The sequence below is a fragment of the Streptomyces sp. NBC_01089 genome (assembly GCF_045162975.1).
GTDB lineage: Bacteria > Actinomycetota > Actinomycetes > Streptomycetales > Streptomycetaceae > Streptomyces.
The window spans coordinates 4,939,668-4,996,347 of record NZ_CP108660.1 but is presented as its reverse complement, the minus strand read 5'-3'; the positions used below and the strand labels follow the sequence as shown (position 1 = coordinate 4,996,347).

The following is a 56,680-nucleotide window of genomic DNA, read 5'->3' as shown; positions in this document are numbered from 1 at the left end:
GGCGGCGACCCACGCCTTCGCCCAGCGCCGCTCGCGCCAGCGGTGCGGCCAGCAGAAGACGGCGGCGACGGCGCCCACCGCGAACATCGTGCCGAGGCCGAACGTGACCCGGCCGGAGAGCGCGTTGCAGAGGTACGCGAAGTCGGCGGCGAGCGCGCACAGCAGCGGATTGCGGACGGCGCGCAGCCGGACGAGGATCAGCGCGGTCAGCGCGGCGGAGACCGTCCCGGCGATCATCATCGTCGAACGGACACCGAGCACGGACATCAGATACGGCGAGACCACGCTGTACGAGACGGGGTGCATCCCGCCGTACCAGGCGAGGTTGTACGCGGATGCCGGGTGGCGGCCGACGAACTCGGCCCAGGCGTCCTGCGCCGCGAGGTCGCCACCGCTGTTGGCGAAGAAGAAGAACCAGAGGATGTGGGTGACGGCCGCCACGGCGGTCGCGGTGACGACGGGGTGGGCGGCCGGCCAGGCCCACGGCTTCCGGCCCGAGGGCCGCTGCTGCGGCCCGTCCCCCCGTGAGAGCAGGCCGGTAAGGCCCCCGGCGCGGGGGCTTCCTCCGCCTTCTTCACGTGTCGGGTCTGCAGTGGTCACCAAGGCTCGCTCTCCTGCGAAGGAGGACGCAGTCCCCGCGCCCAGAGTTGCCCAGCGACGCTAACACGTACGAAAAGGGCTGCCGCCGCCGGTCGTGAAGGCCGGCGGCGGCAGCCCTGATGCTCACTCGGACGCCCGGTCGGACGCCCGGTCGGACGCCCGATCGGGCACCCGGTCGGATGCTCAGCCGATGCGGGTCAGCTTCGCTCCGAAGCCGGGCTTGGCGAGGTCTCCCTGGAGGGCGACCGGGGCGGTGACCTTGCCCGGTCCCGAGCCGACGGTCAGCCGGCCGACGACCGTTCCGGCCTTCGCCGAGTGCGGGATGGTCTTGTTGGAGCCGATCTTGATGTCGACCTTCAGACCGGCCCAGCCCGCCGCCTCGAAGTCCTTCGTGGCGACGACCGGGGTCTGCCCGCCGAGCCCGTCGTCGACGTACCCGACGACCTGTCCCTTCTTCACCACGTTCCGCGAGGTGAGCGCGGATTCGGTGGCCAGCAGCGCCGACTTGCTCACCGCGTTCACCGTGTCGATGATCGGCGTCTTGTGCTGCGAGAGGATCGCTCCGACGATGTACTGCGTCGTGCCGCCGACCTGCTGCTTCGCGGCGAAGAGCAGGCTGGCACCGGCGTTGGTGGTGGAGCCGGTCTTGATGCCGATCGCACCGTTGTAGGGGACCAGCCGGTTGTAGTTGCTCCAGGTCTTGCCCGACGGGTCGGTCCAGCTCGGGAGCTTCGTGATGTCCATCAGCGACGGGATCTTCACGAGCTCCTCGCCCAGCTTCACCTGGTCGTCGGCCGTGCTCACCGTGGAGGCGGTCAGACCGGACGGGTCGGTGTACTTCGTCTGCGTCATCCCGAGCTTCTTGGCGGTGTCGTTCATCTTCTTCACGAACGCCGCTTCCGAGCCCGCGTCCCAGCGGGCGAGCAGCCGCGCGACGTTGTTCGCGGACGGGATCATGATCGCGCTGAGCGCGTCCTTCTCGGAGAGGACGTCGCCCTTCTTGATGGTGTTGAGAGTCGACTCATTGCCACTCTGGTCGTAGTGGCCTTCCTTCTCGGCCGTGGCGTCGACCGGGATCGACGCGCCCTTCGCACCGGGCTTCATCGGGTGGTCCCGCATGATCAGGTAGGCCGTCATCGACTTGGCCATGCTCGCGATCGGTACGGGCTTCTCGGTCCCGAAACTGTCCACGGCACCGAGCCCCGCCACGGAGATCTTCCCCTGGCCCTCGTTCGGCCACGGGAGTGTCACCTTGGACCCGCCGAAGGAGTACGACGGCGCGGAGGTCAGGGTCAGGCTCGGGTCGGGAAGCGGCCGTACGGACTGTACGACTGCAAAGATGATCAGCAGCAGGACGACCAGCGGCGTCCAGATCTTGAACCGCCTGACGACCGTGCGCACCGGGGTCTCCGGCGCGGCCGGCTTGTTGGTCAGCTCGGCGAGCAGGTCGAGCGGCGGCTTGGGCGGCAGCGGCTGCTGCCGGGTCGGCTCGACGATGCCCGGCTGCGCGGGGGCCGCGGCGCCGGCCGGAGCGGCGGGCGCCGCCGCAGCGCTCGCGGCCGGAACGCCGGCCGGGGGCTTGGCGGGCGACGGGACCGGGGCCGGAGCGGGGGCCGGCTGCGGCTTCTTGCGCTCGGCGGGTACGTCGTCGGGGCGCAGCGGCACGAAGGTGCTGCGCTTCAGCGTGGTGGTGGGCTGGTCGACCGGGCGTGAGGGGACACGGAAGATGCCGGTGGGCTGATCGACGGGACCGTCGTCCGCCTTCGACGCGGCGCCCTCGTCCGCCTTGGGTGCGGCCTTCTCTTCGGACTTCCCGCCGGGCTTGGCGTCGGGCTTCCCGCCGGGCTTGGCTGCCGGCTTCGGGTCCGTCTTGGCGTCCGGCATGGCTTCCGGCTTCGGAGTCGTCTCCGGCTTCGCGTCCGGCTTGGCTGCCGACTTCCCCTCGGGATTCGGCTCGTCCGCCTTCGCTTCACCCTTCGGCGTGGCCTTTGCGTCTGCGACGTCAGGCTTCGCGTCCGGCTCGGCGGCGGGCTTGTCCTCGGCGGTGGTAGCCGCAGCCACGTCCTTCCCGGCGTCGCCGGCCGGCTTCGCGTCGGGCTCATCGGCATCGGCATCGGCGTCAGCCGGTTCTGCATCCGCGCCGGTGTCCGAGGCCGTGCCCGCATCCGTACCGGCGTCCGCAGCACCGTCAGCGCCGGCGGCCGCGTCGCCGTCCGGCTCGGCGGGGTCGCCCGCGCCGTCCGAAGCGCCTGTGCGCGCCGTTCCGCCCGCCGGAGCGCCCTCGGGGGCGTCGGCGGCGGATACGGCCCCGGAGGCGCCCTGAGCGCCCTCGCTGCCCGCTTCGGGCGCGTCAGTGGCCATCCCGGGCATGACCCGGGTCTCCGCCGCATCCGACGGACCGGAGGCACCGGACGGACCGGACGCTTCCGGGCCGCCCGCGGCATCCGGCGCATCAGGCGTATCCGGAGCCTCCGCGGCGCCGTCCGCGCCGTCCGCGCCGTCCGCACCGGCTGCGCCCGCCGGCGCATCCGCGGGGGCGTCCGCCCCCGCGACCCACGCGGCCACCGCTTCACGCAGTCGGGCGTCGCCCGACTGCGAGCCGGATGCCGCGCCCGCCTCCGGATCCGGCACCGAGCGGAAGACCGCAAGCCTCGGATCGCTCGTACCGGGAGCCGTTCCCTCTGACGACTTCCGCTGCTCCGACTTGTCGGGGGACTCGCCCGCCACCGATGCCTCCTGGATACGCCGCGCGGGTTTTCCCGCCTGTCCGAACCATCTACCAGTGTCCTGTGTGGGCGCTTAACCGCTGCACCGGACGAGAACGACATACATCTAGATTCCAGTACAAAACACCCAGGCGCCCTCGACAGACCAATGTGAGAGGGGTCACCCTGTCACTCATCCACGCGGGGAGGCATGGATGGGCAGGAGCCGCAGAACGATTCCGGAAGAGCTTCTACTGCTCGCTCTGGACCCGACCACGGGTACCACAGCGCAGCCGCAGTCGCTCGACCTCGGCCTGGCCGGAGCCCAGCTAGTAGAGCTGGCTCTGGCAGGACGGATAGCCCCGGACGGGGATCGTATCGCCGTGGTGATGGCACGGCCGACAGGAGATCCGACACTGGACTCCGCACTGGAACTGCTGCGCAGGCGCGGCAGCCCGGTCCGGGCAGTCCACTGGATCGGCGGGCCCCGGCTGGGGCTCCGTCAGATTTACCTCGCTCATCTGGAGCGGTGCGGCATGGTGCATGCCGTGGCGGGCCAGATGTGCGGAGTGCTGCCGACGACTCGCTACCAGGCGACGGAGACAGCGATCAGCCGGGATATCAGAGCCCGGCTGGACAGTGCGATCCGCACCGGCGTACCGCCGGACCCGCGGACCGCGGCGCTCGCCGCGCTCGCTCACGCAGTGGGGCTCGGCAAGCACCTCTATCCCGGCAACGAGGGGCGTTCATCGCGCTCCCGCCTCCGGGACCTGATCAGACACGACCCCATGGGCGGTCTCGTGGCACATGCGGTCATGGACGTCCAGAACGGTGCGGCGGCACAGCCGCGCCGTGCAGCACCGGCACCGGGCAATGCCGCGCCGATGCCGTCGCACCACGGGTCCATGGCCCGCGTGGCGGCGCACTGAGAAGTCGGACGGAGAAGTCCGCCCGAGAAGTCACGAGAACCGCAGTACGGGTACCGCAGTACGAGTACCAGGAAGTACCAGGACCACCGCACCGACGTCCCCAAGACCCGGTTCGGGAGCCGCAATACGAGCGCGCGGGGCCGGCAAGTCGCCGGTCCCGCGCGCTCACTCTCTGGCCATTTCCCAGCGCAGCGCGTCGCATTGATGGCAATCTGCTGAGACGTAAGACCTACCGGCACATTCGCCGTGGGGCTCAGTACGTCAAAGCCGGAGGTGCAGTTCCCGTGGCGTCCAACGTCAATCCCACTGTCAGGCGGCGCCGGCTCGGCCAGGAGCTGCGCAGGCTCCGCGAACTCAAAGGCATGACGGCCGAAGAGGTCGCCGAGCGCCTGCTGGTCTCCCAGTCGAAGATCAGCCGCCTGGAGAACGGCCGCCGCTCCATCAGCCAGCGCGACGTCCGCGACCTCTGCGGGGTGTACGAGGTCGAGGACCACCGGATCGTCGACTCGCTGATGCAGATGGCCAAGGACTCGCGCCAGCAGGGCTGGTGGCACGCCTTCGGCGACATCCCGTACAGCGTCTACATCGGTCTGGAGACCGACGCGGCCAGCCTGCGCGTGTACGACCCGCAGGTCGTCCCCGGGCTGCTCCAGACCAGGCAGTACGCCGAGGCCCTGATCGCCGGTGCGCTGCCGGAGACCGCCGTGACCGACATCGAGAAGCGGGTCCAGGTCAGGCTGCGCCGCCAGGAGCGGGTCAGCGCCGACGAGTCCCCGCTACGGCTCTGGGTCGTCATCGACGAGTCGGCGCTGCGCCGGGTCATCGGGGACAAGCAGCTGATGATCGCCCAGCTGGAACACCTCGTGGAGCTGTCCCAGCTCCCCCACGTCACCGTGCAGGTGCTGCCGTTCGCCGTGGGCGCGCACCCCGGTATCAACGGGCAGTACGCCATTCTGGAATTCCCGGACGCGGCGGATTCCAGCGTGGTCTACATCGAGGGCGTCACCAGCGATCTCTATCTGGAGAAAGCGCACGATGTGCAGAAGTACAGCGTGATGTATGAGCACTTGCGTGCCCAGGCGCTCAACGTGGACCAGACACGGCAGTTCATCATGGATATCGCCAAGGGCTACGCGCGCTGAATGGCCGCGTATGTCCGATTCCTGCAATCGGGGTCGGCACAATACACCCCAGTCGCCCCGGAGCGTAAGACCGAACCGGCATAAGCCATCCGGTCGAGTGAACGGCCCTCTCGGCCAACGGAGTTCACGAGTAGCGTCGAGCGCGCCATCGAGAACGTTGGCGCACACCACTGCTTACCGGAGCGAACATGGCAATTCAGCAGGGCGCGACCGAGACCTGGACCAAGTCTTCGTATTCCACGGGAAATGGTGCATGCGTTGAGGTCAAGTCACCGCTTACTCAGGCCATCGCCGTACGGGACTCAAAAGTCGCCGACGGCCCGTCGATCACCTTTGTTCCCGATTCGTGGAACAGCTTCGTGAGCGAAGTGGGCCAGGGCGCATTCACTCTCGACTGACCCCCGGCCCCGTGATCACCCCGACCGTGAACAAGAGCCCTCTCGACTGGATCGCCGTCCCGGCCGAGGGGGCTCGGCCCTGAACGGCCGCACGTCCTGGCCGGCCGGCGCAGCCGAGCGACGCAGGACGTCGGCGCAGCCGGCCGAAGCAGGTCGTCAGCGCAGCTGATCGACGTAGCGGTCGGTCCCCGGCACGGTCGGTATGAACGGCGCCACCAGCTCAACCCGCCCCAGGCCGCGCTCGACCAGGTCCCCGTCGAGCCCGGTGAAGCACCGTTCCCAGACCTCTCTCGGGTCGCTCTCCAGGAACCAGAGCAGCGTGAGCCGGGTGTCCACCCCCTCCACCTGCTTCACATAGGCCATCCGGTCGCTGGGCAGCGGCGTCGGCCGGAAGATCGTCACCATCGCCGCGGGCCCGCCCGCGAGCCGCTTCGGCAGCCGCTTCGTCCGCAGCCATTCCAGCAACTCCGCGCGCTGCTCGCGGCCTTCGGTGTCGATCACCTCGACGACCAGACCGGCGTACGGGTGGTCGAGCGCGTGGAAGTCGCGCGGCCCGGCGGCACCGTCCCGGTAGACCGTCGCCTCGTGGTCCTGGAACGACGTGAAGACATGCGTACGGTCCTGATGGACCCGGCCGTCCCGGTTCAGCCGCTTGTTGATGCCGACGGTCCACTTCATGTGCTCGTCGTAGCGGCCCTCGGTCACCCAGTACGTCGTGATGTAGCAGCCGGCCGTCACCGGCTGGGCGACCGCCGACTTCTCCGGGTAGCGCAGTTCCTGGAGTTCCCTGGTGGCCACCCAGCGGCGGCCCGCGTACATCCAGGGCATCGCCATGGCCCCGGCGTAGAAGTGGTCGTCCTCGTACCACCGGTTGTACGCGTACTCATGGCCCGGGTGCGGCTCCACCATGGTGATCAGCGCATGGCCGGGCCGCACCCCGTACGGCCCGACCGAGGCCAGCTCTCCGTACACCTCGCTCCGCGTACCGCTGCCCGCGCTCCCGCTGGACGGTTCGTCCTTCATCAGCACCCCATCCTTCCTCTTCCCTCCACCACCGGACGGACCTACTCTGACGCTCCGTCAGAAAAACTGCCAGAGTCCGGAGGGCCCCACCATGGAAAGCCGCCCCGCCGAATCCCGGTCAGCTCAATTCCCGTCCGCCGCAGTGCCGGACGCGCCGCTCGCGGGGAAGACCGTCGTGGTGTCCGGGGTCGGGGCCGGGCTCGGTCACCAGGTGGCCGCGGCCGTCGTACGGGACGGGGGCAACGCCGTACTCGGCGCGCGCACCGAGGCGAATCTGGTGAAGTCCGCAGCCGATATCGACCCGGAGGGCGCCAGGACCGCGTACCTCTCCACCGACATCGGCGACGAGTCGCAGTGCGACGCGCTCGCCGCGCTGGCCGTCGAGCGGTTCGGCGGGATCGACGCGGTGGTCCATGTCGCCGCGTGGGACAGCTACTTCGGCGGGCTCCAGGACGCCGACTTCAACACCTGGCAGGGCGTCATCGACGTCAACCTGCTCGGTACGCTGCGGATGACGCGGGCCTGCCTGCCCGGGCTCAAGGAGCGCGGCGGGGCGGTCGTCATCGTCGGGACGCAGTCATCGGTGGCCGCACCGTCCGAGGTGCACCAGGCGGCGTACGCGGCGTCGAAGGGCGCGCTCACCTCGGCCATGTACTCCCTGGCGCGCGAACTGGGGCCGCACCGGATCCGGGTGAACACCGTGCTGCCCGGCTGGATGTGGGGGCCGCCGGTGCAGGCGTTCGTCCAGTTCACCGCGCACACCGAGGGCATCCCCGAGGCGGAGGTGCTCAGCCGGCTGACCGGCCGTATGGCGCTGCCCGAGCTGGCCACGGACGGCGATGTCGCGGACGCCGCGATCTTCCTGGCCTCCGACCGCGCACGGGCCATCACCGGCCAGTCCCTGCTGGTCAACGCCGGTGAACTGATGCGCTGAACAGGCGCGCCGGACAGTTCAGTCGCCCCTCCTCTTCTCGACCGCACGGGACCCGCATCCCGTGCGGTCCTGCTGTTCTGCCTCCGTATGAACACTGCTGGCGAAGTGCCCGCTCATCGTGTGGCCCGCGTCACTCCGGGAGCAACGGGTCCGGAGGTCAAGACGACGTAAAATCGTTCTGCTTACTGATCTGCGTTCATATTTGTGATCGCTCAACCCTTGACCGGCCCTTGGCGCAGAGGGTTCAATCCGTGAAGTCCCCGGTCCCGCACGGGGGCACCGCCCGATCGACGTACTGGCGAAGCGTTTCCCGTTCATCGAGGTTCCATCGCGGTTCATCGAGATGAACTCAGTACAGGCGGACCCCTGGAGGGGGCACATGAACAGTCTCGACTGGACCGTGCTCATTGGTTACTTCGGCGTGATGATCGCGATCGGCTTCTGGTCCCACAAGCGCGTGGACAACGTGAGCGACTTCTTCACCGCCGGCGGCAGAATGCCGTGGTGGCTGTCGGGCATCTCCCACCACATGTCCGGCTACAGCGCGGTGATGTTCACCGGGTACGCCGGAATCTCGTACCAGTACGGACTCACATCCATGGTCACCTGGTCGCTCCCGATCGCCATCGGCATCGGGATCGGCGCGAAGCTCTTCGCACCCCGGCTGAACCGGCTGCGGTCCAGGCTCCATGTCGCCTCACCGCTCGAATACCTGAAGGACCGCTACAACATCCAGACCCAGCAGGCCCTCGCCTGGTCCGGGCTGCTGCTGAAGATCGTGGACGTCGGCGCCAAGTGGGCGGCCATCTCCACCCTGCTCGCCGTCTTCACCGGCATCACCATCACCCAGGGCATCTTCATCACCGGTGTGATCACGGCCATCTACTGCACGGTCGGCGGGCTGTGGGCCGACGCGCTCACCGAGCTTGGGCAGTTCATCATCCAGCTGGTCGCCGGGGTCGCGATGCTGGTCGCCGCCATGGGCAAGCTCGGCGGGTTCAGCGCCCTGTGGACGATCTGGGACAAGCTACCCAGCGGCCACGCGGACCCGACGGCCGGCCCGTACACGATGACCTTCCTGCTCGCGTATCTCTTCATCAAGACCTTCGAGTACAACGGCGGCATGTGGAACCAGGCCCAGCGCTACATGGCCACCGACTCCCCACGCTCCGCGACCCGTTCGGCCACGCTGTCCGCCGTCCTCTGGCTGGTCTGGCCCGCCGTCCTCTTCTTCCCCATGTGGTGCGCGCCGCTGCTGGTGCACGCGCAGAAGCCGGACGCGTCGGACGCGTACGCGCTGATGTCCGAGTCACTGCTGCCGCACGGGCTGCTCGGCCTTGTCGTCGTCGGCTTCTTCTCGCACACGATGGCCATGTGCTCGTCGGACGCGAACGCCATCTCGGCCGTCTTCACCCGGGACATCGCCCCGGCGATGTCGAAGTCGGCCCGCGAGTGGAGCAGCCGCACCGGGCTGCTGGCCGCGCGGGTCTCGACGCTCGGCTTCCTCGCCCTGTCGATGGCGCTGGCGACCCAGATCAACTCGCCGACGTTCAAGGACATCATCTCGGTCGTCATCAAGTGGGTGGCCGGTCTGATGGGCCCGATCGCGATCCCGTTCATGCTGGGCCTGCTGCGCTCGTTCCGTAAGTCCGGACCGACGGCGGCGCTGGTCAGCTGGGCGGCCGGGCTGCTCGCGTTCTACTTCACCAACTACCACCTGGACGGCTCGGCCAACGCGGATGTCGCCCTGGAGTGGCAGGTCTCGCTGCCGCTCGCGGTCTCGCTGGTGCTGTACGTCCTGATCGGCTTCATCAAGCCGGAGGACACACCGGAGCGCGACGCGATCATCGCGAAGGTCAACCTGGGCGGCGACGGCGACGGCGACGGCGACGGCCCGGCCGGGGCTGCGGCCGCCGCGGTACCCGCGCAGGGCGGGGCGGCGGCCGACACGAAGGCGGTGCGGCGCGAGGGCGCGGACGACTGAGGCGCGGACGACTGAGGCACGGCGGCGCGGAGGCGCGGGGGCGCGGGGGCCCGTCCGGCAGGGAGCACGCCGGGCGGGCCCCACCACGGTCTTCGGCCCGTTCAGCCCCTCGGGTAGCGGGTCAGCCAGGCCGGGGTGGTGAGGGCCGGGCTGTGCAGCGCCGGGCCCTGCGTCATCTCCATCGAGAAGTCGTCGGCCAGTTGCAGCACCGTCCCGCGCCCCTCCAGCTCCGCGAGCCAGCCCGGCGGCAGCGCGGTCTCGCCGTGCAGGGTGCCCAGCAGACTGCCGCAGATGGCGCCGGTGGCCTGGGACGGGCCGCTGTGGTTCACGGCGAGGCGCAGCCCGTGGCGTACGTCCTCGCCGACGAGCGCGCAGTACACCCCGATCGCCAGGGCGTCCTCGGCCAGTTCGCCGTCGCCCAGCGACTCGACGCGCGTCGGGCTCGGCATCCCCTGGCGTACGGCGCCGAGCGCGTGCTGCAGCGCGTCGGTGACCGGCTGGTGGCCGGGGCGCGGAGTCAGCTGCCCCAGCGCGTGCTGCACCGCCGCGTCCAGGCTCTCGCCGCGCGCGAGCCCGTGCACGATGACGGCGTGCGCCCCGGCGCTGAGGTAGCCGGTGGGGTGGCCGTGGGTCTGTGCCGCGCACTCGACGGCCAGTTGGAAGACAAGGCCGGGCTCCCAGCCGACGAGCAGTCCGAAGGGCGCGGACCGGCTGACGGCCGACGCGTCGCGCGCCTCGGGGTTACGGGGTTTGTCCAGGGTGCCCATCACGTCGTCGCCGAACCCGGCCAGACAGCTGCGCGCGGGGTCGCGGCGGGTGTACAGCCACTCCTCGCAGGCGAGCCAGCCGTTGTCCGTACGGCGTTCGTCGGGGCCCCAGTCGCGCTGGGTCGCCGCCCAGCGCAGATGGGCCCGGTACACATCGGTGGGCGGATGCCAGGCGCCCGTGTCCCGCCGGACCTGCGCCCGTATCAGGCCGTCGACGGTGAAGAGGGAGAGCTGGGTCGCGGCCGTGACGGCCCCGCGCCTGCCGTACACGGCGACGAAGTCGGTGAGCCCGCCGGCGCCGTGCGCCTCACGTATCGCGTCGAGCCCGTGCCCCGCGACACCCGCCCCGAGCGCATCACCGAGGGCGCCGCCCAGCAGGCAGCCGCGCACCCGGCTGCGGAAGTCCTGCTGCTCGACGCGGCCCCAGAGGGGAGTGGTTGATGCGCTCATGGCGGAGCACTCTAATCGACCGGGACCGGCGGCTTAAGGGCGCGATCCGGCGGGCCGCACAGGCTGTCCGTGAGCTGTGGCGCACCGCCGTGGCCGGCCGTCGGCCGGGGGCCGGCCGGCCGGTCGCGTACTGCGCTTCAACGGTCCCGGGCAGCACATCGGCCGTTTCCCGGCGCTGGGGCCGCTGCCCGCGTCGGTGCGGTCGAGCCCCGGCCGTTCGACGTCCTCCGGGATGAGCGCCCGGTAACGGACGGTGCGGGCCAGGAAGTTGTCCTTCAGGGGCTGTTCCCCGCCCGCCGCTTCCCGTTAGCGGCCCGGCGCCCGACACCCGGCTGCGGATGACAGCTTCACTCGCGGTGAGCCACACGACGGCCGTTCCCGCATCACGCTTTCTGAGTTTTTGACCGCGTATCTGAGTTTTGGGTTAACACCCGAATCCAGCGCTGCTCGCCGGGCAGGGGATCGCCGTGGACAGTACCCGGACGACCCCGACGACAGGGCTTCCCCGCAGAACCGGCGACCGGTGCCCGGAGACCGCCGACCGGCCTCCGCGTGCCACGGCGGGACTCGCCCCCGGACCCTCCCGGGCAGGCGCCCACGACCCACCCGAACCGGCCGGACGCGGGTTTCCCTCCGCGCTGCGGACCGGTGGACGGCTGCCGGCCGTGGACGGTCTGCGGACCCTGGCCGTCGTCCTGGTCATGGTCTACCACCAGGCCCCGCAGTGGGTGCCGGGCGGATCCCTCGGGGTGGACGTCTTCTTCACGATCAGCGGATTCGTCATCACCCGGCTGCTGCTCGCCGAATTCGCCCGTACCGGCCGGGTCGCCATGGGGTCGTTCTACTGGCGAAGATGGCTCCGGCTCGTACCGGCGCTCCTGGCCCTCTGCCTGTTCTGCACCGTACTGGCCCTCACCACTCAACTCCCCGGTTTCGACGGGGCCTGGGCCTCCATCGCGCTGTCCGCCACATTCCTCGTCAACGTCGTCCGAGCGGCGCAGCCGGACCTCTACTCCAGTGTCACGTCCCTCCTCGGCCATGCCTGGTCCCTCGGCGTCGAGGAGCAGTTCTACCTCTTCTGGCCGCCGCTGCTGGTGCTGCTCCTGCGCCGTACCCGGGCGCGGACCGTACTCATCTGGACGGCAGTGCTCTGTCTTCTGCCGGCCCTCTGGCGCTTCGTACTGTGGAGCCCGAGCGCGGCGCACCGTATCTACAACGGCACCGACACCCGGGCCGATCAGCTGCTGGCCGGGGCGCTGCTCGCCCTGGTCATCGCCCGGCTGCACGCCGACGACCCCCGGCTGGCCGCGCTCAGGCGCTGGTCGGGACGGCTGGCCTGGCCCGCGCTGGCCGCGCTCGCCCTGATCGCCTGGCGCGTACCGCTGACGGGCGACAACGGCTGGAACGCCTGCTGGTACACGGTCGGTTTCCTGCTGACGGCGGTCCTGTCGGCCGTGGTCGTGGCCTCGCTCGAACTCAGGCCGGGCGCCCCCCTGGCCCGGCTCCTCTCCCTCGCGCCCCTCGCCTGGACCGGGCGCAACCTCAGCTACGGCCTCTACCTGTGGCACTACCCGCTGGGCCGACTGCTCTCCGACCTGGGGGTCGAAACCGGCCTGTTGGCCGCCACACTCACGGTCAGCTTCGCGGCGGCCATCGCCTCCCACTACGCGATCGAAAGACCCCTGGCCCGGCACGCCGGACGCTTCCGCGCCCGCACGGCCCCGGCGCCCGTCACGCCGTGAGCCCTTCCGGCGGACGACGGCGTCACTCGTCGTCCCCGCAGCCGCCGTCCCCGCAGTCACCGCCCTCGATCCGCCCGCCCCTGCTGTACGCGACACGGAGCACGTCCCCGAGCGACTCGGTGGCCCGGGTGAGCGCGAACCGTACGGCCCGCTCCCCCGCCGCCGCATCGGCCAGCACCGCCCGCGAACCGGCCAGCACCGCTTCCGCCGAGTCCATCTGCTGATCCTCCAGATCGTCGGCCAGCCGCGAGAGCAGACTGCGCGGGTTGTCCGTGCTGAGGTAGCACGGCTTGCCCTCGGGGGTGGTCCAGGGCAGCAGCCGGAGCAGAGAATCGGGCATGGTCGGCGCCTCACAGGGGAATCGGGGGTTCGGTTCTTGACTGACGAGCGGTGATTACCGTTCGTGTCCCGATGATTACGTCGTGGCCCTAGGCTCGGAAAGAGCGGCGCGATTGCCTTCGCGCACGGCAACAGGAGGGGATGGATGTCCGAACTCGCCGAAGCGGAAGAGGAGTCGGGGCGCGCGGCACTGGGACGCGCGCTGCGGTACCTGCGCGAGAAGGCCGGCAAATCGCTCAGCGAACTGGCGGCCGAGACACGGTACGACAAGAGCTATCTGTACCGGCTGGAGGTGAGCCAGCGGCTGTCCAAGCTCGCGGTGATGGAGGACCTGGACCGCCATTACGGGACCGGGGGGCTGCTGGTGCAGCTGTGGAAGGTGGCGCGGCGGGAAGCATTCAAGGACCGGTACAAGGAGTTCATGCGGCTGGAGAATTCGGCCTGTGTGATGTGGATGTACCAGCTGGCCGTACCGGGGCTCCTACAGACCGAGGACTACGCCCGCGAAGTGCTGTCGGCAGCCCAGACCAACGAAGGCGGAGCGGAGCTGGTCGAGGAGCAGGTGGCCGCGCGGATGAGCCGTCAGGACATACTCCATCGCACCCCGACGCCTCATGTGCGCGTGATCCTGGACGAGGTGGCACTTCGGCGTCGATCGAGCGATCCGAAGGTCTGGGGGGAACAACTGGAGCATCTGCTGGAGGTCGCCCAGCTCCCGTCAGTCGTCGTCCAAGTTCTGCCGTTCAGCGCGGGCGTTCACGGGCTCATGGGAAGCCACCTCTCCGTCTTGTGGCAGCCGGACGGCAGCTCTGTTGCCTACGTCGAGGGCAATGGATTCGGTGAGTTGATCGATGATCCTGACAAGGTGACCAGCTACCGCCTGGCTTACGATCGGATCCGAGATCTGGCGCTGTCCCCGTCGGACTCGATGACGTTTATCCGGGGCGTCTTGGAGGAGCACAGATCATGAACCGAACGCCCGACCTCTCCACCGCTCGCTGGCACAAGTCGAGCTACAGCGACGGAGGTCAGACGAACTGTGTCGAGGTCGCAGACAACTTCCCCGGCTTCGCCCCCGTACGCGACAGCAAAACCGCCCCCACCGGCCCCGCCCTGATCTTCCCCGGAACGGCCTGGGCCACCTTCGTGGAGTTCGCCGCCGGGCACTGAGCCCCGCCACCACACGGTAGCGTTGACGGTTCCGCTCTTCCGGGCAGCGGTACCGTCAGCCCCCGCAGCCCGCCCGCTGTTGCAAGAGGCTGTGGCACGCGTCACGGGAACGGGCGCAGGTCGCGGAGAGATACCGGGTGTGAGGGAACCACCAGAACCAAAGGCCCCGGAGAATCCCCCGGGCACCGAAGGTGCCATAGGCATAGGCACCGATGCCCCGGAGAACGAGGTGCGCCGGCAACTGCGGGCGGGGGACCGCGAAGCCTTCGCCGAGTTGTACGAGAGCTGCGCCCAGGCCGTCTACCGTCACGCCCTGCGGCTGACAGGCGACTGGTCGGCCGCCGAGGACATCATGGCGGACACCTTCCTGGCCGCCTGGCAGGGCAGAAAGCGGCTGGCGGAGGGCCGGGGCTCCCCGCTGCCCTGGCTCCTCGGCATCGCCACGCACAAGTGTGAGAACACCCGGCGGGGGCTGCGGCGGCGGCTGGCCTTCCTCGCCCGTCAGCCGCCGCCCGCCGACGTTGCGGACTTCTCGGCGGAGGCAACCTCCTGGCTGGATGACCGGAGCCGGCTGCGCGCCGTACACCTCAAGTACGGCAACCGCACCGAATGGGTCTTCGACAAGGACGACTACTCCTTCCTCGGCTCCCGCGAGTACCGGACGAAGGACGCCCCGTACGCGAAGGCCGGGACCCTCCTCTCCAGCACCGCCGAGATCGAGCACGCCATCGTCGACAAGGCCGGACAGACCCCGGGCAAGGCCCCCGGGTCCACCGGGAAGCAGCAGGCCGGCTGATCACTCCGCGCGTCTCTGGAGATGCGCGGGGAGGGGCACGCAGTGGCGGAAGGACGAGGTGCCGGGGACTGGGGGAGGCACCAAAGTGTGACGGTGCCGCCGGGAACCCGTCGGCCCGCCCCCTCCAACTGTCCCTGCGCACCCTGGATCCGACGTGGATCGATCAATCGTGTGCGCGGAACGTTCCGCAGGCGGGCCGCCGGTACTGCTCGGACGGCAGACCGGGACCGGTGTGACGCCCACTGCTCGTTGAGTGATCCCGACCGCGTGTCGCGGTGCCTCCCCCTCCCGGCCTGGACAGGCACCTCGGCCGCGGCCCAAGACGATCCTCGGCTCAGGGCCGGCGGTCCGCGACCTGCTGGGCGATGAGCGTGATAATCGCGTCGAGGCCGGCTTCGAGCGCAGCTGAGCTCCGCTGGGCCTGGCCGAGGAGCAGGCCGCCCTGGAGCGCCGCGAGCAGCGCGAGGGCGAGGGAGTCCGGATCGGCCTCCGGCCGCAGGGCACCGCGCTCGGCCATGTGCGCCAGCCCGTCCCTGATCGCGTCGGACCAGCGGGAGAAGCTCGCGGCCAGCGCGGTGCGCGCGTCAGCGTCTTGTCCGGCCAGTTCACTCGCCAGCGAACCGAGCGGGCAGCCGCCTGCCCAGTGCATCGAGCGCTGAACGCCGACGACCATGTCGCGCCAGGCGCGCAGGGCCTCGACGCTGTCAAGCCGCGCGAGCAGCTGCTCCTGGCCGCCGACGACCGCCTCGGTCTGGTACTCGATGACTGCCCTGGTCAACGCCTGCTTATTGGCGAAGTAGTGGTAGATCTGCGAGGAACTGACCCCGGCCGCGTCCCGGATCGCGGGCGTGCTCGTCCCGGCCGCGCCCTGGTCGAACATCAGCTGCGCGGCCGCTCGCACGATTCGCTCGCGCGTGGCCTGGCCCTTGGTGGTGGGCGGCGGCGCGAGGTGCGGACCCTCGAAGGACGACATGTCCTCAGAGTACCCATTCTGGATTTGACTATCCAAACCTGGAGCGAGCAGACTGGATTCAACGATCCATTCTTCGAGGTGGGAGTTCCGCAGTGAACAAGGACACGACGATTGCCGAGCAGTCCGCCGAAGTGGGCCGTCAGGCCGGCGAACGGCTCCCGGGCGAGGTCACCGCCGCCTTCGAGGCGGAGCTGGCCCGACTGGTGGCGGCCGGCGTCCCGGCAGGCGTCGCCGCGCCGGGCGCGAAGATGCCCGACGGCGACCTGCTCGACATGCACGGCTCCCCCACCACGCTCACCGCAGTGCTCGCCGGCCGCCCGGCGGTGGTCGTCTTCTACCGTGGCGCGTGGTGCCCCTACTGCAACGTCGCCCTGCACACGTACCAGAACACACTGGTCGGCGAACTCGACGCCCGCGGCGTCGCCCTGGTCGCCGTCAGCCCGCAGAAGCCCGACGCGTCGCTCTCGCTCGCCGAGAAGCAGGCGCTGACGTACGCGGTCGTCTCGGACCCGGGCAACCAGATCGCCCGGCAGCTCGGCATCGTGTTCACGCTCGGCCGTGGAGCCCGCGAGGCCCAGGCGAAGCTCGGCCTCGACCTCGCGGCGGTCAACGCGGACGGCTCCGCCGAACTTCCGCTGGCCACCACCGTGCTCGTCGACACGGACGGCACGATCCGCTGGATCGACGTCCATCCCGACTACACCACCCGCTCCGAGCCGGCCGAGATCCTCGAGGCCGTCGCCGCGCTGTAGCAGCGGATCCCTGCTCGCGCCTCATTCACCCCACCACCTTCCCGAGGTCAGCCCGCGGCGGCCCCGAACCACTTCGGCAGCCGGCCGGTCAGTTCCCGCTGGTCGTCGCCGGCCCAGGCCACATGGCCGTCAGGGCGCAGCAGCACGGCGGGGGCGTCCAATTCCTCGCTGACGTCGGTGACATGGTCCACCCGGTTCTCCCAGCCCGCCACCGAGAGGCCGCCGGTCTGGTCGAGCAGCAGGCCGCGGCCCGCGTGCATCAGGCCGTACAGGTGGCCGCGCTTCAGCTGTACGTCACGCAGGCGCCGGCCGAGCAGTTCATGGCCCTCGCCGAAGTCGTAGCGGATCGCGGTCGCGGTGATCTTCTCGACCAGATACCGGTTCACGTCATCGAAGTCGGCCAGCTCAGACACCAGCCGCCGCACCGCACGCGCGCCCGGTTCGGTGGACATCAGCTCCATCTGCGCCCGGGTGCTGTCCAGTACGTCGGCGGCCACCGGGTGGCGTTCGGTCTGGTAGCTGTCCAGCAGCCCTTCCGGGGCCCAGCCCGCGATCTCGGCGGCCAGTTTCCAGCCGAGGTTGAACGCGTCCTGGATCCCGAGGTTGAGGCCCTGCCCACCGGTCGGCGGGTGGATGTGTGCCGCGTCCCCGGCCAGCAGTACCCGTCCGGACCGGTATCGCTCGGCCAGCCGGGTGGCGTCGCCGAAGCGGGAGAGCCAGCGCGGCGAGTGGACACCGAAGTCGGTTCCGGCGAACCGTCGCAGCTGCTGCTTGAACTCGTCGAGCGTGGGCGGGACCGTGCGGTCGTCCGACACCCCTTCGGCAGGTACGACGACGCGGTACGTCCCGTCCCCGGTCGGCCCGAGGCCGAACCGCAGCTGGGTCTTGCGGACTTCGGTCACCACACTGGTCACCGTCTCCGGCGCAGCGGTCACCTCCATCTGGCCCAGCAGCGTCTCGACCTTGCTGGGTTCGCCGGGGAAGCCGATACCGACGAGTTTGCGCACCGTGCTGCGGCCGCCGTCGCAGCCCACCAGATAGCGCGAGCGCAGCACCGTCCGGTCGTCCAGCTCGACGCTCACACCGTCCTCGGACTGGCTCAGCCCGACCACCGCGCAGCCGCGCCTGATCTCCGCGCCCAGCTCGGTGGCGTGCTCGGACAGCAGGCGGTCGGTGAGGGGCTGCGGGATGCCGAGGACATACCCGTGTGCGGTGTCCAGCCGGTCGGGCGCCGGCTTGCTGAGGGCGGCGAAGAAGCCGCCGAGCGGATACTTCCTGCCTTCGGCGAGGAACCGCTCCAGCAGACCGCGCTGGTCCATCACCTCGATGCTGCGCGCGTGCAGACCGAGCGCGCGGACGTACGCGGGCGGCGCCGGTTCCTTCTCCAGTACGAGCACCTGTACGCCGTGCAGCCGCAGCTCGGCTGCCAGCATCATGCCGGTCGGTCCACCACCGGCAATGATCACGTCGATCATCACAAACCCCAATTCGCCCACGCCGAGTTCCACGAAGCCGACTCCCGGGTTCTGACTTCGAGCGGTGATTCTGCGCCATGACCGGGGCCTTGCCGCAAGCCCCCCAGTGCGCTATAAGTTAAGAGTGGCAAGAGGAGTGTCCAGTCCTCCTCTCTTTCTCCACTCTCTCCCTCATCACTCCCCGCACGCACTGCGGCTCACCGATGCCTCGGGGCGGGGGTCTCGGGGCGGGGGTGCGGTCCGCGGGCCGTGCCCGCGGACCACACCCCTTCCGGCTCCCCCTCAGTCCAGTACCGGCAGCAGCTCCGGCAGGTGTCCGTCCGATTCGCGGGCCGCCTGCATGCGTTCCTCCGGGACCGGGCCGTACAGCGTGTTCCGGGCGCGCGCCGGGCGGCCCGTCAGGTCCGCGATCGCGATCAGGTCCTGGACCGAGCGGTACGAGCCGTAACTGGAGCCCGCCATCCGGGAGATGGTCTCCTCCATCAGCGTGCCGCCCAGGTCGTTCGCCCCCGAGCGCAGCATCTCCGCCGCGCCCTCCGCGCCCAGCTTCACCCAGCTGGTCTGGATGTTGGGGATGTACGGGTGGAGCAGCAGCCGGGCCATCGCGGTGACCGCGCGGTTGTCGCGGGTCGTCGGGCCCGGGCGGGCGATGCCGGCCAGATACACCGGGGCGTTGGTGTGGATGAAGGGCAGCGTCACGAACTCCGTGAAGCCCTCGACCCCCTTGGCCAGCGCCGTCCGCTGGATCTCCGCCAGGGTGCGGAAGTGGCCGAGCCAGTGCCGGGGCTGGTCGACATGGCCGTACATCATCGTGGACGAGGAGCGGATGCCCAGTTCGTGGGCGGTCGTGATGACCTCGATCCAGGTCGCCGTGGGGAGCTTGCCCTTGGTGAGGACCCAGCGGACCTCGTCGTCCAGGATCTCCGCCGCCGTGCCCGGGATCGAGCCGAGGCCGGCCTCCTTCGCCGCGGTGAGCCACTCACGGATGGACAGGCCGGTGCGGGTCGCGCCGTTCACCACCTCCATCGGTGAGAAGGCGTGCACATGCATCCCCGGGACACGTTCGCGGACGGCGCGCGCGATGTCGAAGTACGCCGTGCCGGGCAGGTCCGGGTGGATGCCGCCCTGCATACAGACCTCGACCGCGCCGACGTCCCACGCCTGGGCGGCCCGGTCGGCGACCTGGTCGAGCGAGAGCGTGTACGCGTCGGCGTCCGTGCGCCGCTGGGCGAAGGCGCAGAAGCGGCAGCCGGTGTAGCAGACGTTGGTGAAGTTGATGTTCCTGGTGACGATGTACGTGACGTCGTCACCGACCACGTCACGCCGCAGCTCGTCCGCGATCCGGGTGAGCGCGTCAAGCGCGGGGCCGTCCGCGTGCAGCAGGGCGAGCGCCTCGTCGTCGGTGAGCCGCGTCGGATCGGCGGCCGCCTGGTCCAGGGCCTGCTTGACGTCGGTGTCGATACGGGACGGGACCATGCCGGGGGCCGCCTGCTCGCGCAGGGCGTCCCAGTCCCCGTACACCTCGTCGAAGTCGTCCCGGCGGTCGGAGGTGCGGCCCTCGGTGTCGATGGTGGTGTGCAGGTCGGTGCGGCCGGTGGCGGTGAAGCCCTCGTCGGGCTCCTGCCAGGGCAGCCCGGACGGCTTGACGCCCTCGCGGGCCAGACCGGTCCCGGGGTCGGCGAGCGCCCGGACGTGCGGCACCAGGCGGGGGTCGAGCCAGGGCTCGCCGCGCTGGATGAACTCCGGGTAGATGGTGAGCCGTTCACGCAGCTGGAAGCCGGCCGCCCCGGTGCGTTCCGCCAGTTCGTCGATGTGCGGCCAGGGGCGCTCGGGGTTGACGTGGTCGGGGGTCAGCGGGGACACCCCGCCCCAGTCGTCGATCCCGGCGCCGATGAGCAGCGCGTACTCCGCGTCGACCAGGTTCGGCGGGGCCTGGATACGGGCGGAGGGGCCGAGGATGTGCCGGGCCACCGCGATGGCGGCGGCCAGCTCCTCCAGCTCGGCGTCGGGCATCGCACGCATCGCCGTGTCGGGCTTGGCCCGGAAGTTCTGGACGATGACTTCCTGGATGCCGTGGTAGGAGCGCGCGATCCTGCGCAGCTCGAAGAAGGCGTCGGCGCGCTCCTCGTACGTTTCGCCGATCCCGATCAGTACCCCGGTGGTGAAGGGCACGTTGGAACGCCCGGCGTCCTCCAGGACGCGCAGCCGTACGGCGGGCTCCTTGTCGGGCGAGCCGTGGTGCGGGCCGCCCGGCTCGCTCCACAGCCGGGTCGCCGTGGTCTCCAGCATCATGCCCATCGAGGGGGCGACCGGCTTGAGCCGCTGGAGGTCGGTCCAGGACATGACGCCCGGGTTGAGGTGCGGCAGCAGGCCGGTCTCCTCCAGGACCCGGACGGCCATGGCGCGTACGTAGGCCAGGGTGTCGTCGTACCCTTCGGCCTCCAGCCACTCGCGCGCCTCGGGCCAGCGCTCCTCGGGGCGGTCGCCGAGCGTGAACAGGGCTTCCTTGCAGCCGAGTTCGGCGCCCCGGCGGGCGATCTCCAGCACCTCGTCGGGCGAGAGGTACATACCGTGGCCGGCGCGCCTGAGCTTGCCGGGCACGGTCACGAACGTGCAGTAGTGGCACTTGTCCCGGCAGAGCCGGGTCAGCGGGATGAACACCTTGCGGGAGTACGTGATGACCCCGGGCCGCCCTGCCGCTTCCAGGCCGGCGTCCCGTACGCGCGCCGCCGACGCGGCGAGGTCACGCAGGTCGTCGCCGCGCGCCTGGAGGAGCACGGCAGCCTCGGCCGTGTCGAGGGAAACACCGTCCCTGGCCCGCCGGAGCGCGCGACGCATGGCATTTGCGGTGGGGGCTGCGGGCTGCGGATCAGTCATGGACCGAGCATACGAGCGGCATTTCGCGCTGTCTGCGGCGCCTTGCCCGCGGTGACGTGCGGGTTGCCCGCGGTGCGGCCTTCGCGGGCCCCACCGCTGGTCAACCGGGCGCCGACCACACGTCGGGGCCGCCGCCGTGCCAGTCGATCAGCGATGTCGTCGCGACCTCCGCCTCGTCGACGCCCTCCAGACCGGCCCTCCGCAGCAGCTCGGCCACATCCGCGTGGTTGTGGGCGACGCCGAGGGTCTCCGTACCGGAGCGCACGCGTCGGCCCCCGGACGCGTCCGGCGGGTAAATGATGACCGGCACTTTCATATATCCAGCGTGCTCCTGGTCGGCTGTTCCGGCACCCCGGGGCGGCGCCCGTACTTCTCGCCGGGGTGTCCGCGCCCTCAGGACGCCAACAGGGCTTGCAGTTCGGCGTCGAAGAGCTGCCCGGAGTCGAACCCCATCCCGGTGAAGTGCCCGGCGAGCTCCAGGGACAGGACACCGTGCAGCCGGGTCCAGACGGTCAGGGCCCGGTGGAGGGCCGCGGGCGGGGCGGGATGGCCGTGCGCCCACTGCCGGTGGTCCGCCAGGTGCGCCGCGAACGGCGCTGCGGGGTCGCCGTCGGGGACCGCCGCGCAGGCGTCGAGCAGGACGGACATGACCTCGGCCGCGATGGCGGTGATGTCGTCGGGCGCGTGATAGCCGGGGATGGGCGTGCCGTACACCAGGAAGTAACGGTGGGGGTCGTCCAGGGCCCAGCCGCGCAGGGCATGCGCCAGGGCGGCGACACCGGCGCCGGACGCGGGCGCCCCGGTCCCTTCGGCCGCTCCGGGCGCCCCGGACGTCGTGGACGCCTCGGTCGCCCCGGCCGCCGTACGCAAAGTGTCCGCCAGGCTTCGGTACGCCTCGCGGACCAGTTCGGTGATCAGTTCGTCACGGCCCGCGAAGTACCGGTAGAGCGCGGGCCCGCTCAGGCCCATCCGCTTGGCGATCGCGTTGAGCGACAGCGCGGACGTACCCGCCGTCGCGATCTGCTCCCACGCGTGCTGCTTGATCTCCGCCCTCACCTGGGCGCGGTAGCGCTCGCGCGGGGTCTGCGCTCCCGGCTCCGCCACTGGACTGCCACCTTTCGCACCGTCTCGCACCTTCGCGCCCACAGTGCCCCATTCAGTTAGAGGCTATCACCAAGGTTATTGGTGCCCCCTTGAGGGTGGCTCCTTGAGGGTGGCTCCTTGAGAGTGGCCCCCTGACCCCCGGGTCAGCCGCCGACGCCCCTGAACTTCATCGACACCGCCCCTTCCGGCGTCCGGCGGCAGACCGACACCGTGCCCCAGACCTCGCCCTTCGGCTCCTGGAGGAGCGTGAGCGGCACGGGCTCCGGCGGGAAGTCCAGATCGGCGTCGGAGACGACCTGCGTGCGCAGGACGCCCGAGCAGCCGTCCGCGGAGAAGGCGAGCGTGGCTGTCACCGGCAGGACGTGGGTGTCGATGACCAGCACCGCCCGGCCGCTGTACTTCGGTTCCTGGAGCACACCCACCAGCTTCCGCCCGGCCGCCGGTCACCGCACATCGAGAGCCCGCGCCCGCCCCTCCGGCCCGACGGCGGCACCCCACCGCGCGATCCGGCCCGGGGCAGCGCCCCACCGCGCGGTCCGGCGCGAGGCAGCACCCCACCGCGGCGCTCCGGCCGGGGGGGGGGCAGCGCTCACGCCAGATACGGTGCGTAGCCGTCGAGCACCGTCAGTACGGACTTCTCGTCGGCGGGCGGCAGTTGGAGCACCACTTCCTCGATGCCAAGCTCCGCGTAGTGCGCCAGTTTCCCGGGGGTCGGCAGCACGGCGTACGGGACGACCTGGAGGTCCGCCGGGTCGCGGCCCGCGTCCTGCCAGACCTGGCGCAGCACCGGTATCGACTCGGTGAGCCCTCGGCCGCCCATCGGCAGCCAGCCGTCCGCGTACTCCGCGATGTGGTCGAAGAGCTTCGGCCCCGCGGCCCCGCCGATCAGGGTGCGGACGCTGCCGCCGCGCGGTTTCGGGTACGCGTGGCTGGCCCGTACGGACCCGAACTCGCCCTCGTACGGAGTCGGTTCCGCCGCCCACAGGGCCCGTACGAGCGCCATCCGGTCCCGGCCGAGCTCGCGGCGGCGCGTCCACTCCACCCCGTGGTCGGCCGCCTCCTCCTTGTTCCAGCCGAAGCCCAGACCGAGCGTGAAGCGGCTCCCCGAGAGGTGGTCGAGGGTCGCGATCTGCTTGGCCAGGTCGATCGGGTCGTGCTGGGCGACGAGCGTGACACCGGTGCCCAGGGTGAGGGCGTCCGTCACCGCGGCGGCCTGGCCCAGCGCGACGAACGGGTCGAGCGTCCTGCCGTACTCGGCGGGCAGTTCACCGCCCATCGGATACGGAGTGGCCCGCTCGACCGGGATGTGCGTGTGCTCGGGCAGATACAGCCCGCCGAACCCGCGCTGCTCCAGTTCCCGTGCGAGCCGCACCGGGGTGACGGTCTGGTCGGTCAGAAAGATCGTGGTACTCAGCCGCATGACGTCTGCCCTCATTCGCTGTGCGATCCGGGTGATCCGTGCCGTGGCCGCAGAGGGTATGACGTGCGGGCCGAAAATCCGAGCGCCGTGTCACGGTCTCTGTCCCGCCCCCTTCCCTTCTCGCCCGGTTCACGGCTGAATACCAGGGTTCAGCTGCACCTCCTGTGTCCCGCACAGACCGCTGGTGTCCCCACAGACCCCTGGAGCGTTGGCATGAACCCTGGAGACCACCCGACCCCCGGCGAACTGGGCAGGCGCGGACTGCTGGTGACGGGAGCGGCGGCCGCGCTTACGTTGGGAAGCGTGAGCTTCGCGAGCGCGGCGGACGGCGGTGGCGGCGCACCGGCCGGCCGCACCCCGGCCGGCAGCACGCCCCCGGACCGGACGAAGACCGTGCGCGGCACACTGCCGCCCGGCTCGCCCGACTATGTGTATCTGCCGGTCGACGTCCCCGACGGGGTCCGCGAGCTGGCCGTCTCGTACACGTACGAGAAACCTCCCGTCCCCGCCGGCACCCAGGGCAACGCACTGGACATCGGCATCTTCGACGAGCGCGGCACCGGCCTCGGCGGGGCCGGGTTCCGCGGCTGGTCGGGCGGTGCGCGCAGCGAGTTCTTCATCCGGGGCGACGCGGCGACCCCCGGCTATCTGCCGGGGCCGGTCCGCGCGGGCCGGTGGAACATCGCGCTCGGCCCGTACACCACGGCCCCCGACGGCCTCCCGTACACCGTCACCGTCACCCTGCGCTTCGGCCCGACGCCCGGGACGCCGAAGCCGGTGTATCCGCCGGTGCGGGCGAAGGGGCGCGGGCGCGCCTGGTACCGGGGCGACTGCCATATCCACTCGGTGCACTCGGACGGCAAGCGCACCCCGGCCGAGATCGCAGCGCTGGCCAGGGCGGCGGGGCTCGACTTCATCAACACCAGTGAGCACAACACCAGTTCGGGCCACCGGGCGTGGGACGGGCTGTGGGGTGACGACCTGCTGATTCTCACCGGCGAGGAGATCACCACCCGCAACGGTCATGTCCTGGGCATCTCCACCGACCACGGCACCTGGGTCGACTGGCGCTACCGCGCCCGGGACAACCGCTTCGGCCACTACGCCCGTGAGATCCGCCGCGCGGGCGGCCTGGTCGTCCCTGCCCACCCGCACGCGACCTGCATCGGCTGCAACTGGAAGTTCGGCTTCGGCGACGCGGACGCGGTGGAGGTGTGGAACGGCCCGTACACCCTGGACGACGAGGTGTCCGTGGCGGACTGGGACAACACCCTGGTCAGCCGCGGCACGGACTGGACCCCCGCGATGGGCAACAGCGACGCCCACAAGGACCCCGACCGGATCGGCACCCCGCAGACGGTCGTGCTGGCCGACGACCTCAGCAGGGAGGCCATCCTGGCGGGCATCCGCGCGGGCCACTCGTACATCACGGAGTCGTCGGCGATCACCCTCACCTTCGGCGCCACGGGCGGCCGCGCCGCCCACGCGGGGATCGGCGACCGGCTCCGGGTGGACTCCGGGACCCCGGTGACGGTCCGGCTCGATGTGACCGGCGCCCCCGGCTGCACGGCGCACTTCGTCACGGACCAGGGCACGCTGTACACGACCCCGCTGCCCACGTCCGGTGCGGGCACGGTGGAGTGGCGGACCACACCCGCGTACGCCGCCTATGTACGCGCGGAGGTCCGGCACGCCCCGGCGGCGGCCGGCCTGCCGGGGGCGCTGGCGGCGCTGACGAATCCGGTGTTCCTGGGGAGGTGAGTCCCGGGCGGCATCCTGTCCGCCGTCCCGTCCTGCGTCCCGGGCGAGGCGGACCGTGTGCCCGGCCCGCCGCGCCGGGAACCTAACATGGCCGTCGTGAGCAAGCGCAGGCCCGACAGGTTCTCCGCACGGCAGTGGCCGGACTGGAGCTTCTGGGCAACCCGGGAGAGCGGCGGCCGCGGTGGGCGGCGCCGGGCGATCACCGTCGTCGCCAACAGCGTCCCGCTGCTCCTCCTGATCCCCCGGGCCACCGACATCGCGGACAGCGGCAGGAACGTCTTCCTGATCGGTGCCGCCCTCACCGCCCTCGCCTGTTACTGCCTGGGCTACCCGCTCGTCCTGTGGCGCGGCCCCGTGGCGTCCCGGCGGTGGCGCGTCGCGGGTGTCGCCGGGATGCTCGCGCTCGGGGCCGTCCCGGCGCTGCTGCTGGGCTCCCCCGACTACCTGACCGACATGACGTACGCCATCGTGATCGGGCTGATGCTGCTGCCGTTGCGCTACTCCTGGCTGCTCGGTTTCGCCGTGGCGGTCGTCCAGGTCGTCTGGATGCGGCTGGGCGACGGGCGTGTGCAGTGGGGGGAGGTGGCGCTGCTCGTCGGCATCACCGCCGTCCTCGGCACCGTCTTCGCGCTGACCTTCACGATCGGCCATCTGCGGGCCGCACGGGAGCAGGTCAGGAGTCTGGCCGTGGCCAGGGAGCGGGAGCGGGTCGCCCGGGACCTGCACGACATCCTCGGGCACAGCCTCTCGACGATGACCGTCAAGCTGGGACTGGCCAGGCGCGTCCTGGAGCACTCCGGCGACATCGACCGCGCCGTCGCCGAGATCCGCGAACTCGAAAGCCTGTCGCGGCAGGCACTCTCCGATGTGCGGGCCACGGTCTCCGACTACCGGACGGTGTCGCTGGCCGCCGAGATCGCGGGCGCGCGCGTGGCGCTTCGCGCCGCGGGCGTAGAGGCCGAGCTGCCGACCGCGGCCGACAACGTGGCGCCCGAGCTGCAGGCGGTCTTCGGCTACGTGGTGCGGGAGGCGGTGACGAACGTGCTGCGCCACTCGGCCGCCGAGCGCTGCACCGTCCGGCTGGGCCGCGACTGGGTGGAGATCGCCGACGACGGCACGGGCCCGTCCGGGACGGTGGCCGGACACGGCCTGACCGGCCTCGGCGAGCGGCTGGCCGCGGTCTCGGGCACGCTGACGCACGACGAACGCCCCGGCGGCGGTTTCCGGGTGCTCGCCCGCGGGCCGTCGCCGGCGGCCCGGCCCACGATCACGGCGGCGCCGTCCGCCGGGGAGGAACCGGCATGATCCGTGTCCTGCTCGCCGACGACCAGGCGCTCGTGCGCGGGGCGCTGGCCTCGATGCTGCGCCTCGAAGCCGACATGGAGGTGGTCGCCGAGGCCGGATCGGGCGCCGAGGCGCTCGAAGCCGCGGTGCGCACCGGCCCGGACGTCGCGCTCCTGGACGTGCAGATGCCGGGCCCCGACGGGCTCGCGGTCGCCGCGGAACTCCGCCGCGTACTGCCGGCCTGCCGCGTGGTCATCTGCACCACCTTCGGCCGGCCCGGCTATCTCGCGCGGGCGATGTCGGCGGGCGCGGCCGGTTTCGTCGTCAAGGACTCCCCGCCCGAACAGCTCGTCGAGGCGATCCGGCGCGTGCACGCCGGGCTGCGCGTGGTCGACCCCGCTCTCGCGGCCGAGTCCCTCGCCAGCGGTACCAGCCCGCTCACCGACCGGGAGAGCGACGTGCTCCGCGCCGCGTCCGACGGTGGCACCGTCTCCGACATCTCCAGGTCGCTGCACCTGTCCAAAGGCACCGTGCGCAACCACCTGTCATCGGCCATGGGGAAGACCCAGGCACGCACCCGCGCCGAAGCGGTCCGCCTCGCGGAGGGCAACGGCTGGCTGTGACAGTCCGGCTGCAACGGTCGGCTGCGAGGGCCGGGGTACGGGGGCGGTGCGGCCGCCCCTGCCCCCGCACCCCGGCCGGACGGTCACCCCGGCCGGACGGTCACCCCGGCCGCGAACGGTCACCCCGGCCAGACGATCGACTGCATCTCGCTGTACGCGTGCAGCGCGTACGAGCCGACGTCCCGGCCCACCCCGCTCTGCTTGAAGCCGCCGAACGGCGCCTCCATGTTCCGCCCGATCGTGTTCACGCCCACCCCGCCGGCCCGCAGCCGCGCCGCCACCCGGAAGGCGCGCGCCACATCGCCGGACCAGACGTAGTCGAGCAGCCCGTAGTCGCTGTCGTTGGCCAGGGCGATGGCCTCCTCCTCGTCGTCGAAGGGGACCACCACGACCACCGGCCCGAAGATCTCCTCACGCACGACACGCATGTCGTTGGTGCAGTCGGCCAGCAGCGTGGGCGCCGCGTAGAAACCCTTCTCGAACCCGGGGCGTTCGCCGCCCGCGACGACCGTCGCGCCTTCCTTGCGGCCGAGTTCGACGTACGACTCGATCCGGTCCCGGTGGGCCGCCGAGATGACCGGCCCCACCACCGTGCCCCGCTCGGCCGGGTCGCCCACCGTCAAGTGACCGATGTATGCGGTGAGTTGTGAGACCAGACGGTCGTGGATACCGCGCTGGACCAGGACCCGGGTGGGCGCCGTGCAGATCTGGCCGCTGTAGAAGGAGAAGGTCGTGCCGATCCCGGACACGGCCGCGTCCAGGTCCGCGTCGTCGAAGACGACCGCCGCGCCCTTGCCGCCCAGCTCCATCAGCTGCCGCTTCATCCCCCGGCCGCAGACCTCCGCGATGCGTCTGCCGACCGCCGTGGAGCCGGTGAAGCTGACCATGTCGACGTCCGGTGAGTCGACGGCCGCCTCGCCCACCTCCGTACCGGTCCCGCTCACCACGTTCACCACGCCACGCGGCACGCCCGCCTCGGCCAGCGCCTCCGCCATCCGGAAGACGGACAGGGGGTCCTGCGGGGCGGGTTTGACGACCACCGTGTTGCCCATGGCGAGCGCGGGCGCGATCTTGCCCGCGGGGTTCGCCCAGGGGTTGTTGTACGAGGTGATGCAGGTGACCACGCCCACCGGCCGGCGGGCCGCGAGCGCCCCGAAGACGCCCGCCCTGCCCATCGGGCCCGCCTCGTTGATCTGCGGCGGCAGGCCCTGCTCGACCGGTTCCAGGGCGCCCTTCGCATAGCGCCGGAAGCGGGACACCCCCACCCCGACCTGCATCCCGCGCGCGGTCCCCGTGGTGGCGCCGCTCTCCGCCTGTGCCAGCGCCGCGTACGGCAGGAAGTCGCGCTGCATGAGGTCAGCGGCGCGGGCGAGGATCGCGGAGCGCTCCTCCGGCGCCGTCCGTGACCAGCCCGCGAAGGCCGCGCGGGCGGCGGCGGCCGCCGCGTACACCTGCTCGCGGCTCGCCTCCGGCGCCGGGCCCACGCTCTCCTCGGTGGCCGGGTTGATCACGTCGTAGTGCCCGCCGTCCGGCGCGACCCACTCGCCGTCGATGAAGAGTCCCTGGTCCCGGCGGACGGCCGGGTCCTGGTCCTGGCCCGCGCTCAACGGGTCGCCACCGTCCTGGTGTCACGGCCCGACCGCAGCACGGTGCCGGGCACGGCGCCGGTGATCTCGTCGTCCCTGATGGTCTCGACGCCGTTGACCCGTACCGACACGATGCCGATCGCCCGTGAGTCGAGCCGGGGGCTGTCGCCGGGCAGATCGTGCACGAGCGTCGCCGGGCCCGCCGCGATCCGCTCCGGGTCGAAGAGCACCAGGTCCGCGTGGAAGCCCTCCTCGATGCGGCCGCGCTCACGCAGCCCGAAGAGCTGGGCGGGGTCGTCGGTCAGCATCTTCACCGCCGCTTCGAGGCCGACCAGTTTGCGGCCGCGCAGACAGTCGCCGATGAAGCGCGTCGTGTACGGCGCCCCGCACATCCGGTCCAGGTGCGCGCCCGCGTCGGAGCCGCCGAGCATGACGTCCTCGTGCTCCCAGGTCCTGCGCCGCAGCTCCCAGGAGTCCGGGTCGTTGTCGGTGGGCATCGGCCAGAGCACGGTGCGCAGGTCGTCGTTGGCGCAGATCTCCACCAGGCAGTGGAACGGCTCCTGGCCGCGCTCGGCGGCGATGTCCTTCACCACCCGGCCGCTGAGGCCCTCGTTGGCCTCGGAGTAGGTGTCGCCGATGACGTAACGGCCGAAGTTGGCGAGCCGCCGGAAGACGCCCGCCTCCTTGCTGGTGGCGCGGCGCAGCATCTCGGCCCGTACGTCGGGGTCGCGCAGCTCCGCGATCCGCTCGGGCACCGGGAGCCCCAGGATGTCGCCCCAGCCGGGGATGAGGTTCAGCGCGCAGAACGTGCCGAGCGACATGTTCATCGGGGTGAGGATGGGCATCGTCAGGGCGACGATGCGGGCGCCCTCCTTGCGGGCGCGGTCGCTGGCGCTGAGCTGGCGCGGTACGCGTTCGGGTACGGCGGCGTCGATGGTCAGCACGTTCCAGTTGAGCGGGCGGCCCGCTGCCGCGCTCATCCCGATGAAGAGGTCGACCTCCTCGTCGCTGAACTGGTCGAGGCAGCCCGCCACGATGGCCTCGATCTGGGTGCCCTCGTGCTCGCCGACCGCCTTCGACAGGGCGAGCAGTTCGGCGGGGCGCGCGTGCCGGGACGCGACGGGTTCGCCGTCGCCGTCGGAGTGGGTGGACGACTGGGTGGTCGAGAGGCCCCAGGCGCCCGCCTCCATCGCCTCGTGGAAGATCCGCAGCATCTCGGCGAGCTGCTCGCCGGTGGGCTGTCCGCCGATCGCGTCGGCGCCCATGACGTGGCGGCGCAGGGCGCAGTGGCCCACCATGAAACCGGCGTTGACGGCGGTACGGCCGTCCAGGGCGTTCAGGTACTCCTCGAAGGTCGACCAGTTCCAGGGGGCGCCCTCTTCGAGCGCGACCAGCGACATGCCTTCGACCTTGGACATCATGCGGCGGGTGTAGTCGGCGTCGCCCGGGTGGTCCGGGTTGAGCGGGGCGAGGGTGAAGCCGCAGTTGCCGCCGGCGACGGTGGTCACGCCGTGGTTCATGGACGGGGTGGCGTACGGGTCCCAGAAGAGCTGTGCGTCGTAGTGGGTGTGCGGGTCGACGAAGCCGGGGGCGAGGACGAGTCCGGTGGCGTCCTCGGTGGTGGCGGCCTGCTCGGTGACGGTGCCGGGCTTCGCTACGACGGCTATGCGGCCGTCCCTGATGCCCAGGTCCGCGACGTACGAGGGGGCACCCGTGCCGTCCACGACTGTCGCTCCGCGGATGAGGTGGTCGAGCATGTGGTCTGGTCCCTTCTCTGCTCTTCTTCGGGCGGTGGGGCGGGTGTGTTGGGGGCGCCGGGTGAGGATGTGTGACCGGGGGAACGGTCACCTGTTCCGCCCTCAATCTCCCCCAGCCAACGCTGGGAGGTGCCCCCAGGACGGGCTTGAATCGCCGGGCCTGGGGTGCCCCGGGACGGGCAAACATGCGCATGGCTCCGGCCGGTGGGTCCGGGAAGGCCGCTCCCCCGTACTCACCGGCCGGAGCCGGACGGCAGCCGTCCGGGATGGAGCCGCCGTCCGCCCCGAGGTGGCAGACCCCTACGCTCCGGCCTGCCGGAAGCGGGTCGTCCGGTGCACCGGGTCCGTGTCGATCTGCGGGATGACATGCTCACCGATGAGCTTGATGCTGTTGAGCGTGTCCTCGCGCGAGATCCCGATCGGCAGCCCGAACGACAGCTGGTCCGCCCCCGCCTGCTCCCACCGCTTGCACTGCTGGAGCACCTCGCCGGGGTCACCGCAGATCATCAGCTCCTCCGCGATGAGCAGTTCGATGATCTCCTTGCTGTACTCGGGCAGCAGCTCGGGCCACTCCGGGATGCCCTCCGGCCTGGGGAACGTGTCGTGGTAGCGGAACAGCAGCGACTGGAGGTAGTTGAGACCGCCGCCGACGGCGATCTCGACCGCCTTGTCGTGGGTCTCGGCGCAGATCGCGGTCGAGGTCACCATGACGTTGTCGTTGACGAAGGCGCCGATCGGCTCGGCCTCCTTCACCGCGTTCTTGTACGACTCGACGACCCACTCCATGTCCGAGACCTTCTGGACGCTGAACCCCAGCACCCCGAGGCCCTTCTTGCCGGCCATGGCGTACGAGGAGGGGGACCCGGCGGCGTACCACATGCCCGGGTGCGACTTCCCGTACGGCTTGGGCAGGATCTTGCGCGGCGGCAGGGACCAGTGCTTGCCCTGGAAGCCGACGTACTCGTCCTGGAGCCACATCTTGGGAAACTCGCCGATGGTCTCTTCCCAGATCTCCTTGGTGTGGTTCATGTCCGTGATGCCCGGCATGAACCCGAGGATCTCGTGGCTGCCCGCGCCGCGCCCCGAGCCGAACTCGAAGCGGCCCTCGGAGAGGTGGTCCATCATGGCCACCTTCTCGGCGACCTTGACGGGGTGGTTGACGGGGGCCAGCGGGTTGAAGATGCCGGATCCGAGGTGGATGCGGTCCGTCGCGTGCGCGAGGTAACCGAGGAAGACGTCGTTGGCGGAGAGGTGCGAGTACTCCTCCAGGAAGTGGTGCTCGGAGGCCCAGGCGTATTTGAAGTGGGACTTGTCCGCCTGGATGACGTACTCGGTCTCCTCCATCAGCGCCTTGTGCTCGGCCTCGGGATCGGCCTGGGCGCGCTGCTTCGGTACGTATCCCTGTACAAAGAGCCCGAATTCCAAAGGGGTTCACCGTCCCTAGGTCTCTGACCGCTTACCTGACACACCGTCAGATCGCGGTGGAGTCGACTGTCGCATCGTGCGCGGGGAGCGTCAATAGCTGACGGGCTGTCAGATATGCGCTCAGAAAATGCTGACGCCGGCCAGCCAGCCGCCGTCGATGACGAACGGCTGCCCGGTGATGTACGAGGAGTCGTCGCCGGAGAGGAAGAGCGCCAGCCTGGCCACCTCGTCGGGCTTGCCCACCCGCCCCAGCGGCACCAGCTTCCGGTACAGCTCGTCCAGGGCCGCCGACGACTCGGCCGGATCGGCGTCCGGGTCGAGCTGGGCGGGATTGCTCATGGGGGTGTCGATGGCGCCGGGGCACATCGCGTTGACCCGGATGCCCTTGGCCGCCAGCTCCATCGCGGCCACCCGGGTCAGGCCGACGATCGCCGCCTTGGTCGCCGCGTACGAGCCGACGAACGCCATCCCGGTGAGCGCGGTGTACGAGGCGGTGTTGACGATGGTCCCGCCGCCGGCCGCCTCGATCTCCGGTGCGACCGTCCTGATGCCGAGGAAGGCACCGACCTGGTTGACCTGGACGACCTGCTGGAACTCCTCCAGCGGGGTCGACACCAGCTCGTTGAAGCGCAGGATCCCGGCGTTGTTGACCAGACCGTCGAGCTTTCCGAAGGTCTCCTTGGCCACCTCCACGGCGGCGGTCCAGTCCGCCTCCCTGGTCACGTCGAGCCGCACATACGCGGCCGACTCCCCCAACTCCTCGGCGAGCGCCGCTCCCTGCTCGTCCAGCACATCGCCGAGCAGGACCTTCGCCCCCTCGGCCACGAAGAGCCGCGCCTCCTGTTCACCCTGCCCGCGCGCCGCGCCGGTGATGACGAAGACCCGGCCGTCGAGTTTGCCCATACCGCTCTCCCTGCTGATTGAGGTGCGGACTGTCGGTTGAGGTGCGGACTGCTGAGTGAGGTACGGATCGGCTGATCGATGCGACCGCTACTGGTTCAGGTGCGGGGCCACATCGGCGGCGAAGGCCGCCATCTGGTCGGTGAGTTCGGTGCGGCTCCGGCTGCGGAACCGCACCTGGATCTGGTCGACGCCCATCGCCGCGTACTCCCGCAGGGACTCCGCGATGGCGTCGGGCTTGCCGGTGAGGGTGCGGCGGCCGACCGGGCGGCCCGGCTCCCCCACGTACAGCGGCTCGGTGATGGCGCCGATCTCGATCGGTTCCGTCACCCCGGCCGCCTCCCTGAGCGCCCGCAGCCGGGCGATCTGGCCGGGCAGCCGGTCGCGCGGGTCGCCCTGCGGCAGCCAGCCGTCGGCCCGCTCGGCGGCGCGGCGCACCGCGGCGGGCGACGAACCGCCCACCCAGAGGGGCACCCGCTCCTGGGCCGGCCGCGGCAGCTGGGCGAGACCGTCGAAGTCGTACAGCTCGCCGTGGTGTTCGGGGTACTCGGCGGGGCCGAGCGCGGCCCGGAGCGCGTCGATGGACTCGTTCAGTACGGATCCGCGCCCCGGGAAGTCCGCCCCGACGGCCTCGAACTCCTCCGGTACGTGCCCGGCCCCGACCCCGAGGATCAGCCGGCCGCCGCTGAGGTGGTCCAGGGTGGCGTACTGCTTGGCGGTGAGCAGCGGGTGCCGCAGCCCGAGGACGGCGACATGGCTCATCAGCCGTACCCGCTGGGTGACCCCGGCCAGGAAGCCGAGGGTGGCGACCGGGTCGTACCAGACGGTGCCCATGGCCTCGGCGAGCCGCCGCGGGATGGCCACGTGGTCGCAGCCGGCGATGTAGGCGAAGCCGGTGCGGTCGGCGGTGCGGGCGATCTCCGCCAGGTCGTACGGGGTTGCGGCGGCCTCCCACGCCTCCGCGTAGATGGTGCTCTGGGACTGGATGGGCAGTTGCATCCCGTAGACGAGCTGCCCTTCGGGAAAGACCCGTGTCATGGGTGGGACTCCTCCTGTGCGCCCTGTGAAAAGTGGCAGGAAATAACAGGACCTCGCACGCTCCGGTGCTCATGCCGGGCGCGGAGCGTCACCCCGCCCAGAGGCCGTCCGGCGTCAGGCCGAGCAGCTCGATCGCGTTGCCGCGCACGATGCGGTCCACCACGTCCGGGGCCAGGTGCCCCATCTGCGACTCGCCCACCTCACGGGACTTGGGCCAGGTGGAGTCGGAGTGCGGGTAGTCCGTCTCGTACAGCACGTTCCCCACCCCGATCGAGTCGAGGTTCTTCAGCCCGAAGGCGTCGTCGAAGAAGCAGCCGTAGACGTGCTCGGTGAACAGCTCGGAGGGCGGCCTGAGTACCTTGTCCGCCACCCCGCCCCAGCCGCGGTTCTCCTCCCAGACGACGTCCGCGCGTTCCAGGATGTACGGGATCCAGCCGATCTGGCCCTCCGCGTACATGATCTTCAGGTTCGGGAAGCGCTCGAACTTGCCGCTCATCAGCCAGTCGACCATCGAGTAGCAGCAGTTGGCGAAGGTGATGGTGGAGCCGACCGCCGGCGGTGCGTCGGCCGATGTGGACGGCATCTTCGACGACGAGCCGATGTGCATCCCGATCACCGTGCCGGTCTCGTCGCAGGCGGCGAGGAACGGGTCCCACTCGTCGCCGTGGATGGACGGCAGCCCCAGGTGCGGGGGTATCTCCGAGAAGGCGACCGCGCGGACCCCGCGCGCGGCGTTGCGCCTGACCTCGTCCGCCGCGAGCCGCGCGTCCCACAGCGGGATGATCGGCAGCGGGATGAGGCGGCCCCGCGCTTCGGGGCCGCACCACTCCTCCACCATCCAGTCGTTGTACGCGCGGACGCTCAGCAGCCCCAGTTCACGGTCGGACGCCTCCGTGAAGGTCTGGCCGCAGAACCGCGGGAAGGTCGGGAAGCAGAGTGCGGACTGGACGTGGTTGATGTCCATGTCGGCGAGGCGATCGGGCACCGAGTAGGAGCCGGGCCGCATCTGTTCGTAGGTGATGACTTCGAGTTTGATGTCGTCCCTGTCGTAGCCGACCGACGTGTCCAGGCGGGTCAGCGGCCGGTGCAGGTCCTCGTAGATCCACCAGTCGCCGATCGGCCCCTCATCGCCCTTGGCACCCATCACCGGGGCGAACTTGCCGCCCAGGAAGGACATGGACTTGAGGGGGGCACGGACGATGCGCGGACCGACGTCCCGGTATTTGGACGGGAGCCGGTCCTGCCAGACATGGGGAGGTTCCACGGTGTGGTCGTCCACCGAGATGATCTTCGGGAAAGTCTCCATGCTCTCCACCGTAGCGCCGATCTGACGAACCGTCAGCTATCGGTGCGGCTCTCCCTGCGGAAAGATGCGGCAACGCTCCGGCGCGCCGGTTGGCGGAGAGCTTGTGGAGAGGCACCCCCAGAGCTGACGTACTCGCCATGAACAAGGCAAACTGGCCTGTGCGATCGAGCGGACAGGTGAGGACGGGTGCGGACAGTGCGGACCGGACAACCGCCTGAAGCGCAGAGACGGCAGGAGGCAGGGGCAGCTATGGACCGTGACAGCGGGCCGCGTGTACCGGGGCAGCGGACTCCGCAGCAGGGCAGGGAGAACGGACTCACGTTCAGTGTGCTCGGGCCCGTGCGCGCCTGGCGCGACGGTGCGGCGCTGCCGCCCGGATCACCGCAGCAGCGCGCCCTGCTCGCCGCGTTGCTGACCCGCGACGGCCGCACGGCCACCGCGGGCGAGCTGATCGACGCGATCTGGGGCGACGACCCGCCCTCCCAGGCGCTGGCCGCGGTACGGACGTACGCCTCCAGGCTGCGCAAGGTCCTGGACCCCGGGGTCCTGGTCAGCGAGTCGGGCGGCTACGCGATCCGGGTACGGGCCGACTCCGTCGACCTGCACCGGGCGCAGCAGCTGGCCGCGAACGCCGAGAAGGCCGCGGGCACGGGCGACCGCGCCACGGCGCGCGCGCTGATCGACGAGGCGCTGGGGCTGTGGGACGGCGAACCGCTGGCGAACGTCCCCGGGCCGTACGCCGAGACCCAGCGGGCCGCCCTGGACGAGTGGCGGCTGCAGCTGACCGAGTCGCGGCTCGACATGGACCTGGACGTCGGCTGCCACGCGGAGGCGGTCTCCGAGCTGACCTCGCTGACCGCGGCCCATCCGCTGCGGGAGCGGCTGCGTGAGCTGCTGATGCTGGCGCTGTACCGCAGCGGACGGCAGGCGGAGGCGCTCGCCGTGTACGCCGACACCCGCAAGCTGCTCGCCGACGAGCTGGGCGTGGACCCCAGGCCCGAACTGGCCATGCTCCAGCAGCGGATCCTCCGGGCGGACGCGGAACTGGCCCGGCCTGCCGAGGAGTCGGCGCCGCCCGCGCCGACGGCCGCGCACCCCGCCCAGCTCCCGGCCACTGTGCCGGACTTCACCGGGCGGGCCGCCTTCGTACGGGAGCTGGGCGACCGGCTGGCCACCGCCGAGTCGTCGGTGATGGCCGTGTCCGCGCTCGCCGGTATCGGCGGGGTCGGCAAGACGACGCTCGCCGTGCATGTGGCGCACGCGGCGCGGCCGCACTTCCCGGACGGACAGCTGTATGTGGACCTCCAGGGGGCGGGGTCGCGGGCCGCGGAGCCCGAGACCGTGCTCGGCGCGTTCCTGCGCGCGCTGGGGACGGCCGACTCGGCCATCCCCGACTCGCTCGACGAGCGCGCCGCGCTCTACCGGACCGCGCTGGACGGACGCCGGGTCCTGGTCCTGCTCGACAACGCGCGCGACGCGGCCCAGATCCGCCCGCTGCTGCCCGGCACGACCGGATCGGCCGCCCTGGTCACCAGCCGGGCCCGGATGGTCGATCTGGCGGGTGCGCATCTGGTGGACCTGGACGTGATGTCGCCCGAGGAGGCGCTCCAGCTCTTCACGAAGATCGTCGGTGAGGAGCGGGTCGGCAGCGAACGCCAGGCGTCCCTGGACGTGGTGGCGGCCTGCGGCTTCCTGCCGCTGGCGATCCGTATCGCGGCGTCGCGCCTCGCGGCCCGCCGCACCTGGACGGTCTCGGTGCTGGCCGCGAAGCTCGCCGACGAGCGGCGCCGCCTGGACGAACTCCAGGCGGGCGACCTGGCGGTGAAGGCCACCTTCGAGCTGGGGTACGGGCAGCTGGAGCCGCAGCAGGCGCGGGCGTTCCGCCTGCTGGGCCTGGCGGAGGGCCCCGACCTCTCGCTGGCCGCGGCCGCCGCCGTACTGAACATGCCGGCCCGGGAGGCGGAGGACCTCCTGGAATCGCTGGTCGACACCTCGCTCCTGGAGTCGGCCGCGCCGGGCAGGTACCGCTACCACGACCTGGTCAGGCTCTACGCGCGTTCCTGCGCCGAGCGCGACGAACAGCCGCCGGTGGAGCGGGAGCTGGCCCTGTCGCGGCTGCTCGACTTCTATCTGGCGACGGCGGCCCGGGTGTACGCGATCGAGCGGCCCGGCGACCGGCTGGTCGACCACCTGGAGCCGGCGACGTACGAGGGCCTGGCCTTCGCCGACCGGCACGACGCCCAGGACTGGCTGTACGCGGAGGCGATGCCGCTGCTGGCGTGCGTCCGCCAGTCGGCCACCGGATCCGCCACCCTGCGGCGGGCGGTGGACCTGCTGTGGGCGGCGCTGGACCTGGCGGAGTCGGGGGCGAACTCGAAGGAGTACAGCTACGCGGCCGGCCTCCTGCGGGACGCGGCGCGCGCCGCACAGGACGAGCACGCCGAGGGGCGGGCGGCGATCACGCTGACCTATGTGCACCATGTGGCGGGCCGGTTCGACCTGGCGGGCCAGGACGCCGAGGAGGCCGACCGGCTCGCCGTACGGACCGGAGACCGGCTGTCGGCGTGCTGGGCGGCCAATCTGCGCGGCATCATGGCCATCTACGAGGGCCACTACGACATGGGGAAGACCCATCTCACCGATGCTGTCGAGGGGTTCCGGGGCTGCGAGGACATGGCGGGTGAGGCGAGCGCGCTCTGCAACCTCTCGCGGCTCCACCTCGTCACCGGGAACGTCAGCAAGGCGGTGGCGCTCTCCCGGCAGGGCATGGAGACGTACGACCGCATGGGCAACGCCCTCAAGGGCGCCAACGGGCGCTACGCGCTGGGGGTCGCGCTGACCCAGAGCGGTGACCTGGCCGCCGCGTCGGAGCGGCTCCAGGAGGCCCTGGAGGTGTTCCGCGACAGCCGGCAGCGGCTCTGGGAAGGGATGGCGCTCTTCCGGCTCGCCGAGGTCGACATCGCGGCGGGCCGCTGCGCCGAGGCGGCGGCCGGGGCGGAGACGGCACTGACCGTCCTGCGCGGCATCGGTGGCGACTGGCGGCGCGGCAACGTCCTGACCGTACTGGGCAGGGCCCTGTCCGGCATAGGGCAGTCGGGCCGGGCACGGGTCTGCTGGCTGGAGGCCCTGGCGATCTACGATGAGCTCAAGTCACCGGAAGCCGACGAGGTACGCGAGCTGCTGGCACCGCTGACGGCGGTCTGAGCGCGGGCCGGGAGCGGGCGGATTCCGGGCCGGAAACGGACCGCTCCGGAGCCCGTGGCGAGCGTTCATCATTTGTTTATCGCGACCCGACATTCTCATTCCACGACGAACCGTCGCGTCGGGGGGCAGGCGGTCGTCGGGAGGGCCCCGCACCGGCGAATTGAGATCGTCCGACGAACTGTCGGCCGACTATGGTGAGCGGCCTGCGGAACGCCCGTCCGGCCGCGCTCGGGGGAGCAGCCGGACGGGCTTCAGCACCACAGACCTTCACACACAGGGGAGTTGACCACCATGGCCGCCGAGCCGAAGAACGACGCCGCCGTCGATCCGGACAACGCGCATATCACGGACAAGCCCACCGTTGCGAAGCCCGCGAACGCGCACATCACCGACAAGCCGACCGCGGTGAAGCCCGACAACGCGCACATCACCGACAAGCCCGCGTGATCTGAGACCTTCACGACGGGGCACGGGGGAACCGGGGGAACAGTGGCCGTGGTGGCCCGGAGGGGGAGCCACCACGGCCTCTGCCGTATGTCCGCACCCATCATCCGACACTCCCGTAACGAGAGAGCTGCCATGACACTGACGAAGAAGCTGTTCGCCACCGCCGCCCTGGTGATAGCCACCGCGGCAGCATCCGCGACACCGGCCCTGGCGAACGGACATGTGACGGGCACCGACCCGTCTCACGCCCAGGTCCAGCCCACCACCGTGGGCCCGGCCAACGGCCACATCACCTCGGCCCCGCTGTAGCCACGAACGGCCCGGGGAAACCCCCGGGCCGTCCGCTACGCCCGCCCCCGCAGCTCTCCCTTCACCACCTTGCCGCTCGCGTTCCGTGGCAGGGCCGGTACGAACTCGACCTCGCGCGGGACCTTGTAGTTGGCCATCTCGCGGCGTGACCAGGCGATCAGGTCGTCCGCCGTCAGGGTCGAGTCCGGGCGGCGGACCGCGTACGCCTTGCCGACCTCGCCCAGGCGGCCGTCCGGTACGCCGACGACCGCGATGTCCGCGATGTCCGGGTGCAGGCCGATGAGTTGCTCTATCTCCGCCGGGTACGCGTTGAAGCCGCCGACGATGAACATGTCCTTGATCCGGTCGGTGATCCGCAGATTGCCCGCCGCGTCCAGCACCCCCACGTCACCGGTGCGCAGCCAGCCGTCCGGGGTGAACGCCTCCGCTGTCGCCTCCGGGGCCTCGAAGTACTCGCGCATGACGTTGAAGCCGCGCACCAGCACCTCCCCCGGCTCGCCCGGCGGGGCCGACACCCGTACCTCGGTGTCCGGGATCGCGCGGCCCGATGTCGAGGCGATGACCTCGACGCTGTCGTCGGCGCGGCACATCGTGACGATGCCGGACGCCTCGGAGAGGCCGTACGCCGTGATCACCGTCGCGATGCGCAGCTCCGAGCGCAGCCGCTCGACCAGTTGCAGCGGGACGACCGCCGCGCCCGTCACCACCAGGCGCAGGGCGCTCAGGTCGTGCTGGTCGCGGGACGGGTGGTCGAGCAGCGACTGATGGAGGGTGGGCGGGCCCGGCAGCACCGAGATGCGTTCGGCGGTGACGTTGGCGAGCACGGTGTCCACGTTGAAGACCGGCTGCGGCACCATCGTCGCGCCCCGCATCAGACAGGCGATGATGCCCGCCTTGTAGCCGAAGGTGTGGAAGAACGGGTTCACGATCAGATAGCGGTCGCCCTCGCGCAGCCCGGCCAGCTCGCACCAGATGCCGTAGCAGCGCAGGGTCTGCGCATGAGTGATGACCGCGCCCTTGGGGCGGCCCGTGGTGCCCGAGGTGAAGATGATGTCCGAGGGCGAAGCGGAGTCGACCGCGTCCGCCCGCTCCCGTACCGCCGCCCCGGAGACATGCTCGCCGCCCGCCAGGAAGTCCTTCCAGGTGCGGAAGGACTCGGGGGCGTCATCGGACAGCACCACCACCTGCTCCAGCTGCGGCAGACCGGGCAGCGGGCCGGAGCCGCCGCCCTGACCGGCCGCGCGCCGCAGCGATGCCACGTACGAGGTGCCGAGGAAGGTGCCGGTGACGAAGAGCAGCCTGGCGCGGCTGCCCTCCAGGACGTACGCCGCCTCGGCGCCCTTGAAGCGGGTGTTCAGCGGGACCAGGACCGCGCCCGCCGTCACCGCGCCGAGCGCCGAGACGATCCACTCGACGGTGTTGGGCGCCCAGACCGCGACCCGGTCACCGGCGTTCACCCCGGATGCGATGCACGCGGCCGCCGCCCGCTCGACCCGTTCGCCCAACTCCGCGTAGGAGATCCGGGTACGGCCGTCGACGACCGCCTCCCGTTCGCCGTACCGTTCGGCAGCGGACCGCACCAGCGCCGGAATACTGCCCCACTCCACGTCCCCGCGCATCGTATGCCTCCCACAACCAGTAGCTGACTATCCGTCAGATTAGCTGTAGCCTTCCCCGCTGTCAGCAGTCATGACGTCCCCGGAGGTGGCGATGGCAGTGGCGACGCTCAAAGACGCAACGGCGATAGTCGGGATAGGCCAGACCACGTTCGCGAAGCAACTCCCCGAATCCGAGAAGGCGCTGGCCTGCCGGGCGATCCTCGCCGCGCTCGACGACGCCGGGATCGCGCCGTCCGAGGTGGACGCGTTCTCCTCGTACACGATGGAGGACACCGACGAGGTCGAGGTCGCCAAGGCCGTCGGAGCCGGTGACGTGACCTTCTTCTCGAAGATCGGCTACGGCGGCGGCGGCTCCTGCGCGACCGTCGCCCACCTCGCCGCTGCCGTCGCGACCGGACAGGCGAACGTCGGGGTCGCCTGGCGTTCGCGGAAACGCGGCAGCGGTCCACGGCCCTGGAAGAACACGGCGGTGCAGCTGCCGACCCCCGCCCAGTGGACCCGCCCGTTCGGCCTGCTGCGGCCGGCCGACGAGATCGGCATGCTGGCCCGCCGGTACATGCACGAGTACGGCGCCACCCGCGACCACCTCTTCAACGTCGCGCTGGCCTGCCGCAACCGCGCCAACCAGAACCCGGCCGCGATCATGTACGAGCGCCCGCTGACCCGCGACATGTATATGACCTCGCGGTGGATCAGCGAACCGCTCTGCCTCTTCGACAACTGCCTGGAGACGGACGGCGCCCTGGCCTGCGTCGTCGTCTCCGCCGAACGCGCCCGCGACTGCCGGCGCAAGCCCGTGTACGTGCACGCGGCCGCCCAGGGCCTGCCCGCCCAGCACCACGGCATGGTCAACTACTGGAACGACGACCCGCTGACCGGGCCCGCCTGGACGGCGGCCCGGCACCTGTGGAAGCACGCCGACTTCGGCCCCGACGACGTGGACGTGGCGCAGATCTACGACGCCTTCACCCCGCTCGTCCCGCTCTCCCTGGAGGGATACGGCTTCTGCGGGCGCGGCGAGGGCGCCGGGTTCACCGAGGGCGGCGCCCTGGAGATCGGCGGCAGGCTGCCCCTCAACACCGGCGGCGGCGGGCTCAGCGAAGGGTATGTGCACGGCTTCAACCTCATCACCGAAGGCGTCAAACAGCTGCGCGGCAGCTCCACCGCCCAGGTGCCCGACGCCGCCACCTGCCTGGTCACGGCGGGCGAGTGCGTCCCCACATCCGCGATCCTGCTGAGGAGTTGAGTCCCGGTGCTCCAGCCAGAAACCGACGAGGACGGCGCGCCCTTCTGGGAGTACGCGGCCCAGCACGAACTGCGGGTCCAGTCCTGCGCACAGTGCTCGACGCTGCGCTTCCCGCCCCGCCCCTGCTGCCCGCAGTGCCAGTCCTTCGACAGTGAGTGGCAGCGGATGTCCGGGCGCGGCCGCATCTGGTCGTACGTCGTCCCGCACCCGCCGCTGCTTCCCGACTACGCGGCCCAGGCCCCGTACAACACGGTCGTGGTGGAACTGGCCGACGCCCCGCACATCAGGCTCGTCGGCAATGTGGTGGCGGGCCCCGGCGCACCGCTGAACTCGGTGGACCCGGCGCGGCTGCGGATCGGCGCCCGGGTGCAGGTCACCTTCGCCGAGGACGGCGGGACGACGCTGCCGCGCTGGCTCCTGGAGCGGCCATGAGCCTGCGCGTGGAGAGGAACCGGCAGACGGGCGTCGCGGTCGTCACCCTCGACCGGCCCGAGCGGCTCAACGCCGTCGATGTGGCGACCGCCGGTGAACTGGCCGCCACCTGGCGGGACTTCCGCTTCGACACCTCGGTACGGTCGGTCGTCGTCACCGGGGCCGGGACCCGGGCCTTCTGCACCGGCATCGACCGCTCGGCCGATGTGCCGCAGCCGCCGTCCCCGTACTCCGTCGACGACCCGCTGATCGCCATCGGCCCGAAGGCCAACGACCTCTGGAAGCCGGTTGTCGCGGCGGTGCGCGGGATGGCCTGCGGCGGGGCGTTCTATCTGCTGGGCGAGGCGGAGTTCGTGATCGCGGCCGACGACGCCACCTTCTTCGACCCGCACACGACGTACGGCATGGTCAGCGCCTACGAGACCATCTACCTCGCCCAGCGGATGCCGTTCGGCGAGGTCGCCCGGATGGCCCTGATGGGGACGGCCGAGCGGATCTCGGCCCGGCGGGCGTACGAGACAGGGTTCGTCAGCGAGGTGACACCGGCCGGTGACGAGCTGGCGGCCGCGGTCGGCTGCGCCGAGACGATCGCCTCGTATCCGACGGAGGCGGTGCAGGGGACCGTACGGGCGGTGTGGGCCGCGAAGGAGGGGGCCCGCGCCCAGGCTCTGGCGCAGGCCCCCCATCTGGTGGCGCTCGGCAATCTGCCGCCGGAGCGGCAGTCGGCGCTGTTCGGCGCCAGGAAGGGTGAGTTCCGGGTGCGGTAGGCGGGTGTGCGGCGGGGCCGGCCGGGCTGGCCGGGTGCGGTGGGTCAGTACGCGTACTGGACCGAGTCGATGCGGCATCGCGTGACCGAGCCGGCGTCCGACGGGACCGACATCGGCACCTTCACCGTCGCGCTGGAGTTGCCGTACACCGGGACGGTCGCGCTGCCGGTGTCCACGACGGAACCGCCCGCGCCGAGGAAGCTCATGCTGACCCGGTAGGTGTTGCTGCCGCTCGCCGCACGGGCCGACACCCGTACGGTGGCGGCGGCCGCGCCCTTCTTGGCGCAGGTCACGACGGTGCCGGTGGCCTTGGGGTCGCGCGTCGTCGACGAGGACGTACGGCTGCTGGAGCCGCTCGACGATCCGTAGGTGTTGTCGTCGTTGCTGTTGTAGTGGTGCGTGGTGGAACTGCTGTGGCTCTTGCTGCTGGAGCAGCCGCCGCCGGAACTGTGGCTGTGGCCGTGACTGTGGCTGCTGTGGCGCGAGAAGCCCGTCAGAGCGAGGACCACCCCCACCAGAACGGCACCGAACCTCAGACGTCGCATGATCATGTCATCTCCCCCGTTTCGGCGGACACCGTAGCAGGGTGCGTCGGCGGGGCGCGTCCCGCTGTGGTGGCGGGGCCACGGACCCCGGCGTAGCGTCGAAATCGAGATCCGGCGGAGGAGACCGAAGATGATGCGCAATGTCCTTGGCTCTCTCGTCGCTCTCGTCGGAGCTGCGGCCGCCGTATACAGCCCCTTCCGTAACTGGTACGACGGCCGCCACGGCAGCGAGTACCGCATCCAGGACCTGTTCAACGGCATCACTGCGCACAAGCCGGACGCCGGGGGCTCCATCCTGATCCCGTTCGCCTTCTCGGCCCTCCTCGTCCTGATCGGCATTCTGCTGCGCTCCCGTCTGCTGGTGACGCTGGCGGGCCTGGTCACTCTTGCCTTCACCGTGCTGTGGATGGTCCGCGTGGGCATCGCGGAGCACAGCCTCGCGATCAGCTCCGGGGGGCGCGGGCTGGGGCTCGGGGTGGGGGACGCGCTGATCGGTGGGGTGCTGATGTTGCTGGGGGCGGGGTTGATGCGGGGGCGGCGAGTGCCTGTGGCTCCGGCGCCGGCTGCGGATCCGGCCCAGCCCCCGGCTCCGGCCCAGCCGCCTTCGCCGTACGAGGGCGGTCCTGGGGGTTCGCCTGGGGGGCCGCCGAGTGTGCCGCCTGTTGCTCGGCCTTATGAGCCGGGGGCCGAGCACGACACGTTGTCCTTCAGCTCGGCTGATCTTCCTGCGGAGCTGACGGCTCCTGAGGAGCCGGGGGAGACGGGGGCCGGTGGCGGGGCCACGCGGGCTCGGCCTCCCGGGGAGTGACCGCCTTCGGACCCCCGCTCCTCAATCTCCCCCAGCTAACGCTGGGAGGTGCCCCCAGGAGGGGCTTGAATAGCCAGGCCATCGCCGGAGGGGCTTGAATTTGGGCTCAGTTCGGGCGGCCCGTGCCGGTGCCCTTGGCGGCGTCCAGGGCGTAGACGCAGCGGTCCTTGCTGCAGGCGTAGACGACTCCGCTGCGGACCACCGGTGAGCCGGTGATCTCGCCGCCCGTGGCGAGCTTCCAGCGGAGCTGGCCGCCTGCCGCGTCCAGTGTGTACAGACAGTGGTCCGCCGAGCCGAAGTGGATCCGGCCGTCCGCCACCACCGGCGCTCCGACCACCTCGCCGCCCGCCGCGAACCGCCACTTGGGGGTGCCGGTCACCGCGTCCAGCGTGTAGAGCGCGCTTCCGCTGCCCACATGGACATTGCCCTGCGCGACAAGGAGCGGGTGGAGGGACTGCCGGGACTCGGTGGCGATGCGCCAGCGGTCCTGGCCGGTCGTGACGTCGATGGCGTACACCGTGCCGAGGTAGTCGGCGAGATAGACACCGCCACCGGCCACCGCGGGTCCCGGTGCGAAGGCCGGGGCCGACAGGAAGACCGCGGGGGCCTCGAAGTGCCAGCGGACCAGGCCGGACGCACGGTCGACGGACAGGACGCGGGTCCCGGCCGCGATGTACACACAGCCGTCGTCGGCCGACGTCACCCGGACGGGCACTCCCCCGCACGCGGCGGCGTCGCCCACCGGGTACGACCAGCGCTCGGCGCCGGTACGGGGGTCGAGCGCGAAGAGCCTGGCGTCCTTCCAGACGTACACCGTGTCGCCGTGGATGGCAGGACCGGACTCCGGTGTCTCGAAGTCGGTCTGGGCGCCGCTCAGCTCCCACAGCTTGTCGCCGTTGGACGCCTCCCACGCCTGGACGCCGCCGCCCCGGGTGCCGGTGACGACCGTGCCGCGCTCGGCCCGGAGCGAGTACACCCACGCGTCGGTCGAGAGACGCCACAGGTCGGTGCCGTCGGTGCCGTTCAGCGCGTACAGCGTCGGCCCGTCGGACGCGTGGATCCGGCCGCCCGAGACGTCCATCGCCCACGCCACGTCCTTGGTCTTGAACTGGCGCCGGCCGCTGCCCACGTCCAGGGCGTGCACCTCGAAGGAGGTGACGTACAGCAGATCGCCGTCGACGGCCGGGGACCCCCAGACGTCGTTCGACATCCGGAAGCGCCAGGGCCGCCAGCGGGTGGGCTCCTCCGGGGCCGCCCGGGGAGCGGGCGGCGCGGCTGTCGGGGGCGCGGCCTCCGCGCTGTGCTGGCCGCCCGGGGGCCGTACCCAGCCCGTCGCGGGCCCGGCGGACACCGGGGCGTGGGCGCGGGCCTCCGCGACGCGCGGCCCGGGACCGATCGGCACCTGGGCGCCGGGCAACCGTACGGCCCCGTCCCGCCACCCGGTCTGGTGCGGCTGCGGCTGGGGCTGCGCCTGCTGCTGCGGGTGCGGCTGGGGCTGGGGCTGCTGCTGCACAGCTTGCACAGCGGACTGCTGCGGCTGCTGGTGCGCGTGAGCCGGCTGCGGCTGGACCCGGGGCTGCTGGGGCGGCGGCTGCGGCGGCTCGTACGCCGGTCTGGGCGGCAGTGAGGGGTTCGCGGGCCTCGGCGGCAGCGAGGGGTTCGCCGGCCTCGGCACGGACGGCGGACGGCCGCCGCGCCGGGTCTCGATCATCGCCGTGGCGCGGGCCGGCAGCCAGGCGGACGCGGTGCCGCTGTCGTCGCCGCCGGACGCGAAGAGATGCGGCGCCAGCTGCGCCTGGAGGTCCTCCGGGCTGGGCCGCTGGGTGAACTCCTGCTGCATGCACGCCTCGATCAGCGGCCGCAGTTCATCGGGCAGACCCGTCAGATTGGGGCCCTCGCGCAGCAGCATGAAGACCGTCTCGACCGGGTTCGCCCCGTGGAACGGCGCATGGCCGGTCGCCGCGAAGACCAGCGTCGACCCGAGCGAGAACACATCGCTCGCGCCCTTCACATTGCGCGAGTCCTTGGCCTGCTCGGGCGACATGTACGCGGGGGTGCCCACCGCGACGTTCGTCATGGTCAGCCGGGTGTTGGAGACGCCGGACGCGATACCGAAGTCGATGACGCGCGGCCCGTCCTCCACCACCAGCACATTGGACGGCTTGAGGTCCCGGTGGACCAGGCCCGCGCCATGGATCGACTGCAGGGCCTCGGCGATCCCGGCGGCCAGCCAGCGCACGGCCTGGGCCGGCATCGGCCCGCACTCATTCACTATTTCTTCGAGGGAGGGCGCGGGAACGTACGCGGTGGCCAGCCACGGCACGGCGGCGCGGGCGTCGGCGTCGACCACGGCGGCCGTGTAGAAGCCGCTGACGGCGCGGGCGGCCTCCACCTCGCGGGAGAAGCGGACACGGAACAGCTGGTCCTCGGCGAGCTCGGTCCGTACGGTCTTGATCGCCACACGCCTGCCGGAGGCCGAGCGCGCCAGATAGACGAGCCCCATACCACCGGCCCCGAGCCGCCCGAGCACCTCGAACGGGCCGATCCGCCTCGGATCGTGCTGCGTCAGCTGCTCCATCACGCGCTTGCCACCTCCCCGTACGGGCCCCGGGGAAGGGGGTCCGCGACATACAGCTGCGTTCAGCGTCTCACCACTGGGCACCACCCGGCGGTGCGCACCCCGATTGTTCCTGGCTGACGTGCTCGTTGCGAACCCGGGGGCGGATCGGGGTGTCTCACCGCGATCCGGACATGGCGCCCGCACCGGGCCGTGGCAGAGCCCCTGAGGCGCACGGGCAGGGCCGGTTCCTCTTGTACGGTGAGGCCCGGCCGGGAGTGACGCCCGTCACAGCCCGAAAGTGTTTACGGAAGTTGTCCACGGAAGTTATCCACAGCCTGTTGATAACAATATCAATTCCGTACGGCCCACGAGCCGCCCCGTTACCAGCCCGGACCCCATTTGCAGTCGGCCGAATCGCGCTCCGATCACCCCTCGGTAAGCTGACGGCATGACAGGACAAGTACGCACCGTCGACGGCCGCGTGGCCGGCCGACGAGGTCAGGCGACGCGGCAGAAGCTGCTCGACTGCCTCAGCGAGATGCTCAGCTCCTCGCCGTACCGGGACGTCAAGGTCATCGACGTGGCCCGGAAGGCGGGGACTTCGCCCGCGACCTTCTACCAGTACTTCCCGGACGTCGAGGGCGCGGTCCTCGAAATCGCGGAGGAGATGGCCAAGGAGGGTGCCGGACTGACCGAGTTGGTCTCCGGGCGCTCCTGGACCGGAAAGGCCGGCTGGCAGACGGCCGAAGAACTCGTCGAGGGGTTCCTCGACTTCTGGCGCCGCCACGACGCGATCCTCCGCGTCGTCGACCTCGGCGCGGCGGAGGGCGACAAGCGGTTCTACAAGATCCGCATGAAGATCCTGAACTCCGTCACCAACTCCCTGACCGACGCGGTCAAGGAGCTCCAGGCCAAGGGCAGGGTCGACAAGGACGTCAGCCCCGCCGCGATGGCGGGCTCCCTGGTGGCCATGCTGGCCGCCGTGGCCGCACACCAGAAGGGGTTCCAGACCTGGGGCGTGAAGCAGGCCGAACTCCGCCCGAACCTCGCCCTGTTGGTCCACCTGGGCATCACGGGCAAGAAGCCGACAAAGTAACCGCGGGGCGCCACCACGTCCTTCGTCCTGTCGCGCAGACGGCGGGCCACCGAGGTGGGTGGTCCGCCGTCCGCGTACCGCGCAGGGCACTCCGCGTACCGCGCAGGGCGTGCGCCTCAGCGGCGCTCCAGCCGGAACAGCCGGATCTCCCGGTCCACCCGCGCCTGGTACGAGGCGTACGGCGGCCAGAACGCCAGCGCCGTCGTCCACACCCCCGCCCTCTCCTCGCCCTCCAGGAGCCGCGCGCTGACCTGGATGTCCTGCCCCTTCCAGTTCACCTCGGCGTCCGGGTGCGCCAGCAGGTTGGCCGTCCACGCGGGATGGCCGGGCCGCCCGAAGTTCGACCCGACGAGGATCCAGGACCGCGGCCAGGGCCCCCGCTCCTGCTCCCCCTCTTTCTCCCTCGCGTCCCCCGCCGCCGTTCTCTCCGGCATGCACGCCAATGGCGTAACCCGTAGGACTCCGCTTCTCGCGCCCTTCGCCGTGAGGATCACTCCGGGCAGCATCTGCGCGCTGAGCAGCACTTTTCCCCGGGTCAGCCGGTGCACCGCACGGTCCATGGCGGGGACGACGTGCGGCGCGATCCTGGCGAACGTACGGGTGGACGACACCTTCTGCACCAGCCGGGTTCCGGGCAGCATCAGACCGCGACCGCCGCTCGCCCGGTGAAGAGCCCCGCCCGTTCCGCCGCATGCGCCCGCAGCCCGTGCACCGGGCCGAACAGCAGCTCGTCGGACGACGCCCGCTTGAAGTACAGCTGGATGTCGTGCTCCCAGGTGAAGCCGATCCCGCCGTGCAGCTGGACCGCGTCGGACGCCGCGCTGCGCAGCGCTTCCAGTCCCTGGGCGAGCGCGAGGCCGCCGGCCGCCGGGTCCCAGGCCGCGTAGTAGGCGGCCGACCTGGCCGCCTGCACCTGTACGTAGAGCCCGGCCAGGCGGTGCTTCACGGCCTGGAAGGAGCCGATGGGGCGCCCGAACTGCTCGCGTGTGCCGACGTGTTCGACCGTCCGCTCCAGCGCGCGGTCGGCCGCGCCGACCGCTTCGGCGGCCAGCACGGCGGCCGCCGCGCACCCGGTACGGGCCAGCGCGCCCGGCACATCGGCCGTACCGCTCCCCCCGTCACCGTCACCGTCACCGTCACCGTCACCGTCGCCATCCGTCGCGCCGAGCAACTCGGCCTCCGTGTCGCGCAGTTCGATACGGGCCTGCGGCCGGGTCGCGTCCAGCGCGGTCTGCCGTACGCGGGAGATCCCGGCCGCGTCGGCGCGTACGAGGAAGAGCAGCGTGCGGCTCCGCGCGAACCCCCCGGTGTGCGCGGCCACCAGCAGCACGCCCGCGCTGTGGCCGTCGAGCACCTGGTCGGCCTGGCCGTACAGCCGCCACCCCGCGCCGGTGGGCCGGGCCTGGACGCCGCCGGCCCGGCCGCCGCCCGCCCAGTCGCCGGAGTTGTCGCCGAGCAGTCCGAGCGCGGGCCCGAGGGGCGCGGCCAGGGTGGCGGTCAGCTCCCCGCGGGCGATGGCGGGGAGCAGTTCCGTGCGCTGGGCCTCCGTGCCGAGTGCGGTGATCAGCGGTGCGGCCAGCGCGGCCGTCGCGAACAGCGGGGACGGCAGCAGCGCCCGGCCGGTCTCCTCGCAGGCCAGCACCAGCTCGGCGGGGCCGCAGCCCACACCCCCGTACTCCGCGGGGATCGCGAGGCCGGGCAGCCCGAGCTGCTCGGCGAGGGTGCGCCAGAGTTCCTGGTCGTATCCGGCCCGGGTGGCCGCTGCGGCTCTGACCGCGTCCGGGCCGCAGCGTTTGGTCAGCAGTTCGCGCAGGGTACGGCGGATCTCGTCCTGCTCCGCTGTGAAGGCGGCATCCATGGGCGGGCCCCTCTCCTGATCTGACGGCGCGTCATAGTAAAGCGCGCGGATCCAGATGCACAGAGCCGGTACGGGAGACGTCCGACGCCATTGCCCGGCACCGGATCTGATGTACCGTCAGATTCATGTCATCCTCTGTCATATCTGCCCGGCCGCGGCGGCGGGTCGCCGTCGCCGGTGTCGCCCTGTCGGACTGCGGCAAGGTCGACGACGCCACTCCGTACGCCCTGCACGCCCAGGCCGCGCGCCGCGCGCTCGCCGACTCGGGGCTCGGCCGCGAGGTGATCGATGGCTTCGGCTCGGCCGGCCTCGGCACTCTCGCCCCGGTGGAGGTCGCCGAATATCTGGGCCTGAAACCCACCTGGGTGGACTCCACCTCCGTCGGCGGGTCCACCTGGGAGGTGATGGCCGCGCATGCGGCGGACGCCATCGCCGCGGGCCACGCCAACGCGGTGCTGCTGGTGTACGGCTCCACGGCCCGCGCCGACATCAAGGCCCGGCGCCGCACGTCGAACCTGTCCTTCGGCGCGCGCGGCCCGCTCCAGTTCGAGGTGCCGTACGGCCACTCGCTGATCGCCAAGTACGCGATGGCCGCCCGCCGTCATATGCACGAGTACGGCACGACGCTGGAACAGCTCGCGTCGGTGGCGGTCCAGGCACGGGCGAACGCGGCCCACAACCCGGACGCCCTGTACCGCGATCCGGTCACCGTGGACGAGGTACTGGGCGGGCCGATGATCGCGGACCCGTTCACCAAGCTGCACTGCTGCATCCGCAGCGACGGGGGCTGTGCGGTGCTGCTGGTGGCGGAGGAGTACGTACCGGACTGCGCGAAGGCGCCCGTGTGGGTCCTGGGCACCGGGGAGCATGTCTCGCACACGACGATGTCGGAGTGGGACGACTTCACGGTCTCCCCTGCGGCGGTCAGCGGCCGGCTGGCCTTCGAGCGCGCGGGGGTCAGCCCGGCGGAGATCGACATCGCCGAGATCTATGACGCGTTCACCTATATGACGCTGGTGACGCTGGAGGACCTGGGGTTCTGCGCGAAGGGCGAGGGCGGCGCGTTCGTGGAGAAGGGCCGGCTGCTGCGCGACGGCGAACTCCCGGTCAACACCGACGGCGGCGGCCTGTCCGCCTGCCACCCGGGGATGCGCGGCCTCTTCCTGCTGGTCGAGGCGGTACGACAACTACGCGGCGAGGCGGGCACCGGCCGCCAGGTCCACAAGACGGGCGGCCGGCTGCCGGAACTGGCGGTGGCATCGGGGACGGGCGGCTGGTTCTGCTCGTCGGGGACGGTGGTGCTGGGGCGGGGGTAAGAGCCGAGGAGGGACTGCGGTCCACGACTGGCCCACGGCCGGTCCCGGCGCCCGCCGACGCGTTTCACACCATGGGGTGAACACCACGGGAGGCCCGCATGCAGGGTTAACGCTTGCATTAACTTGCGCGCTAGGTCTCAATGGGAAGTGATCCTCGTGGCCGAGGTGGCGGCGTGGTTCAGCGAGCTGATCAAACTGGACAGCACAAGCGCAGATCAGGTGGAGGATGCCATCGATACGTTGGCATCCGTGGGCCCCACACTCGGTCGGCCACTGGTCGACCGGATCAAGGGCTCCGAGCAGCACCATCTGAAGGAGCTGCGGCCCGGATCCACGGGGAGCAGCGAGGTGCGCATCCTGTTCGCTTTCGATCCGGTACGCCGTGCCGTGCTGCTCGTCGCGGGTGACAAGGCCGGCAACTGGCGTGGTTGGTACGACACCAATGTCCCGATCGCCGAGAAGCGCTATTCCGCACACCTCGCGGCACTGGAATCAAGGGAGTACGAATGAGCACCGTCAGGTGGGAAGACCTCAAGCGCCGCACGCACGAGGAGCGTGTGGCGGCAGGGCTGCCGGTGCGCTCCCCGGAGGAGAAGCAGGCGGCCATGGACCAGCTCCTTGCCGAGGTGCGGGCCTACCGGCTCGCCGAGATCCGCGCGGAGCAGGACCTGACCCAGCGCGAGGTCGCCTCCAGCATGGGCGTCTCAGCCCCCCGGGTGTCCGCCATCGAGAACGGTGCGGTCGACCGGACGGAGATCGCCACCATGCGGTCCTATGTCCAGGCCCTGGGCGGGCGGCTCCGCGTGGTCGCGGACTTCGGCGACACCGAGTACACCGTGGCGTAAGAGTGGTCGCGCCGGGATGGCCGGGGGCGTATCCGTCAGCGGCTCTCCGCGACCGCCACGCGGCCCGACCGCAGCGATGTCCGGCCGCTCGCCGGGCCCGCGAAGGTGTGCGTGAGGGTGAGGAGGTCCTCGTCCGACACCACGCGCAGGCCGTACTCCCCGAGCAGTGCGGCCATCCGCTGCGGCTTCCACAGGGAGCGCCACGGTTCGCCCGCCGTGAGGGAGTTGCCGAGTACGCGTGTCAGCAGCCGGCCCGCCGCCGCTTTCGCCGATGGTGCCTGGTAGTTGACGATGAGCGTGCTGCCCGGGGCCGTCCGGGCGGTGAGCGCGGCCACCGTGGCGCGTACCTGGTCGCGTGTGAGGTACGGGACGACGCCCTCCCACAGCCATGTCGTCGGCACCGCGGGGTCGTGCCCTGCGGTGTCCAGCACCGCGCCGAGGTCGTCGACGGCGAAGTCGACCGGCGTGAACCGTACGGACCGGGCCAGGGTCGGCAGCCCGGCGGGGCCGGCAGGTCCGGCCGATTCTCCGGGTCCGCCAGGTGCGCCAGGTCCGGCCGAGTCGTCCTCCCCCCGGCCCCCGGCCGCCCGCGCGGCGTCGGCGATGCGGGCGCGCTTGTCCTGCTGGGAGGCCGGATGGTCGGCCTCCCAGACATCCGTCCGCGAGAGTTCGGGCAGACGCCACGCGCGCGTGTCCAGACCGGCGCCGAGGATGACGAGCTGGCCGGTCACGCGGGCGCGCAGCGCCTCGTCGATCGCGACCGTCCGTGGTACGACCACGTCGGCGCACGCCCGCACACTCTCGTACGTGGTGCGCGCCCGCCAGCCCTGCGGCGGAGTGCCCGCGCGCACCTCGTCCACCGGCGCACGCTCCGCGGCGCTCAGCAGCCTGGCCGCCACCGGATCCGCGAACCGGTCGGCAGCGGTTCTGCCGTCCGCCGCTGCCCGCCCCTGGCAGACCAGCACGGCCGTCCTGCTGGCATCACGTGCGCTTTCACCCATGAAGCCGTATTCAACACCAGCGCCGCCCTCCCCCGGCCCGCTGCCGTGTCATACGTCGACCTGCTCGAAGATGTGCGGGTACGACACGATGTCGTCGGGGAACTCGGCGGCCATCCGCTGGAACTCCGGGCTGCCGAACGCCGTGGCGAGAGCCTCGGTCGACTCCCAGACCGCGACGTTCATCAGGAGTTGGCTGCCCGCCGTTCCCTTGTGCATCTGCAGGGAGACGAACCCCGGCTGAGCCTTCATGAACTCCGCCTGCCTCCGGAAGAGGGGCAGGAACGCTTCAGTGCTCTCCTTGGGAACGAAGAAGGTGTTGGCCAGGACGATGGGCCCGGTCTTCTCCTTGAACTGCGCGAACATCGGCGTGATCGGGTCCAGGCTCTCCAGCTTCGCCATCTTCGGTACTCCCTCTCGCTATCGGTGGTCCCACGGCGCCGGAATCGGCCACCGCCGTACTCGCTATCCGAGGACAGTTCCATCGTCCCGGCGTCGGCGGGCCGTGGAATCAGCCGTAGTTCCTGTCCGATGCGCGTCTACGGTCGCACCGGGCGAAGCCGTGTCATACGCGGGGATGACACCGGACCCTGAGGGCGCGGGCGAGCGGCCGACACGGGCGGAGGCGTGCATGATGGCCTGGTAGGCAGTGATCGGCTCGGGCGGATCGAGCTCGCTTCCATCGTCACCCGGTGGTGCCCCGCGGAGAAGGACACCCGAAGACTCCAGCGAGTACGGACGCCTCGTGGCGTCCGCGCTGGCGACTACGACAGACCGAGCCGACTGCCCGCCCCTGACAGACCAGCACCCAGCCCTGGCTGGCGCATGCACGGCCAACACAGTTGTCTCCGTCGGCCCGGCCAGTGCCGGACCAACGGAGACGGACGGACCGATATCAGAGTTCGTCGAGGAGGGCCGTGACCGAGCCGTCCTCGAAGATCTCCCTTATCGCGTGGGCGACGACGGGCGCAATGGAGAGGACCGTCACCTTGTCCTCGCCGGCCTCTGCGGCGGTCGGCAAGGTGTCAGTGAGTACGAAACGGCTTACCTTCGAGTTTTTCATGCGCCCGATGGCGGGCCCGGAAAGGATGCCGTGAGTGGCTGCGACAATGACGTCCTCCGCCCCGTTCTCGAACAGCGCTTCAGCTGCAGCGCAGATCGTTCCCGCGGTGTCGACCATGTCGTCCACCAGGATGCACACCCTGCCCTGAACATCTCCGACGACCTCATGAACGCTGACCTGGTTGGCTATTTCCTTGTCCCGCTTCTTATGGACGATAGCCAGCGGCGCACCGAGCCGATCACACCACCGGTCCGCCACGCGGACACGTCCGGCGTCAGGGGAGACTATGGTCAGTTTGGCGCGGTCGGTGAGTGCGGAAATGTGGTCTGCGAGGATCGGCAGGGCGAAGAGGTGATCGACCGGCCCCCCGAAGAATCCCACGATTTGATCGGTGTGGAGATCTACCGTGACGATTCGATCCGCACCAGCAGCCGTCAGCAGGTCGGCGAGCAAGCGCGCCGATATGGGCTCGCGCCCCTTGTGCTTCTTGTCCTGCCGTGCATACCCATAGAAGGGTGCGACGACGGTGATACTCCGGGCCGAGGCGCGCTTCAGGGCATCGATCATGATCAACTGTTCCATGATCCATTTATTGATCGGCGCCGTATGCGATTGAATGACGAAGCAGTCCGCGCCTCGTACCGATTCCTCGAAGCGAATGTAGATCTCGCCGTTGGCGAAATCATACGCCTTCGTGGGAACCAGCTCGGTACCGAGTTCGCGTGCGATGCGCTCGGCGAATTCGGGATGGGCACGTCCCGAGAAGAGCAGCATTTTGGCATCGAAGTTCACGGTGTTGGCCATCACTGGTCGAGGAACGTGTAGTCGGTGTAGCCGCGGTGGTCGCCACCGTAGAACGTCGCCTCGTCCGCCACGTTGAAAGGGGATCCGGCTTTGATCCGGGCGGGGAGGTCCGGGTTGGCCAGGAACAGGGCACCCAGGGAGACCGCGTCGGTCAGGCCGCCCTCCAGCACGGTTCGCGCCGTCTCGGCCGACGCGGGGAAGGAATCCGGTGTCATGTGCGGGTTGAGAATGAGGTTACCCCCCCACGCCTGGCGGATGGTGCGCGTGACAGGGCGGGTGACGATCTCGCACACCTCGAGGAACGCGAGCTCGGGAAGTGCTGGGACCAGTGCCCCGTAGATGCCCTCGGAGTCGCCCTCGGCGATGTCGTTGTAGGGGTTGGCCGGGGAAAGGCGCATGCTGGTGCGTTCGTTGCCGATGGCAGTGACCACCGCCTCTGTGACTTCCAGAGTGAAGCGGATCCTGTTGGTGATCGGACCGCCGTAGGCGTCCGTACGGTGATTGGTGTTCTCGGCAAGGAACTGGTGCAGAAGGAAGCCATTGCCTGCGTGGATTTCCACGCCGTCGAAGCCTGCTTCGATGGCGTTCCGGGCTGCCAGAGCGAAGTCAGCGACCGTCTCCGCAATCTCGTCCGTGGTGAGTTCTCGGGGGGCTGAGTAGTCGGCCAGGCCGTTGGGCGTGAAGCACTGACCTGCCGCCGTGACGGCAGAGGGAGCAACCGACTGGTGGGCGCCCGCGTAGAGCGAGGGGTGACCGATTCGGCCGGCGTGCATGAGCTGCGCAACGATGCTGCCACCCGCCGCGTGCACAGCATCGGTGACGCCGCGCCACGAATTCACCTGCTCGGGATGGTGCAGCCCTGGCGTGTTCAGAAACCCCTGCCCCACTGCGGAGGGCTGTATTCCTTCGGTGATGATGAGCCCGGCGGAAGCACGCTGGGCGTAGTACTGGGCCATCAACTCGGTCGCACCGCCGCACGGCTTGGCGCGGTTCCGAGTCATCGGCGCCATCACCAGCCTGTTCTTCAGCGGGATCTTGCCGAACTGGGCAGAGTCGAAAAGGGAAGTCATCGAATCATCTTTCTGAGGAGAGGCCACAGGCGAGCCGTGATGAGGGTGAAGGACCGAGACGTGGTGGATCGGCTACTCAGGAATGGGAGGTCTGGCACCTTGCATAGGCCGCAGCCATACGGCCTCCAACCTCGGCGGTGGATATGAGGACCGCCATGTTGGCCTGCGCGGTACGGCCTCCCGTGGCCCGGTCCACCGCATGCATCAGGTACTTCGTCAGCCCTTGCCCCGATACGCCGTCCTGCTCGGCCTGGGCCAGGGCATTGGTAATCGCCGTCTCGGCCTCAGCAGAGTCGACAGCGTCTTCAGGCCGCGGCGGGGCGGTCACGACGACACCACCGGGGTGTCCTGCAGCCCAGTGAGTGGCAACGGCCTTGGCGATGACGTCCTCATCGTCGATCCGGTGAGGCGACTTGATGCCGCTTGAAGCACA

At 70.8% G+C, this 56,680-nt stretch carries 52 protein-coding genes (2 of these 52 only partly in view); 24 read left to right on the top strand and 28 right to left on the bottom strand.

The features are described 5' to 3' along the window. Both OG510_RS22490 and OG510_RS22485 read right to left on the bottom strand, forming a co-directional pair. Positions 1-600 carry the 5' end (the start) of an MFS transporter gene (locus OG510_RS22490; RefSeq protein WP_406139088.1) on the bottom strand. It extends 1,284 nt beyond the left edge of the window, so the window shows 600 of its 1,884 coding nt (coding positions 1-600); its start codon is at positions 598-600; its stop codon lies beyond the left edge, outside the window. 183 nt (positions 601-783) lie between these two features. Next, the gene (locus tag OG510_RS22485; RefSeq protein ID WP_406139086.1) at positions 784-3,327 is read right to left on the bottom strand and encodes a D-alanyl-D-alanine carboxypeptidase; all 2,544 of its coding nucleotides are present in this window, start codon (positions 3,325-3,327) and stop codon (positions 784-786) included. A 193-nt stretch (positions 3,328-3,520) separates the two neighbouring features. Between OG510_RS22485 and OG510_RS22480 the strand changes: the two genes are divergently transcribed. The 3 genes from OG510_RS22480 to OG510_RS22470 all read left to right on the top strand — a co-directional run bounded on the left by OG510_RS22480 (position 3,521) and on the right by OG510_RS22470 (position 5,774). After that, positions 3,521-4,234: a GPP34 family phosphoprotein gene (locus OG510_RS22480; protein WP_164263855.1), complete on the top strand. Its 714-nt coding sequence runs from the start codon at positions 3,521-3,523 to the stop codon at positions 4,232-4,234. 284 nt (positions 4,235-4,518) lie between these two features. Further along, a complete protein-coding gene (locus OG510_RS22475; protein ID WP_164263853.1) occupies positions 4,519-5,376 on the top strand; it encodes a helix-turn-helix transcriptional regulator in 858 nt (285 codons plus the stop codon). Positions 5,377-5,564: 188 nt separating this feature from the next. After that, a complete protein-coding gene (locus OG510_RS22470) occupies positions 5,565-5,774 on the top strand; it encodes a DUF397 domain-containing protein (RefSeq protein WP_406139085.1) in 210 nt (69 codons plus the stop codon). Positions 5,775-5,930: 156 nt separating this feature from the next. Here the strand turns inward: OG510_RS22470 and OG510_RS22465 are convergent, their stop codons facing one another. Further along, complete coding sequence (locus OG510_RS22465) at positions 5,931-6,797, bottom strand: hypothetical protein (RefSeq protein WP_406139083.1); 867 nt, start codon at positions 6,795-6,797, stop codon at positions 5,931-5,933. A 142-nt stretch (positions 6,798-6,939) separates the two neighbouring features. Between OG510_RS22465 and OG510_RS22460 the strand changes: the two genes are divergently transcribed. Further along, positions 6,940-7,731 (top strand): SDR family oxidoreductase, encoded by a 792-nt coding sequence (locus tag OG510_RS22460; RefSeq protein WP_406139081.1) that lies wholly within the window; start codon positions 6,940-6,942, stop codon positions 7,729-7,731. Positions 7,732-8,110: 379 nt separating this feature from the next. Further along, entirely contained in the window at positions 8,111-9,715 is a 1,605-nt protein-coding gene (locus OG510_RS22455) for a sodium:solute symporter family protein (protein ID WP_406139080.1), read from the top strand. 101 nt (positions 9,716-9,816) lie between these two features. Here OG510_RS22455 and OG510_RS22450 read toward each other — a convergent pair whose 3' ends face one another. After that, complete coding sequence (locus OG510_RS22450) at positions 9,817-10,932, bottom strand: ADP-ribosylglycohydrolase family protein (RefSeq protein WP_406139078.1); 1,116 nt, start codon at positions 10,930-10,932, stop codon at positions 9,817-9,819. Between the two features lie 467 nt (positions 10,933-11,399). On the opposite strand from OG510_RS22450, the gene OG510_RS22445 reads away from it, so the two are divergent. Beyond that, positions 11,400-12,674 (top strand): acyltransferase family protein, encoded by a 1,275-nt coding sequence (locus OG510_RS22445; protein ID WP_406139076.1) that lies wholly within the window; start codon positions 11,400-11,402, stop codon positions 12,672-12,674. Positions 12,675-12,696: 22 nt separating this feature from the next. Here OG510_RS22445 and OG510_RS22440 read toward each other — a convergent pair whose 3' ends face one another. Further along, entirely contained in the window at positions 12,697-13,014 is a 318-nt protein-coding gene (locus tag OG510_RS22440) for a hypothetical protein (RefSeq protein WP_406139075.1), read from the bottom strand. Between the two features lie 144 nt (positions 13,015-13,158). On the opposite strand from OG510_RS22440, the gene OG510_RS22435 reads away from it, so the two are divergent. From OG510_RS22435 to OG510_RS22425, 3 genes are all read left to right on the top strand, one after another. Next, positions 13,159-13,983, top strand: coding sequence for a helix-turn-helix domain-containing protein (locus tag OG510_RS22435; RefSeq protein WP_406139073.1), 825 nt, complete (start codon positions 13,159-13,161; stop codon positions 13,981-13,983). Continuing rightward, entirely contained in the window at positions 13,980-14,183 is a 204-nt protein-coding gene (locus OG510_RS22430) for a DUF397 domain-containing protein (protein WP_406139072.1), read from the top strand. The genes OG510_RS22435 and OG510_RS22430 overlap by 4 nt, the downstream gene beginning before the upstream one ends. Positions 14,184-14,412: 229 nt before the next feature. Next, positions 14,413-14,979, top strand: a complete 567-nt coding sequence (locus tag OG510_RS22425; RefSeq protein ID WP_406142486.1) for an RNA polymerase sigma factor — start codon at positions 14,413-14,415, stop codon at positions 14,977-14,979. Positions 14,980-15,313: 334 nt separating this feature from the next. On the opposite strand, the gene OG510_RS22420 is transcribed toward OG510_RS22425, so the two are convergent. Then, positions 15,314-15,952: a TetR/AcrR family transcriptional regulator gene (locus OG510_RS22420; protein ID WP_406139070.1), complete on the bottom strand. Its 639-nt coding sequence runs from the start codon at positions 15,950-15,952 to the stop codon at positions 15,314-15,316. A gap of 92 nt (positions 15,953-16,044) precedes the next feature. On the opposite strand from OG510_RS22420, the gene OG510_RS22415 reads away from it, so the two are divergent. Beyond that, positions 16,045-16,704: a peroxiredoxin-like family protein gene (locus OG510_RS22415; RefSeq protein ID WP_406139068.1), complete on the top strand. Its 660-nt coding sequence runs from the start codon at positions 16,045-16,047 to the stop codon at positions 16,702-16,704. A gap of 47 nt (positions 16,705-16,751) precedes the next feature. On the opposite strand, the gene rox is transcribed toward OG510_RS22415, so the two are convergent. From rox to OG510_RS22385, 6 genes are all read right to left on the bottom strand, one after another. Continuing rightward, positions 16,752-18,179, bottom strand: coding sequence for a rifampin monooxygenase (gene rox, locus OG510_RS22410; RefSeq protein ID WP_406142485.1), 1,428 nt, complete (start codon positions 18,177-18,179; stop codon positions 16,752-16,754). A 282-nt stretch (positions 18,180-18,461) separates the two neighbouring features. Then, complete coding sequence (locus OG510_RS22405) at positions 18,462-21,056, bottom strand: bifunctional FO biosynthesis protein CofGH (RefSeq protein ID WP_406139066.1); 2,595 nt, start codon at positions 21,054-21,056, stop codon at positions 18,462-18,464. 100 nt (positions 21,057-21,156) lie between these two features. Then, complete coding sequence (locus OG510_RS22400; RefSeq protein WP_406139065.1) at positions 21,157-21,372, bottom strand: hypothetical protein; 216 nt, start codon at positions 21,370-21,372, stop codon at positions 21,157-21,159. Between the two features lie 77 nt (positions 21,373-21,449). Continuing rightward, entirely contained in the window at positions 21,450-22,160 is a 711-nt protein-coding gene (locus OG510_RS22395) for a TetR/AcrR family transcriptional regulator (RefSeq protein ID WP_406139063.1), read from the bottom strand. Positions 22,161-22,303: 143 nt separating this feature from the next. Continuing rightward, a complete protein-coding gene (locus OG510_RS22390) occupies positions 22,304-22,576 on the bottom strand; it encodes a hypothetical protein (protein WP_406139062.1) in 273 nt (90 codons plus the stop codon). Between the two features lie 173 nt (positions 22,577-22,749). Continuing rightward, entirely contained in the window at positions 22,750-23,580 is an 831-nt protein-coding gene (locus OG510_RS22385) for a TIGR03619 family F420-dependent LLM class oxidoreductase (RefSeq protein WP_406139060.1), read from the bottom strand. Positions 23,581-23,793: 213 nt separating this feature from the next. Between OG510_RS22385 and OG510_RS22380 the strand changes: the two genes are divergently transcribed. The 3 genes from OG510_RS22380 (at position 23,794) to OG510_RS22370 (ending at position 27,248) form a co-directional block, all read left to right on the top strand. Next, a complete protein-coding gene (locus OG510_RS22380) occupies positions 23,794-25,341 on the top strand; it encodes a CehA/McbA family metallohydrolase (protein ID WP_406139059.1) in 1,548 nt (515 codons plus the stop codon). Positions 25,342-25,428: 87 nt separating this feature from the next. Further along, positions 25,429-26,646 carry a sensor histidine kinase gene (locus OG510_RS22375; RefSeq protein ID WP_406139057.1) on the top strand — a complete coding sequence of 406 codons (1,218 nt, stop codon included), beginning with the start codon at positions 25,429-25,431 and terminating at the stop codon, positions 26,644-26,646. Continuing rightward, positions 26,643-27,248: a response regulator transcription factor gene (locus OG510_RS22370; protein WP_406139055.1), complete on the top strand. Its 606-nt coding sequence runs from the start codon at positions 26,643-26,645 to the stop codon at positions 27,246-27,248. Before OG510_RS22375 ends, OG510_RS22370 begins: the two co-directional genes overlap by 4 nt. 119 nt (positions 27,249-27,367) lie before the next feature. Here the strand turns inward: OG510_RS22370 and OG510_RS22365 are convergent, their stop codons facing one another. The 6 genes from OG510_RS22365 to OG510_RS22340 form a co-directional block, all read right to left on the bottom strand. Next, positions 27,368-28,855 carry an aldehyde dehydrogenase family protein gene (locus OG510_RS22365; protein ID WP_406139054.1) on the bottom strand — a complete coding sequence of 496 codons (1,488 nt, stop codon included), beginning with the start codon at positions 28,853-28,855 and terminating at the stop codon, positions 27,368-27,370. Then, on the bottom strand, positions 28,852-30,591 hold the full coding sequence (locus OG510_RS22360; RefSeq protein ID WP_406139053.1) for an amidohydrolase family protein: 1,740 nt from the start codon (positions 30,589-30,591) through the stop codon (positions 28,852-28,854). Before OG510_RS22360 ends, OG510_RS22365 begins: the two co-directional genes overlap by 4 nt. Positions 30,592-30,891: 300 nt before the next feature. Further along, positions 30,892-32,016 (bottom strand): LLM class flavin-dependent oxidoreductase, encoded by a 1,125-nt coding sequence (locus OG510_RS22355; RefSeq protein WP_406139051.1) that lies wholly within the window; start codon positions 32,014-32,016, stop codon positions 30,892-30,894. A gap of 120 nt (positions 32,017-32,136) precedes the next feature. Continuing rightward, positions 32,137-32,919 carry an SDR family NAD(P)-dependent oxidoreductase gene (locus OG510_RS22350; protein WP_406139050.1) on the bottom strand — a complete coding sequence of 261 codons (783 nt, stop codon included), beginning with the start codon at positions 32,917-32,919 and terminating at the stop codon, positions 32,137-32,139. Positions 32,920-33,006: 87 nt separating this feature from the next. Beyond that, the gene (locus tag OG510_RS22345; RefSeq protein ID WP_406139049.1) at positions 33,007-33,954 is read right to left on the bottom strand and encodes a TIGR03619 family F420-dependent LLM class oxidoreductase; all 948 of its coding nucleotides are present in this window, start codon (positions 33,952-33,954) and stop codon (positions 33,007-33,009) included. A gap of 88 nt (positions 33,955-34,042) precedes the next feature. Continuing rightward, positions 34,043-35,260, bottom strand: a complete 1,218-nt coding sequence (locus OG510_RS22340; RefSeq protein ID WP_406139047.1) for an amidohydrolase family protein — start codon at positions 35,258-35,260, stop codon at positions 34,043-34,045. 249 nt (positions 35,261-35,509) lie between these two features. Between OG510_RS22340 and OG510_RS22335 the strand changes: the two genes are divergently transcribed. From OG510_RS22335 to OG510_RS22325, 3 genes are all read left to right on the top strand, one after another. Next, positions 35,510-38,464, top strand: coding sequence for a BTAD domain-containing putative transcriptional regulator (locus tag OG510_RS22335; RefSeq protein ID WP_406139045.1), 2,955 nt, complete (start codon positions 35,510-35,512; stop codon positions 38,462-38,464). Between the two features lie 291 nt (positions 38,465-38,755). After that, complete coding sequence (locus OG510_RS22330) at positions 38,756-38,911, top strand: hypothetical protein (protein ID WP_406139043.1); 156 nt, start codon at positions 38,756-38,758, stop codon at positions 38,909-38,911. A 132-nt stretch (positions 38,912-39,043) separates the two neighbouring features. Then, positions 39,044-39,220 (top strand): hypothetical protein, encoded by a 177-nt coding sequence (locus OG510_RS22325; RefSeq protein ID WP_406139042.1) that lies wholly within the window; start codon positions 39,044-39,046, stop codon positions 39,218-39,220. A 35-nt stretch (positions 39,221-39,255) separates the two neighbouring features. Here OG510_RS22325 and OG510_RS22320 read toward each other — a convergent pair whose 3' ends face one another. Beyond that, positions 39,256-40,839 (bottom strand): FadD3 family acyl-CoA ligase, encoded by a 1,584-nt coding sequence (locus OG510_RS22320; RefSeq protein WP_406139041.1) that lies wholly within the window; start codon positions 40,837-40,839, stop codon positions 39,256-39,258. A 70-nt stretch (positions 40,840-40,909) separates the two neighbouring features. Here OG510_RS22320 and OG510_RS22315 point away from each other — a divergent pair, with 70 nt between their 5' ends. The 3 genes from OG510_RS22315 to OG510_RS22305 are packed head-to-tail and all read left to right on the top strand — an operon-like array spanning position 40,910 to position 43,284. Next, positions 40,910-42,085, top strand: a complete 1,176-nt coding sequence (locus tag OG510_RS22315) for a lipid-transfer protein (RefSeq protein ID WP_406139040.1) — start codon at positions 40,910-40,912, stop codon at positions 42,083-42,085. A gap of 6 nt (positions 42,086-42,091) precedes the next feature. Next, positions 42,092-42,517 (top strand): Zn-ribbon domain-containing OB-fold protein, encoded by a 426-nt coding sequence (locus tag OG510_RS22310; RefSeq protein ID WP_406139038.1) that lies wholly within the window; start codon positions 42,092-42,094, stop codon positions 42,515-42,517. Further along, positions 42,514-43,284 (top strand): enoyl-CoA hydratase/isomerase family protein, encoded by a 771-nt coding sequence (locus OG510_RS22305; protein WP_406139037.1) that lies wholly within the window; start codon positions 42,514-42,516, stop codon positions 43,282-43,284. The genes OG510_RS22310 and OG510_RS22305 overlap by 4 nt, the downstream gene beginning before the upstream one ends. Before the next feature lie 44 nt (positions 43,285-43,328). Here OG510_RS22305 and OG510_RS22300 read toward each other — a convergent pair whose 3' ends face one another. Beyond that, positions 43,329-43,835: a hypothetical protein gene (locus tag OG510_RS22300; RefSeq protein WP_406139036.1), complete on the bottom strand. Its 507-nt coding sequence runs from the start codon at positions 43,833-43,835 to the stop codon at positions 43,329-43,331. A gap of 124 nt (positions 43,836-43,959) precedes the next feature. On the opposite strand from OG510_RS22300, the gene OG510_RS22295 reads away from it, so the two are divergent. Then, positions 43,960-44,637, top strand: coding sequence for a hypothetical protein (locus OG510_RS22295; RefSeq protein WP_406139035.1), 678 nt, complete (start codon positions 43,960-43,962; stop codon positions 44,635-44,637). A gap of 106 nt (positions 44,638-44,743) precedes the next feature. Here OG510_RS22295 and OG510_RS22290 read toward each other — a convergent pair whose 3' ends face one another. Further along, complete coding sequence (locus tag OG510_RS22290; protein ID WP_406139033.1) at positions 44,744-47,218, bottom strand: PQQ-binding-like beta-propeller repeat protein; 2,475 nt, start codon at positions 47,216-47,218, stop codon at positions 44,744-44,746. A gap of 427 nt (positions 47,219-47,645) precedes the next feature. Here OG510_RS22290 and OG510_RS22285 point away from each other — a divergent pair, with 427 nt between their 5' ends. Next, positions 47,646-48,293: a TetR family transcriptional regulator gene (locus OG510_RS22285; RefSeq protein WP_164267754.1), complete on the top strand. Its 648-nt coding sequence runs from the start codon at positions 47,646-47,648 to the stop codon at positions 48,291-48,293. Between the two features lie 116 nt (positions 48,294-48,409). Here OG510_RS22285 and OG510_RS22280 read toward each other — a convergent pair whose 3' ends face one another. Together OG510_RS22280 and OG510_RS22275 are read right to left on the bottom strand one after the other, a co-directional pair. Continuing rightward, on the bottom strand, positions 48,410-48,931 hold the full coding sequence (locus OG510_RS22280) for a nitroreductase/quinone reductase family protein (protein ID WP_406142484.1): 522 nt from the start codon (positions 48,929-48,931) through the stop codon (positions 48,410-48,412). Between the two features lie 2 nt (positions 48,932-48,933). Beyond that, the gene (locus OG510_RS22275; RefSeq protein WP_406139031.1) at positions 48,934-50,151 is read right to left on the bottom strand and encodes an acyl-CoA dehydrogenase family protein; all 1,218 of its coding nucleotides are present in this window, start codon (positions 50,149-50,151) and stop codon (positions 48,934-48,936) included. A gap of 125 nt (positions 50,152-50,276) precedes the next feature. Between OG510_RS22275 and OG510_RS22270 the strand changes: the two genes are divergently transcribed. The 3 genes from OG510_RS22270 (at position 50,277) to OG510_RS22260 (ending at position 52,312) form a co-directional block, all read left to right on the top strand. Next, on the top strand, positions 50,277-51,467 hold the full coding sequence (locus tag OG510_RS22270) for a thiolase C-terminal domain-containing protein (RefSeq protein WP_406139030.1): 1,191 nt from the start codon (positions 50,277-50,279) through the stop codon (positions 51,465-51,467). A 147-nt stretch (positions 51,468-51,614) separates the two neighbouring features. Then, positions 51,615-51,977: a type II toxin-antitoxin system RelE/ParE family toxin gene (locus OG510_RS22265; RefSeq protein WP_406139029.1), complete on the top strand. Its 363-nt coding sequence runs from the start codon at positions 51,615-51,617 to the stop codon at positions 51,975-51,977. Further along, entirely contained in the window at positions 51,974-52,312 is a 339-nt protein-coding gene (locus tag OG510_RS22260; protein WP_406139027.1) for an XRE family transcriptional regulator, read from the top strand. The genes OG510_RS22265 and OG510_RS22260 overlap by 4 nt, the downstream gene beginning before the upstream one ends. Positions 52,313-52,347: 35 nt before the next feature. Here OG510_RS22260 and OG510_RS22255 read toward each other — a convergent pair whose 3' ends face one another. The 5 genes from OG510_RS22255 to OG510_RS22235 all read right to left on the bottom strand — a co-directional run. Continuing rightward, complete coding sequence (locus tag OG510_RS22255) at positions 52,348-53,313, bottom strand: class I SAM-dependent methyltransferase (protein ID WP_406139025.1); 966 nt, start codon at positions 53,311-53,313, stop codon at positions 52,348-52,350. Positions 53,314-53,361: 48 nt separating this feature from the next. Then, a complete protein-coding gene (locus OG510_RS22250) occupies positions 53,362-53,712 on the bottom strand; it encodes an antibiotic biosynthesis monooxygenase family protein (protein ID WP_406139024.1) in 351 nt (116 codons plus the stop codon). A 493-nt stretch (positions 53,713-54,205) separates the two neighbouring features. Beyond that, positions 54,206-55,177: a ribose-phosphate diphosphokinase gene (locus OG510_RS22245; protein WP_406139023.1), complete on the bottom strand. Its 972-nt coding sequence runs from the start codon at positions 55,175-55,177 to the stop codon at positions 54,206-54,208. Beyond that, a complete protein-coding gene (locus OG510_RS22240; RefSeq protein WP_406139021.1) occupies positions 55,177-56,247 on the bottom strand; it encodes an alkene reductase in 1,071 nt (356 codons plus the stop codon). The genes OG510_RS22245 and OG510_RS22240 overlap by 1 nt, the downstream gene beginning before the upstream one ends. A gap of 76 nt (positions 56,248-56,323) precedes the next feature. Next, positions 56,324-56,680, bottom strand: the 3' end of a protein-coding gene (locus OG510_RS22235; RefSeq protein ID WP_406139020.1) for a pseudouridine-5'-phosphate glycosidase. The gene runs 576 nt beyond the window's last position; only the last 357 of its 933 coding nucleotides appear in the window; its start codon lies beyond the right edge, outside the window; it ends in the stop codon at positions 56,324-56,326.

Excerpts from the sequence above, each read along its gene's own strand:
- OG510_RS22255 (WP_406139025.1), bottom strand. The coding sequence starts at position 53,313 with ATGGGTGAAAGCGCACGTGATGCCAGCAGGACGGCCGTGCTGGTCTGC.
- OG510_RS22430 (WP_406139072.1), top strand. The coding sequence starts at position 13,980 with ATGAACCGAACGCCCGACCTCTCCACCGCTCGCTGGCACAAGTCGAGC.
- OG510_RS22405 (WP_406139066.1), bottom strand. The coding sequence starts at position 21,056 with ATGACTGATCCGCAGCCCGCAGCCCCCACCGCAAATGCCATGCGTCGC.
- OG510_RS22285 (WP_164267754.1), top strand. The coding sequence starts at position 47,646 with ATGACAGGACAAGTACGCACCGTCGACGGCCGCGTGGCCGGCCGACGA.
- OG510_RS22305 (WP_406139037.1), top strand. The coding sequence starts at position 42,514 with ATGAGCCTGCGCGTGGAGAGGAACCGGCAGACGGGCGTCGCGGTCGTC.
- OG510_RS22380 (WP_406139059.1), top strand. The coding sequence starts at position 23,794 with ATGAACCCTGGAGACCACCCGACCCCCGGCGAACTGGGCAGGCGCGGA.
- OG510_RS22240 (WP_406139021.1), bottom strand. The coding sequence starts at position 56,247 with ATGACTTCCCTTTTCGACTCTGCCCAGTTCGGCAAGATCCCGCTGAAG.
- OG510_RS22270 (WP_406139030.1), top strand. The coding sequence starts at position 50,277 with ATGTCATCCTCTGTCATATCTGCCCGGCCGCGGCGGCGGGTCGCCGTC.
- OG510_RS22345 (WP_406139049.1), bottom strand. The coding sequence starts at position 33,954 with ATGACACGGGTCTTTCCCGAAGGGCAGCTCGTCTACGGGATGCAACTG.
- OG510_RS22325 (WP_406139042.1), top strand. The coding sequence starts at position 39,044 with ATGACACTGACGAAGAAGCTGTTCGCCACCGCCGCCCTGGTGATAGCC.
- rox (WP_406142485.1), bottom strand. The coding sequence starts at position 18,179 with ATGATCGACGTGATCATTGCCGGTGGTGGACCGACCGGCATGATGCTG.
- OG510_RS22275 (WP_406139031.1), bottom strand. The coding sequence starts at position 50,151 with ATGGATGCCGCCTTCACAGCGGAGCAGGACGAGATCCGCCGTACCCTG.
- OG510_RS22315 (WP_406139040.1), top strand. The coding sequence starts at position 40,910 with ATGACGTCCCCGGAGGTGGCGATGGCAGTGGCGACGCTCAAAGACGCA.
- OG510_RS22260 (WP_406139027.1), top strand. The coding sequence starts at position 51,974 with ATGAGCACCGTCAGGTGGGAAGACCTCAAGCGCCGCACGCACGAGGAG.
- OG510_RS22450 (WP_406139078.1), bottom strand. The coding sequence starts at position 10,932 with ATGAGCGCATCAACCACTCCCCTCTGGGGCCGCGTCGAGCAGCAGGAC.
- OG510_RS22320 (WP_406139041.1), bottom strand. The coding sequence starts at position 40,839 with ATGCGCGGGGACGTGGAGTGGGGCAGTATTCCGGCGCTGGTGCGGTCC.
- OG510_RS22420 (WP_406139070.1), bottom strand. The coding sequence starts at position 15,952 with ATGTCGTCCTTCGAGGGTCCGCACCTCGCGCCGCCGCCCACCACCAAG.
- OG510_RS22340 (WP_406139047.1), bottom strand. The coding sequence starts at position 35,260 with ATGGAGACTTTCCCGAAGATCATCTCGGTGGACGACCACACCGTGGAA.
- OG510_RS22245 (WP_406139023.1), bottom strand. The coding sequence starts at position 55,177 with ATGGCCAACACCGTGAACTTCGATGCCAAAATGCTGCTCTTCTCGGGA.
- OG510_RS22480 (WP_164263855.1), top strand. The coding sequence starts at position 3,521 with ATGGGCAGGAGCCGCAGAACGATTCCGGAAGAGCTTCTACTGCTCGCT.
- OG510_RS22370 (WP_406139055.1), top strand. The coding sequence starts at position 26,643 with ATGATCCGTGTCCTGCTCGCCGACGACCAGGCGCTCGTGCGCGGGGCG.
- OG510_RS22375 (WP_406139057.1), top strand. The coding sequence starts at position 25,429 with ATGGCCGTCGTGAGCAAGCGCAGGCCCGACAGGTTCTCCGCACGGCAG.
- OG510_RS22330 (WP_406139043.1), top strand. The coding sequence starts at position 38,756 with ATGGCCGCCGAGCCGAAGAACGACGCCGCCGTCGATCCGGACAACGCG.
- OG510_RS22465 (WP_406139083.1), bottom strand. The coding sequence starts at position 6,797 with ATGAAGGACGAACCGTCCAGCGGGAGCGCGGGCAGCGGTACGCGGAGC.
- OG510_RS22435 (WP_406139073.1), top strand. The coding sequence starts at position 13,159 with ATGTCCGAACTCGCCGAAGCGGAAGAGGAGTCGGGGCGCGCGGCACTG.
- OG510_RS22360 (WP_406139053.1), bottom strand. The coding sequence starts at position 30,591 with ATGCTCGACCACCTCATCCGCGGAGCGACAGTCGTGGACGGCACGGGT.
- OG510_RS22335 (WP_406139045.1), top strand. The coding sequence starts at position 35,510 with ATGGACCGTGACAGCGGGCCGCGTGTACCGGGGCAGCGGACTCCGCAG.
- OG510_RS22295 (WP_406139035.1), top strand. The coding sequence starts at position 43,960 with ATGATGCGCAATGTCCTTGGCTCTCTCGTCGCTCTCGTCGGAGCTGCG.
- OG510_RS22250 (WP_406139024.1), bottom strand. The coding sequence starts at position 53,712 with ATGGCGAAGCTGGAGAGCCTGGACCCGATCACGCCGATGTTCGCGCAG.
- OG510_RS22385 (WP_406139060.1), bottom strand. The coding sequence starts at position 23,580 with ATGCGGCTGAGTACCACGATCTTTCTGACCGACCAGACCGTCACCCCG.
- OG510_RS22455 (WP_406139080.1), top strand. The coding sequence starts at position 8,111 with ATGAACAGTCTCGACTGGACCGTGCTCATTGGTTACTTCGGCGTGATG.
- OG510_RS22350 (WP_406139050.1), bottom strand. The coding sequence starts at position 32,919 with ATGGGCAAACTCGACGGCCGGGTCTTCGTCATCACCGGCGCGGCGCGC.
- OG510_RS22400 (WP_406139065.1), bottom strand. The coding sequence starts at position 21,372 with ATGAAAGTGCCGGTCATCATTTACCCGCCGGACGCGTCCGGGGGCCGA.
- OG510_RS22470 (WP_406139085.1), top strand. The coding sequence starts at position 5,565 with ATGGCAATTCAGCAGGGCGCGACCGAGACCTGGACCAAGTCTTCGTAT.
- OG510_RS22300 (WP_406139036.1), bottom strand. The coding sequence starts at position 43,835 with ATGATCATGCGACGTCTGAGGTTCGGTGCCGTTCTGGTGGGGGTGGTC.
- OG510_RS22440 (WP_406139075.1), bottom strand. The coding sequence starts at position 13,014 with ATGCCCGATTCTCTGCTCCGGCTGCTGCCCTGGACCACCCCCGAGGGC.